This is a genomic window from Cognatilysobacter terrigena (genome assembly GCF_004361065.1).
Taxonomy (GTDB): Bacteria; Pseudomonadota; Gammaproteobacteria; order Xanthomonadales; family Xanthomonadaceae; genus Cognatilysobacter; species Cognatilysobacter terrigena.
Map to the genome: position 1 here is coordinate 222429 of NZ_SELT01000002.1, position 44633 is coordinate 267061.

General features: G+C 68.1%; 44 protein-coding genes (1 of these 44 only partly in view). 22 read left to right on the forward strand and 22 right to left on the reverse strand.

What is annotated here, in order from left to right:
* From EVS83_RS02840 to nudC, 3 genes are all read left to right on the forward strand, one after another.
* Positions 1-25 carry the final stretch of a DUF6776 family protein gene (locus EVS83_RS02840; RefSeq protein ID WP_133499388.1) on the forward strand. Its footprint begins 665 nt before the window's first position, so the window shows 25 of its 690 coding nt (coding positions 666-690); the start codon falls outside the window, past its left edge; its stop codon occupies positions 23-25.
* 64 nt (positions 26-89) lie between these two features.
* Complete coding sequence (gene erpA / locus EVS83_RS02845; protein WP_133499495.1) at positions 90-458, forward strand: iron-sulfur cluster insertion protein ErpA; 369 nt, start codon at positions 90-92, stop codon at positions 456-458.
* Positions 455-1366, forward strand: coding sequence for an NAD(+) diphosphatase (gene nudC, locus EVS83_RS02850; RefSeq protein WP_133499390.1), 912 nt, complete (start codon positions 455-457; stop codon positions 1364-1366). Before erpA ends, nudC begins: the two co-directional genes overlap by 4 nt.
* On the opposite strand, the gene EVS83_RS02855 is transcribed toward nudC, so the two are convergent.
* The 3 genes from EVS83_RS02855 to EVS83_RS02865 all read right to left on the reverse strand — a co-directional run bounded on the left by EVS83_RS02855 (position 1367) and on the right by EVS83_RS02865 (position 4086).
* Positions 1367-1777: a DUF2752 domain-containing protein gene (locus tag EVS83_RS02855; protein ID WP_342774916.1), complete on the reverse strand. Its 411-nt coding sequence runs from the start codon at positions 1775-1777 to the stop codon at positions 1367-1369.
* On the reverse strand, positions 1777-2142 hold the full coding sequence (locus tag EVS83_RS02860) for a CD225/dispanin family protein (protein WP_133499392.1): 366 nt from the start codon (positions 2140-2142) through the stop codon (positions 1777-1779). The genes EVS83_RS02855 and EVS83_RS02860 overlap by 1 nt, the downstream gene beginning before the upstream one ends.
* A 63-nt stretch (positions 2143-2205) precedes the next feature.
* Positions 2206-4086 carry an MFS transporter gene (locus tag EVS83_RS02865; RefSeq protein ID WP_133499394.1) on the reverse strand — a complete coding sequence of 627 codons (1881 nt, stop codon included), beginning with the start codon at positions 4084-4086 and terminating at the stop codon, positions 2206-2208.
* A 113-nt stretch (positions 4087-4199) separates the two neighbouring features.
* Here EVS83_RS02865 and EVS83_RS02870 point away from each other — a divergent pair, with 113 nt between their 5' ends.
* From EVS83_RS02870 to EVS83_RS02880, 3 genes are read left to right on the forward strand one after another with little or no spacing between them, the layout of a single operon-like run.
* Positions 4200-6638, forward strand: a complete 2439-nt coding sequence (locus tag EVS83_RS02870; protein ID WP_246022750.1) for a catalase — start codon at positions 4200-4202, stop codon at positions 6636-6638.
* Positions 6639-6683: 45 nt separating this feature from the next.
* A complete protein-coding gene (locus EVS83_RS02875) occupies positions 6684-7196 on the forward strand; it encodes a hypothetical protein (protein WP_166636777.1) in 513 nt (170 codons plus the stop codon).
* Positions 7197-7246: 50 nt separating this feature from the next.
* Positions 7247-7528, forward strand: coding sequence for a hypothetical protein (locus EVS83_RS02880; RefSeq protein WP_133499398.1), 282 nt, complete (start codon positions 7247-7249; stop codon positions 7526-7528).
* A 9-nt stretch (positions 7529-7537) separates the two neighbouring features.
* Here the strand turns inward: EVS83_RS02880 and EVS83_RS02885 are convergent, their stop codons facing one another.
* Complete coding sequence (locus EVS83_RS02885; protein WP_133499400.1) at positions 7538-8017, reverse strand: YaiI/YqxD family protein; 480 nt, start codon at positions 8015-8017, stop codon at positions 7538-7540.
* A complete protein-coding gene (gene dbpA, locus EVS83_RS02890; RefSeq protein WP_133499402.1) occupies positions 8014-9399 on the reverse strand; it encodes an ATP-dependent RNA helicase DbpA in 1386 nt (461 codons plus the stop codon). Before dbpA ends, EVS83_RS02885 begins: the two co-directional genes overlap by 4 nt.
* A gap of 573 nt (positions 9400-9972) precedes the next feature.
* Between dbpA and EVS83_RS02895 the strand changes: the two genes are divergently transcribed.
* The 3 genes from EVS83_RS02895 (at position 9973) to EVS83_RS02905 (ending at position 13650) form a co-directional block, all read left to right on the forward strand.
* Complete coding sequence (locus EVS83_RS02895) at positions 9973-11058, forward strand: DNA-methyltransferase (RefSeq protein WP_208108670.1); 1086 nt, start codon at positions 9973-9975, stop codon at positions 11056-11058.
* The gene (locus tag EVS83_RS02900) at positions 11058-12182 is read left to right on the forward strand and encodes a CfrBI family restriction endonuclease (protein ID WP_133499406.1); all 1125 of its coding nucleotides are present in this window, start codon (positions 11058-11060) and stop codon (positions 12180-12182) included. The genes EVS83_RS02895 and EVS83_RS02900 overlap by 1 nt, the downstream gene beginning before the upstream one ends.
* A gap of 193 nt (positions 12183-12375) precedes the next feature.
* The gene (locus EVS83_RS02905) at positions 12376-13650 is read left to right on the forward strand and encodes a DUF445 domain-containing protein (protein ID WP_133499408.1); all 1275 of its coding nucleotides are present in this window, start codon (positions 12376-12378) and stop codon (positions 13648-13650) included.
* A 12-nt stretch (positions 13651-13662) separates the two neighbouring features.
* Here EVS83_RS02905 and EVS83_RS02910 read toward each other — a convergent pair whose 3' ends face one another.
* On the reverse strand, positions 13663-14211 hold the full coding sequence (locus EVS83_RS02910) for a c-type cytochrome (protein ID WP_133499410.1): 549 nt from the start codon (positions 14209-14211) through the stop codon (positions 13663-13665).
* 126 nt (positions 14212-14337) lie between these two features.
* On the opposite strand from EVS83_RS02910, the gene EVS83_RS02915 reads away from it, so the two are divergent.
* Positions 14338-15708: a M28 family metallopeptidase gene (locus tag EVS83_RS02915; protein WP_133499412.1), complete on the forward strand. Its 1371-nt coding sequence runs from the start codon at positions 14338-14340 to the stop codon at positions 15706-15708.
* On the opposite strand, the gene EVS83_RS02920 is transcribed toward EVS83_RS02915, so the two are convergent.
* On the reverse strand, positions 15702-15992 hold the full coding sequence (locus tag EVS83_RS02920) for a hypothetical protein (protein ID WP_133499414.1): 291 nt from the start codon (positions 15990-15992) through the stop codon (positions 15702-15704). The genes EVS83_RS02915 and EVS83_RS02920 overlap by 7 nt on opposite strands.
* 241 nt (positions 15993-16233) lie before the next feature.
* On the opposite strand from EVS83_RS02920, the gene EVS83_RS02925 reads away from it, so the two are divergent.
* The 3 genes from EVS83_RS02925 to EVS83_RS02935 all read left to right on the forward strand — a co-directional run bounded on the left by EVS83_RS02925 (position 16234) and on the right by EVS83_RS02935 (position 19287).
* Positions 16234-16476, forward strand: a complete 243-nt coding sequence (locus EVS83_RS02925; protein WP_133499416.1) for a hypothetical protein — start codon at positions 16234-16236, stop codon at positions 16474-16476.
* Positions 16473-16799, forward strand: coding sequence for a hypothetical protein (locus EVS83_RS02930; RefSeq protein ID WP_133499418.1), 327 nt, complete (start codon positions 16473-16475; stop codon positions 16797-16799). The genes EVS83_RS02925 and EVS83_RS02930 overlap by 4 nt, the downstream gene beginning before the upstream one ends.
* A 472-nt stretch (positions 16800-17271) precedes the next feature.
* Positions 17272-19287, forward strand: coding sequence for a PAS domain-containing sensor histidine kinase (locus EVS83_RS02935; protein WP_133499420.1), 2016 nt, complete (start codon positions 17272-17274; stop codon positions 19285-19287).
* Between the two features lies 1 nt (position 19288).
* Here EVS83_RS02935 and purD read toward each other — a convergent pair whose 3' ends face one another.
* The 14 genes from purD to EVS83_RS03005 form a co-directional block, all read right to left on the reverse strand.
* A complete protein-coding gene (gene purD, locus EVS83_RS02940) occupies positions 19289-20584 on the reverse strand; it encodes a phosphoribosylamine--glycine ligase (protein WP_133499422.1) in 1296 nt (431 codons plus the stop codon).
* A 65-nt stretch (positions 20585-20649) separates the two neighbouring features.
* Positions 20650-21441, reverse strand: a complete 792-nt coding sequence (locus EVS83_RS02945) for a hypothetical protein (RefSeq protein ID WP_133499424.1) — start codon at positions 21439-21441, stop codon at positions 20650-20652.
* Between the two features lie 34 nt (positions 21442-21475).
* Complete coding sequence (purH, locus tag EVS83_RS02950) at positions 21476-23074, reverse strand: bifunctional phosphoribosylaminoimidazolecarboxamide formyltransferase/IMP cyclohydrolase (RefSeq protein ID WP_133499426.1); 1599 nt, start codon at positions 23072-23074, stop codon at positions 21476-21478.
* Between the two features lie 173 nt (positions 23075-23247).
* On the reverse strand, positions 23248-23541 hold the full coding sequence (gene fis / locus EVS83_RS02955) for a DNA-binding transcriptional regulator Fis (RefSeq protein WP_133499428.1): 294 nt from the start codon (positions 23539-23541) through the stop codon (positions 23248-23250).
* 135 nt (positions 23542-23676) lie between these two features.
* Positions 23677-24645, reverse strand: coding sequence for a DUF3426 domain-containing protein (locus tag EVS83_RS02960; protein WP_133499430.1), 969 nt, complete (start codon positions 24643-24645; stop codon positions 23677-23679).
* A gap of 63 nt (positions 24646-24708) precedes the next feature.
* Entirely contained in the window at positions 24709-25626 is a 918-nt protein-coding gene (gene prmA, locus EVS83_RS02965) for a 50S ribosomal protein L11 methyltransferase (protein ID WP_133499432.1), read from the reverse strand.
* Positions 25627-25629: 3 nt separating this feature from the next.
* The gene (locus EVS83_RS02970) at positions 25630-26331 is read right to left on the reverse strand and encodes a hypothetical protein (protein WP_133499434.1); all 702 of its coding nucleotides are present in this window, start codon (positions 26329-26331) and stop codon (positions 25630-25632) included.
* 72 nt (positions 26332-26403) lie between these two features.
* Positions 26404-27771 carry an acetyl-CoA carboxylase biotin carboxylase subunit gene (gene accC / locus EVS83_RS02975; RefSeq protein ID WP_133499436.1) on the reverse strand — a complete coding sequence of 456 codons (1368 nt, stop codon included), beginning with the start codon at positions 27769-27771 and terminating at the stop codon, positions 26404-26406.
* A 102-nt stretch (positions 27772-27873) separates the two neighbouring features.
* Positions 27874-28353: an acetyl-CoA carboxylase biotin carboxyl carrier protein gene (accB, locus tag EVS83_RS02980; protein WP_133499438.1), complete on the reverse strand. Its 480-nt coding sequence runs from the start codon at positions 28351-28353 to the stop codon at positions 27874-27876.
* A 60-nt stretch (positions 28354-28413) separates the two neighbouring features.
* Positions 28414-28881 (reverse strand): type II 3-dehydroquinate dehydratase, encoded by a 468-nt coding sequence (aroQ, locus tag EVS83_RS02985; protein ID WP_133499440.1) that lies wholly within the window; start codon positions 28879-28881, stop codon positions 28414-28416.
* Between the two features lie 94 nt (positions 28882-28975).
* Entirely contained in the window at positions 28976-29554 is a 579-nt protein-coding gene (locus tag EVS83_RS02990) for a TlpA family protein disulfide reductase (RefSeq protein WP_133499443.1), read from the reverse strand.
* Complete coding sequence (locus EVS83_RS02995) at positions 29551-31815, reverse strand: protein-disulfide reductase DsbD family protein (RefSeq protein ID WP_133499445.1); 2265 nt, start codon at positions 31813-31815, stop codon at positions 29551-29553. Before EVS83_RS02995 ends, EVS83_RS02990 begins: the two co-directional genes overlap by 4 nt.
* Complete coding sequence (gene cutA / locus EVS83_RS03000) at positions 31808-32131, reverse strand: divalent-cation tolerance protein CutA (protein ID WP_133499447.1); 324 nt, start codon at positions 32129-32131, stop codon at positions 31808-31810. Before cutA ends, EVS83_RS02995 begins: the two co-directional genes overlap by 8 nt.
* A gap of 34 nt (positions 32132-32165) precedes the next feature.
* Positions 32166-32567, reverse strand: a complete 402-nt coding sequence (locus EVS83_RS03005; RefSeq protein ID WP_133499449.1) for a helix-turn-helix domain-containing protein — start codon at positions 32565-32567, stop codon at positions 32166-32168.
* A gap of 603 nt (positions 32568-33170) precedes the next feature.
* Here EVS83_RS03005 and groES point away from each other — a divergent pair.
* From groES to EVS83_RS03030, 5 genes are all read left to right on the forward strand, one after another.
* On the forward strand, positions 33171-33458 hold the full coding sequence (gene groES / locus EVS83_RS03010) for a co-chaperone GroES (protein WP_115647140.1): 288 nt from the start codon (positions 33171-33173) through the stop codon (positions 33456-33458).
* Between the two features lie 59 nt (positions 33459-33517).
* A complete protein-coding gene (gene groL / locus EVS83_RS03015) occupies positions 33518-35161 on the forward strand; it encodes a chaperonin GroEL (protein WP_133499451.1) in 1644 nt (547 codons plus the stop codon).
* Between the two features lie 275 nt (positions 35162-35436).
* Complete coding sequence (locus EVS83_RS03020; protein ID WP_133499453.1) at positions 35437-37983, forward strand: S8 family serine peptidase; 2547 nt, start codon at positions 35437-35439, stop codon at positions 37981-37983.
* 195 nt (positions 37984-38178) lie between these two features.
* Positions 38179-40968: a bifunctional [glutamate--ammonia ligase]-adenylyl-L-tyrosine phosphorylase/[glutamate--ammonia-ligase] adenylyltransferase gene (glnE, locus tag EVS83_RS03025; protein WP_425456052.1), complete on the forward strand. Its 2790-nt coding sequence runs from the start codon at positions 38179-38181 to the stop codon at positions 40966-40968.
* Positions 40969-41006: 38 nt separating this feature from the next.
* Positions 41007-41426, forward strand: coding sequence for a GNAT family N-acetyltransferase (locus tag EVS83_RS03030; protein WP_208108671.1), 420 nt, complete (start codon positions 41007-41009; stop codon positions 41424-41426).
* On the opposite strand, the gene EVS83_RS03035 is transcribed toward EVS83_RS03030, so the two are convergent.
* Positions 41423-42403: a mitochondrial fission ELM1 family protein gene (locus EVS83_RS03035; RefSeq protein WP_133499457.1), complete on the reverse strand. Its 981-nt coding sequence runs from the start codon at positions 42401-42403 to the stop codon at positions 41423-41425. The two genes, EVS83_RS03030 and EVS83_RS03035, sit on opposite strands and share 4 nt — an antisense overlap.
* An 86-nt stretch (positions 42404-42489) precedes the next feature.
* Between EVS83_RS03035 and EVS83_RS03040 the strand changes: the two genes are divergently transcribed.
* The 4 genes from EVS83_RS03040 to EVS83_RS16290 form a co-directional block, all read left to right on the forward strand.
* The gene (locus tag EVS83_RS03040) at positions 42490-43080 is read left to right on the forward strand and encodes a malonic semialdehyde reductase (protein WP_133499459.1); all 591 of its coding nucleotides are present in this window, start codon (positions 42490-42492) and stop codon (positions 43078-43080) included.
* 32 nt (positions 43081-43112) lie between these two features.
* Positions 43113-43718, forward strand: coding sequence for a YceI family protein (locus EVS83_RS03045; protein ID WP_133499461.1), 606 nt, complete (start codon positions 43113-43115; stop codon positions 43716-43718).
* A 4-nt stretch (positions 43719-43722) separates the two neighbouring features.
* Positions 43723-44430, forward strand: a complete 708-nt coding sequence (locus EVS83_RS03050) for a pirin family protein (RefSeq protein WP_133499463.1) — start codon at positions 43723-43725, stop codon at positions 44428-44430.
* Between the two features lie 58 nt (positions 44431-44488).
* A partial coding sequence (locus EVS83_RS16290; RefSeq protein WP_133499465.1) for a zinc-finger domain-containing protein occupies positions 44489-44633 on the forward strand: 145 nt, incomplete at its 3' end.

A 44633-nucleotide genomic window follows, 5' to 3' on the forward strand; every position in this document is an offset into this window, starting at 1 on the left:
GAACACCACCGCGGCGACGCGTTGAACGCAGCGTCGCGGCCTTGTTGGCCGGGCGTTGCGCCACCCGCTGGTATCCTGAGCGCATGGAAATGATCGACCTGCCGACGGCGCCGGGCTACCAGTCGCTCGAGCGGCCGCTGGTGTTCACCTCTGCCGCCGCGGCGAAGGTGCGCCAGCTCATCGAGGAAGAAGGCAACGACGCCCTCAGCCTTCGCGTCTACATCCGGGGCGGCGGCTGCTCGGGCTTCCAGTACGGCTTCGAGTTCGACGAAGAACGCGCCGAGGACGACCTCGCGGTCGAGACCGATGGCGTCACGCTCGTCGTCGATCCGCTGAGCCTGCAGTACCTGATGGGCGCGGAAGTCGACTACACTGAATCGCTGCATGGCGCGCAGTTCGTGATCCGCAATCCGAACGCGAAGACCACCTGCGGCTGCGGATCCTCGTTCTCCGCATGACGTCCCCATCCGACGCGCCGTATTCGCTCGTCGGAGACGCCACGTGCCTTGCGCCGCTGGATCGCGCGGAACACCTGCGCGGGGATGCGGGGGCGCTGTCGATGCTGTGGATCAACGGCTGCGTGCTTCGCCTCGACGGCGAAGGACGCGCGGCGGTCGATGCATCGGGCGATCCGGTCATCGAGCGTGGCGACGCGCGACCCGAATCGCCGAGCGATGCCTATTTCCTTGGACTCGACGCAGCCGGTCGCGGCTGGTTCGCGCTGACGCATGCCGATCTCGGCGATGCGCGCGTCGACCTGCGCACGGCGGCCGCGTCGTGGCCTGCGGTGGCAGCGAGCGCGTTCGCGACGGCGCATGCGCTGCACCACTGGCATCTGCGCAACCGCTATTGCGGCAGTTGCGGCGGCGAAGTCGAGTTCGTGCGCGCGGGCTGGCTCGGCCGTTGCCTGCGCTGCACGCGCGAGCACTATCCGCGCGTGGATCCGGCGGTGATCGTCGCGGTCGGCAACGGTTCGCGGCTTCTGCTCGGACGCCAGGCGGCGTGGCCGCCGCGCCGGCATTCGGTGATCGCGGGATTCGTCGAGCCCGGCGAAACGCTCGAGCACGCCGTCGCGCGTGAAGTGATGGAAGAGACCGGGGTGCGCGTGCTCGGCTGCCGTTATCTCGGCTCGCAGCCGTGGCCGTTCCCGACGTCGCTGATGATCGGTTTCATCGCGGCGGCGGAACCGGGGGACGTGCGCAGCAGCGACGAACTCGAAGATGCCCGCTGGTTCGAACGCGAGGAGATCCTCGCTGCGCTTGCCGCCGAAGAACGCGGCGAAACCGACGATGCGCCGCTGCTCATGCCGTCGAGGGTTTCGATCGCGCACTGGCTCGTGCGCGAGTGGTTGGCCGCGACGGCCTGATCAGCCTGGGGCGAGCGCCTTGAACGGCGCGTAGGGCAGGTTGCGCAGCACGCCGAAGACGAGCGCGGCGACGATCCACGCGCGGCCGTTGAATGCGATTCGGCGAATCACGCCGTCGAGCAGGCGCCGACGCATGAGCTGTTCGAGCGCATAGGTCGCGAGCACCGGCAGACCGATCAGCGCGAGCACGTTCATCGATGCGGCGCTGGCGATGTCGCCGTGGACGAGCGCGTGGAGCATGCGCGTCATGCCGCAGCCCGGGCAGTAGAGCCCGGTGAATGCGCGGAACAGGCAGCCCGGGAACGGACTGCCTGCCGCGTTCGGATCGAAACGATAGAGCAGGGCGACACCCGCGACCGCCGCCGCGCCGAGCGCGACGACGATCGTATTGCGGCGGGCGTCGGACGCGATCAACGGCCCTGCATCCGTTCGATCTGCTGCAGGCGCTCGGTGTAGCTCGCCATGCCGCCGGTGGCCATCATGCCGATGTTGATGAGCAGGCCGAGGGCGCACAGGCCGGTCGCGATCCAGCACCACAGCCTGGCGGAGTCGGACGAACGCTTCGCCTCGGCGAAATCGCCGCGATCGAGCGCGCTGTTGACCTTGCTCGCGAACACGATGCCGACGATGCCCGGCACGGTGCCGACGATGCAGCAGAAGCAGAGCGAGGCGATGGTGACGATGATCGCCCACACCATGTAGTTGGGCGTCGGAACACCACCGGCCTGCGGGGGCATCGGCGACGGGGGCGGCATAACGGGCGGCGGCGTGCTCATGGTGCGTCCTTGGTCAGGGGTCGAGGAAAAAACGTACGGTCGGGGATGCTAGCAGCGGGCCGCTCAGGCCGCAGCGCCGCGCAGCGCGCGAACCTGAGCTTCGAGCGCTTCGGCTGTCAGGCCCGTCCCATCGACCGGCAAGTCGGCGACCACGTCGACATGCGCGCGGAACCGGCGCGGCACGCGCGCGCGGCCGAGGCGTCCGTCGCGACGGCTCCACATGCTGGCCCACATGCCGCGCAGTGCCATCGGCACCACCGGCACCTGGCGGCGTTCGAGGATCTTCTCGACGCCCGACTTGAACGCCGCGATCTCGCCGTCCTTCGTCAGCCCGCCTTCCGGGAAGATGCCGACGAGTTCACCTTCGGCCAGCGCCGCATCGATCTCGTCGAACGCCTTCTGCATGAGCGCAGGATCTTCGCGCGCGCCGGCGATCGGAATCGCTTTCGCCGTCTTGAAGATCCAGCGCATGACCGGGACGTTGAAGATCCTGTAGTACATGACGAAGCGCACCGGCCGCGGAATCGTGCCGGCGAGGATCAGCGCGTCCATGTAACTCACGTGGTTGCAGACGATCAGCGCGGGGCCTTCGTCGGGAATCGCCTCGATGCCCTTCGCGCGTAGTTTGTAGAGCGAGCGGACGAGCACCCAGCTCATGAAGCGCATCGCGAACTCCGGCACGATGCTGAAGATCCACAGCATCACCAGCGCATTCGCAATTGCGAGAGCGAGGAACAGCTGCGGCACCGTCCAGTGCAGGTAGCGCTGCAATGCGATCGCGCCGAGCGCCGCGATCACGATGAACACCGAATTCTGGATGTTCATCGCCGCGATCACGCGCGACAGCTCCGCCTTCGGTGTGCGGCTCTGGATCAGCGCGAACAGCGGCACAACGAAGATGCCGGCCGACAGGCCGACGCCCGCCAGCGCGATCGCGATGCGCCAGCCACCCGGTGCGGCGAGGAACTCGCGCAGCGACAGCCCCGTCGCCGGCGGCGCACCGGTGCGCGCGAAGTACAGGTCGAGCAGGAACGCCGTGATGCCGAACGCACCGACCGGCACTAAGCCGATTTCGACCGTGCGCGCCGACAGCTTCTCGCACAGCACCGACCCCACGCCCGTGCCCACCGAGAACAACGCGAGCGCGAACAAGTACAGCTTGCCGTTGCCGAGGTGGACGTCTGCATAAGCCGGCAGCTGCGATGTCAGCACCGTGCCGACGAACCAGAACCACGACACGCCGAGAATGGAGTTGCGCACCGCGAGCTGCTTGCGCGCCATCCGCAGGATGCGCAGCGATTCGGGGAAGGGATTGAAGCTGATGCGCAGGTCGGGCGCGTTCGCATCCGAATGCGGGATCGCGCGACAGACCACGTAGCCGAGCACCGCGAGCGCCAGCACGGCGCCCGCAGCGATCAATGGCGCCTGCGCATGACCTAGCGCGAAGATGCCGCCGCCGACGAGCATGCCGACGAGGATGGCGACCGACGTGCCCATCTCCACCAGTCCATTGCCGCCGGTGAGTTCGCGCGGCTCGAGCACGGCGGGCAGGATCGAATACTTCACCGGCCCGAACAGCGTCGCGTGTAGGCCGGTGAGGAACAGGGCGACCATCAGCACCGGCAGGCTCTTCATCGCGAAGCCCACCGCTGCCACCGCCATCACCGCGATGCCGAACAGGTTGATCGCGCGGATCAGCCGCGACTTCTCGTACTTCTCCGCGATCTGTCCCGCGAGCGCGGAGAACAGGAAAAACGGCACGATGAAGATCGCGGGCGCGAGGTTCGCGTACAGCGTGGTCTGCGCCGTGCCCACCGCGAGGAAGCCGAGCAGGCCGATGATCGCCTGGCGGTAGACGTTGTCGTTGAACGCGCCGATGGCTTGCGTGGCGAAGAAGGGCGCGAAGCGTCGCTGGCCCAGCAGTTCGAATTGGTTGTGCGCCATTGCGGCCTGTCTCCCCGGGACGTCGCGAATCTAGCAGAGCGGCCGCTTGATTCGCGGATGAAATGCCCGTCACGTGCGCGCTCCTAGCCTGCGACTCCGCGGCGCGGTGCCGCATGGAGACGACGATGGCGGTGAAGAAGTCCAGCAGCGGCAAGAAGACGGCGAACGGCGCGAAGACGCGCACCACCGGCGGCAAGGCCGCGGCCCGCAAGACCGACAGCGGCAGCGCGAAGGGCCCGCCGCCCGGCACCGGCGATGCGCCGTCGGAAAAGATGGCGCAGACCCAGCAGGTCGCCGCATCGATGCCGGTCAATCGCGCCAAGCCGTCGGAATTTGCGAAGCGCGGCGCGATTGCGGTGGCGGACGAAGGCGAGCACGTGGACATCGAGCCCATCGTCGGCGCGAGCACGCTCACCGAGGTCAATGTCAACGACAAGGCGGGTGCGCCGGCCAGCATCGGCGAGAACCCGACGGTCGACCCCCTCGATCGCGTGCGCGTGGATTCCACCGGGCAGCGGCTCACGACCAACCAGGGCGTGACGATCTCGGACAACCAGAATTCGCTGAAGGCGGGCCTGCGCGGGCCCGCGCTTCTGAAGGACTTCATCCTCCGCGAAAAGATCACGCACTTCGACCACGAGCGCATTCCCGAGCGCATCGTCCATGCGCGCGGCTCCGGCGCGCACGGCTTCTTCGAGTGCTACGAGCCGCTGACCGACCTCACGATCGCCGCACCGTTCCAGGCGGCGGGCAAGCGCACGCCGGTGTTCGTGCGCTTCTCCACCGTGGCGGGCGAGCGCGGCAGCAAGGACACCGCGCGCGACGTGCGCGGCTTCGCGGTGAAGTTCTATACCGACCAGGGCAACTGGGATCTCGTCGGCAACAACATCCCGGTGTTCTTCATCCAGGACGCGATGAAGTTCCCCGACCTCGTGCACGCGGTGAAGCCCGAGCCGCATCACCAGATGCCGCAGGCCGCGAGTGCGCACGACACCTTCTGGGACTTCGTGTCGCTGATGCCCGAGTCGACGCACATGCTGCTGTGGCAGATGAGCGATCGTGCGATCCCGCGCAGCTATCGCACCATGCAGGGCTTCGGCGTCCACACGTTCCGGCTGGTCAATGCCAAGGGACGCGCGGTGTTCGTCAAGTTCCACTGGACGCCCGTGCTCGGCACGCATTCGCTGGTGTGGGACGAGGCGGTCAAGATTTCGGGCGCGGATCCCGACTACCACCGTCGCGATCTGTGGGAAGCCATCGAAGCCGGCCAGTACCCCGAGTACGAACTCGGTCTGCAGGTGTTCACTGAAGAGCAGGCGGAAGACTTCAGCTTCGACGTGCTCGACGCGACCAAGATCGTGCCCGAAGAACTCGTGCCCGTGCGCCCCGTCGGCCGTCTGGTGCTCGATCGCAATCCCGACAACTTCTTCGCCGAGACCGAACAGGTCGCGTTCTGCACCGCGCACGTCGTGCCCGGCATCGACTTCACCAACGATCCGCTGCTCGCCGGTCGCATCCATTCCTACGTCGATACGCAACTCACGCGACTCGGCGGGCCGAACTTCCACGAGATCCCGATCAACGCGCCGATCGCACCGGTGCACAACAACCAGCGCGATGGCTTCCATCGCCAGGCGATCAATCGCGGTCGTGTGTCGTACGAACCCAACAGCCTCGCGGGCGGTTGCCCGGTCCAGGCGGGCGCCGCGGGTTTCATCGCGTTCCCCGAGCCGGTCGAAGCCAACGAAGTGCGCGGCAAGCCCGAGAAGTTCGCCGAGCACTACAACCAGGCGCGGCTGTTCTTCGACAGCCAGACACCGATCGAACAGGCGCACATCATCGCGGCGTTCCGCTTCGAGCTGTCGAAGGTGACGGTGCCGGCGATTCGCGAGCGCGTCGTGTCGATGCTCGCCAACGTGTCCGATGCGCTCGCGAGTGGCGTCGCGCAGGGCCTCGGGATGGACGTGCCCGCGCCGATGCCGCCGCTGCTGGCGAAAGCGCCGAAGCCCGAAGTCGTGTCGTCCGATGCGCTGTCGCTGCTCGCGCGGCCGGGCGACGGCAGCATCCGCACGCGACAGATCGCGCTCGTCGTCGCCGACGGCGTGGACGGCGAGGCCGTGTCGGCCCTGCAGGCCGGCCTGCTCGCGGAAGGCGCCGTGCCGCGTCTCGTCGGCCCGCGCATCGGGCCGGTGCGCACGGCGGACGGCAGCACGCTCGACGCCGATGCGTCGCTCGAGAACGAACCCGCGTTCCTGTTCGACGCCATCGTGTTGCCGGACGGTGCCGCAGCGGTCGACACGCTGCTCGCGAACGGCCGCACGCTCGAAGGCCTCAAGGACCAGTACCGCCACTGCAAGACCATCCTCGCGCTCGGTGACGCACGCCGACTGATCGACGCCGCGGGTCTGCCGACCGAACTGCCCGACGGCACGCCGGATCCGGGCCTGTTGCTGATGGACAGCGGTGACGCCGACGCCGCGCTCGAGGCCTTCGTCGAAGCGGTTGCGATGCATCGTCATTGGGACCGCGAGACCGATCCGCCGCGCGTCTGACGGAACGCGGTCCGCGCGGGCGGGCCGATGTCCCTCGATGTGCCCGTGACCACGTCCCCCGCGGCGTGGCACGGGCCGATGGGCGGCGCCCGCTGCTGCCTCGCAGGCACGGATGATCCGTGGCGCGCCATCGCGCGCGACGGGGGATCTCCGATGAAGGGCATGCTGTTCCTGCGCACGGGCGTCGTGCTGCTGCTCGTGGGCATCGTCATGGGCATGGTGATGGGCGGACGCCACGACTTCACCTATGCACCGGTGCACGCGCACCTGAATCTCGTCGGCGGCGTGCTGATGATGGTCGCCGGCCTGTTCTACAACGCACGTCCCGACCTCGCCGGCCGGCTCGTCACCGCGCACTACGTGTCGCATGCGCTCGGTGGCGTGCTGCTGCCGATCGGCATCTACGGGTCGATCGCGGGCACGGCGTGGGCCGGCCCGGTGGTCGGAAGCGGCTCGGTACTCGCGCTACTCGCCCTGCTGCTGTTCGCGATCAACCTCTTCCGGCGCGCGCCGGCCAGCGTGACGGCCGCTGCACTCGACAGTGCGAGCGCTCCCTGAACAGGCGCAGCTCACGCGGCCTGCACCGGGCGACGGGTGACCCTACGCCCATGCGCTTTCTCGACGCCGAGCTCCACCCCATCGCCGCCTCCGACGCGGTGTCGCCGCTCGTGACCGCCGCGGCGATCAGCGGCATGACCGCATTGATGGGCCTCGCGCTCGGCAGCGGCATCGCGATCGCGCTGCAGCTGTTCCCGGGCGTTTTCCTCGGTGCGCTGCTCGCGCAGGCCGGCGTGTCGCCGCTGCGCACGCCATGGGCGATGGCCGCCTGCACGCCGCTGATCGGGCTGCTGATCGCCGGCAGCGCGCAGCTCGCCGAACTGATCGCCTGACGCGTCGAGTCAGGGTGTCGGCGCGGCCGGTGGCGGACGTCGCGCCAGCCAGCGATCAACGCCCGCTGCGAACGTCTGCCGATCGCGCGCATGGAACGGCGCGGGCCCGCCCGTCTGCACACCCGAACCGCGCAGCTCGTCCATGAAGTTGCGGATCGACAGCCGCTCGGAAATCGTGTCCTTCGTGTACGGCTCGCCGCGCGGGTTGATCGCGGTCGCACCCGCTTCGATCACCTTCGCCGCGAGCGGGATGTCCTGCGTCACCACCAGGTCGCCGGCACGCACGTGCGCCGCGATCTCGTCATCGGCCACGTCCGGCCCCTGCGGCACCTGGATCGCGCGCAGCCACGGCGACGTCGGCAACTTGATCCACTGGTTCGCGACGAAGATCGTCTCGACCTTCGCCCGGTTCGCAGCCCGCACGAGGATGTCGCGGATCACGCCCGGGCAGGCGTCCGCGTCGACCCAGATGCGCGTCGCCTCGCTCACAGGCGACGCACGCGAAAGCGCTTGGCCTTGATGCGGCCTTCCTGCAGGCGCGACAGCGCGCGCGCGACGTCCTCGCGACGCACCGCGACATAACTGCGCGTCGGAAACACATCGATCTTCCCGATCGCGGTGGCGGGCAGGCCCGCCTCACCGGTGAGCGCGCCGACGATGTCGCCGGGGCGCAGCTTGTCGGTGCGACCGCCGTCGATGCGCAGCGTGCGCATGGCCGCATGCCGGCCGACGCCATTGCGCAGCGGCGCGAGCGTCGGCTTGCGCAGCACGGCCTCGATGCCGAGCGCGGTTTCGATCGCCGCCAGGCGCGAACGTTCGCGGCCCGTGCACAGCGTCAGGGCGACGCCGCCACGCCCCGCGCGCCCGGTGCGGCCGATGCGATGCGTGTACGTATCGGCGTCGCTCGGCACGTCGTAATTGACGACCAGGCCGAGATCCTCGATGTCCAGCCCGCGCGCGGCGACGTCGCTGGCCACCAGCACGTCGCAACTGCCGTTGGCGAAGCGCACCAGCACTTCCTCGCGGTCGCGCTGTTCCAGATCGCCGTGGAGCGCGAGCGCATCGAAGCCCAGGTGCGCGAGCGACGACGCGACTTCATCCGCATCGCGCCGCATGTTGCAGAACACCACCGCGCGGCCGTCGTGGTGCGCGAGCAGCGCACCGGCGAGCGCAGCCGTCTTCTGCGCGGGTTCCACCTCGACGAACCGCTGCTCGATCGCCGGCTGGTCGACGTGCGCCTCGACGCTCACCTCCACCGGCTCGCGCATCGTCGCCTGCGCCACCGCGCGGATCGCGTCGGGGAACGTCGCCGAGAACAGCAGCGTCTGCCGCGTGCGCGGCGTCGCCGCGACGATCTCGCGGATCTGTTCCTCGAAGCCCATGTCGAGCATGCGGTCGGCTTCGTCGAGCACCAGCACGCGCACGTCGCGCAGCTTCAGCGCCTTCTTGCGCAGCAGCTCCTGCACGCGGCCGGGCGTGCCGACGATCACGTGCGGCGCGTGCTGATCCAGCGACGCCAGCTGCGGCGCCAGTGCCACGCCGCCGGTGAGCGTGAGCAGCTTGAGGTTGGGCACGCCCGTCGCGAGCTTGCGCACCTGCCGCGCCACCTGCTCGGCCAGCTCGCGCGTGGGGCAGAGCACCAGCGCCTGCACCTCGATGCGCGACGCGTCGATGCGGTGCAGCAACCCGAGCCCGAACGCGACCGTCTTGCCGCTGCCCGTCGGCGCTTGCGCGATCACATCGCGCCCCTCGATCAGCGCCGGCAGGCTCTGCGCCTGCACGGGCGTCATCTGCACGTGGCCGAGGGCGTCGAGGCCGGCGAAGAGGGCGGGGTCGAGGGGGAGATCGGTGAATTCGAGGGGGGAGGTCATGCGACATGTTAGCGGGCGGGCCCTAGTATCCACGCTGCGCGCGCTGCTCAGTTGTACTAGCCGAGCAGGGCCTCGAGCAGCTATCGGACATCGACTGCGTTTGGTTAGAGCCCGGTGCTCGAACCGACGCCACAAAGCGGCTTAGCGGCCGCGGTCATAGGGCGAAGAATTCGGATCTTCCGTTCGGCCTGCCGGTGCTGCAAGCCGCCTCGATACACTCCGCTTGCCCGAGAACCGCCCGTGAACTCGCATCCAAGTCTGAGATCGCATCGACACGACTATTTGTGGCGCCTCGCATGGCACCTGGCTACGAAGTGCGAGCTCGAGTCGTGCAGCCCGCCAAGTCGGTATCCGCGCGCATGCTCGACGACGCGTGACACTAGTCGAATAAGGCGGCTAAACAATTAGCCACGCGGTAAGCTGATCAGCAAATATCCTTCTCTCCGTCAAACGGTATTCATTGGGTGTGTTGTGCCTAGATCGAAGTCAACAGTAGCAACGCGTCGTGCATATGTCATTACGAGCACGAGCGAGGCCAAATGCGTTGCTACCAACTGGCTGGGTGAGTTCCAGTTGAGCCAAATCACAAGGTATGGCTTGCCGGAAGTTGACGACCGGTACCACGTGTGGCGGGTCCCTCTTAAGAAGCAACGGGGATCCGAAGTGTTAGGTGAGATTGTCATCGATGCATACACGGGCGAGGTCATCGTCGACAAGACCACACGGCCTGAAATTATTGAGGCCCGCCTGCTGAAGAAGGCCGAGGCTGCCGCTTCGAGCGGAAGGAGTAAAGCGACGTACGAGGTTTCGCAGCTGCGAAACACCATCGGGCTAGGTGACTGCGTTGAGTTGATGGCGGGAATGCCAGCTGAGTCGGTCGACCTGGTCTTCACTTCGCCGCCCTACTTCAACGCTCGTCCTCAGTACAGCGAATATGACGAGTACCAAAGCTACTTGCTCTTCATGAAGTCAGTCATTCGAGCGGCAGAGCGCGTCCTTAGAGAAGGTCGCTTTTTTGTCATGAATACCTCGCCCGTTCTGCTTCGGCGGGCGAGCCGTAACGAATCTTCGAAGCGGATTGCAGTTCCCTTCGATCTGCATGGTCTATTCATAGAGTGCGGCTTCGAATTCGTCGACGACATCATCTGGGTGAAACCCGAGGGCGCGGGATGGGCCACTGGACGCGGCCGGCGTTTTGCGGCCGATCGTAATCCGCTGCAGTACAAGGCTGTGCCGGTCACCGAGTATGTGCTGGTGTACCGGAAAAAGAGTCAGCGACTGATTGACTGGCATATTCGCAATCACCCGGACCGTGATCTGGTCGCCGCATCGAAGATTGGGGACGGATATGAGAAGACGAACGTCTGGCGCATACAACCGAATACGCGCTCGCCACATCCTGCTCCCTTTCCTATGGAGCTGGCGGAGAAGGTAATTCGCTACTATTCATTCAAGGGAGACGTTGTGCTCGACCCGTTTGCTGGCAGCGGGACATCGGGTGCGGCCGCAGTGAAGTTGGATCGACGCTTCGTTCTCTTTGATAACAACGAAAAGTACGCAACGTGGATACGCGATAGCGCGCAACAGTGGCTTGGCAAGCGGTTTAAAGAAGTGCTTCTGCTCAACATTACATCGCCCGCTTCAGAAGGACTGATCTGATGACCGAGTTGTTGGAGGCATTTCCCTCGTCCGCCGTTGCTCTCTTATCTGGGTCGGGGCGTGAGTTCATTAAGCGCATCGGTCAGGAGGCGGCGCGCGAGGCGGTGGCTGGCATCCTAAAGGGAGAGAACGTTCGAACTCAGACAGAGTTCCTTACGCGAGCCCGAATTACTCAACTCAATGCTGCACTCGTGGCTCAATTTGTCAGTCTGCACGACGGCGCGGATGATTTTTCCGAACGATTCTTCGATGCGGCAAGGGACGCCATCGCGAAGAAGAATCGTACCCATCCGGCTTACATCACTGCCCAATGGTTTCTCGGGCTAACTAACAAGTCGGTTCAGAACGTCTTGCGTGGTAGCTCCGATAACTTGGAGCAGTATGTAGCCCGACTTGATGAGGTGCTGGCGGAGTCGGCCTTAAAGGTCGAACAGTCGCTAGGCGAATACGCATTTACGATCTGGCGTGAGGGCGCCGAAGTCACGTTCGATTGGACTGATTTTGTTCGCTTGAGTACTGCGATCGGCGCTCAGACGTTGAGCGTACGGGGGTCAGACAAGTCGATGTACGGGAAGCTCTTCGAACGCCTAGTTTTAGGCAGTGCATTGACGCTACTTGGGTTCACGCTAGTGCCGCGGGGAGAAAAGAAGAGCGTGACGCGGGCGGGAGCGTTCTGGCTGTCCGATAGTGCAGACACGCGCGAGTGCGATGCGACCGCCGTAGTGGCTCCAGGTAAAATTGTCCGTTTCGACATCGGTTTCATCGGACCTGGAAATTCGGAGATATCAAAAGACAAGCTGTCGCGGTTCACGGCCGAGATTAATCAACAGGGCAAGAAGACGTACTCGAAGACAATCATCGTCGTGGATCGCTTGCCCCGGACGAACAAGACTCTGGACGCTGCTGCCGCGCTGAACGCGGATATCGTGCAGATGAGTATGAAGTTCTGGCCAATTGAGCTAGCGCAAAAGCTTCAAATGCAGGGATGGTCAAGTACGCTTGCGGGCATATCGGAGGCACGCGTTTCCGACTGGATTGATCGGAAGATGGACTCGATGAACCTGCTTCCCTTTATCGGAGACCTGTCCGTTAACGCGGCTGAGGAAGCGGACTCGGACGAGTAGGTTGCTATGCATTCCATCACGTTGCGATCTCGATGTTCGTGGACGTGCCCGCGTCGAAGCTCCGTATGAGACGAAATGGAGATGTCATGACAGGGCGCGCAGAGTTGCGCCAAAAAGAACGTCGATTAGTCATGGATCTTGTCGCTGAGCAGGCCTCGCTGATAAGCCTCCGGCCACCGCGGTAACCTGGATCTTGTCCGACACGCTTATTGACCCGCGCATCGCCGCCCTAAACAGCCGCAAGCGCATCGCCGCGGCGCTGCTGGTGTTCGCCGCACTCGTCCTCCTCGCCGCCCGCATCACCGAGCAGCACCTGCATCACTGGTCGCTCGCGCTTCTCGCCGCCATGGCCGAAGCCGCGCTCGTCGGCGGGCTCGCCGACTGGTTCGCCGTCGTCGCCCTGTTCCGCCATCCGCTGGGCCAGCGCTGGATTCCGCACACGGCGATCATCCCCACGCGCAAGGACGCCATCGGCGAGAGCCTGGCGGACTTCATCGCGAATCATTTCCTCGGGCGCGAGCAGGTGGCGGAGAAGCTGCGCGAGGTCGACATCGGTGCGGCGCTCGCGCGTCGGCTGACGGAGGCGGACACGTCGCGCGCGGTGGGGCGTGCGGTGGCACGCGGGCTTGCCCGCGTGCTCGACGTGCTGTCGGACGAGCGCCTGCTGCGCTTCGCGCACGACATGTCGCGCGAACGGTTGCGCAGCCTCGATCTGTCCGGTCTGGCCGCGCTCGGCATCGAGCGGTTCACCGCGGACGGCCGCCATCAGGCGCTGGTTACCGACGTGCTGCGTTTCCTGTCGGACAAGCTGCAGTCGCCGTCGGTGCAGGACGAGGTGAAGCGCCGCGTGGCGCGCGAGGTCGGCCGCGTGCTGCGCTGGCTGGGCGCCGACGAGTACGCGTCGAACCGCCTGATCTCGGCGGGCATCGAGCTGATCGGCGAGATGGCGGAAGATCCGGACCACGAACTGCGCCAGTACATCGAAACGCAGGTGCAGGGATTCGCCGCGCGCTTGCGCACCGACGAACGTTTGCGCGCCGAGGTCGATGCGTTTCGCGATCGCCTGCTCGACAGCGACGACTTCCTCGCTTACGTGCGCTCGCTGCTCGCCGACCTCGTGCGTTGGGTCGATGAGGATGCGGCGCGCGATGATTCGGTCATCGCAACGCGCGTCGCGCAGGGCCTGCACGCGGTCGGCGAACGTCTGCTCGAGGATGCCGACCTGCGCGACTGGGTGTCGTCCAGCGTGCGCGAGACGGTCGAGCCGCTGATCGACGAGCATCGCGATGCGATCCGTCGCTTCATCGTCGACCGCATCCGTCGCTGGAACGCCGAGGAGATGACGCGCGAGCTGGAGCTGGCGGTCGGCAGCGACCTGCAGTTCATCCGCTACAACGGCACGGCCGTAGGTGCGTTGGTGGGCGGACTGATCTTTGCGGCGTCGCGTCTGCTCGGGCTCGCGGGCTGACGCGAGTGACGGTCAGTGAGCCGGGACGTCGGGCGCGAGTGCTTTGTCGTCGCCGGCGAGCACGTGGTACTGCGCGGGCGTCATGTTGGGCACCTTGCGCAGGAACGCCACCAGCGACCACAGCTGCGGGTCGCTGTGGGTGCGGCCCCACGCGGGCATCGCGCTCATCTTGATCCCGTGCTTGATGATCCAGAACGCCTCGGCATCGTTGTCGATGCCTTCGTGGCCGAGATCCGGCGGCTGCGGGTACAGACCGGCGCGCAATGCGCTGTGTGTCTGATCGGGCGCGAGGTGGCAGCCCGTGCATTCCTCGGCGTACTCGCGGGCGCCGCTCGCCACCATCGACGCGTCGTCGAGGTTGGCGGGTACGCGCACGCTCTGTGCCGCGCGCTCGGTCGCGCTGTCGCGCAGGCGGTCGATCATGTGCAGGGTCAGCGGTGCGTGCGGAACGTCCGCACCGATCGGATAGAGGCCGGCGCCGACGTAGGCGTAGGCCGCCGCGCCTGCGACGGCGGCGACGGTGACGACGCCGATCAGGAATCCACGGACGGTGGGCGACATGCGGGCGGCTCCAGCGGCGGTGGGCGGACTCTCGCGCCGCCCCTGTGTGGAGCGCGTGGTGGTCGTCGCAGCACGCGGGCGCCTGCACGGCTACGCTGGGGCAATCGTCCGCAAGCCACCCGTCCCATGCGCCGCCACGCCCTCACGCTCGCCCTGACGCTCGCTGCTCCCGCCTTCGCCGCCGACGCGCCACAACCGCCCGCCGGCAACCCCAAGCTCTACGACATCGCCACCGCCCCCTCCGCGGCGCGCATCGAAGCCGACGTCCGCAAGCTCGTCTCCTTCGGCACGCGGCACACGCTGTCGGACCAGACGTCGGACACGCGCGGCATCGGCGCGGCGACGCGGTGGATCCATGCGGAGTTCGAGAAGATCTCGAAGGACTGCGGCGGCTGCCTCGACGTGCGCTACGTCGAAGGCACGGTGCAGGGCGAGCCGCGCATTCCGGGGCCGCTCAAGGTGATCAGCGTGATCGCGATCCAGCGCGGCACGAGCGATCCGAACCGCTACGTGATGATGAGCGGCGACATCGATTCGCGCGTGACCGACGTGATGAACGCGACGGCCGATGCGCCGGGCGCGAATGACAATGCGTCGGGCATGGCGGGCACGATCGAAGCGGCGCGTGTGCTGACGAAGTACAAATTTCCGGCGTCGATCGTGTACGGCGCGCTGTCGGGTGAGGACCAGGGCCTGTTCGGCGGCAAGTTCGTCGCGGCCGAGGCGAAGAAGAACGGCTGGCGCCTCGAGGCCGAACTCAACAACGACATGATCGGCAATTCATCGGGCATCAATGGCGTGGTCGACAACACCACGGCGCGCGTGTTCTCCGAAGGCGTGCGCATCGTCGAGACCGCGGACGAGGCGAAGCAGCGTCGCTTCGAGGGCGGCGAGCTGGATTCGCCGTCGCGCAACCTCGGCCGCTACATCGACCGCATGGCTGACTACGTGCCCAACCTCGATGTGATGATGGTCTATCGCCTCGACCGCTTCGGCCGCGGCGGTCACCACCGCCCGTTCAACGAGGCGGGCTATCCGGGCGTGCGCGTCATGGAGACCAACGAGAACTACGACCGCCAGCACCAGGATCTGCGCACCGAGAACGGCCGCCAGTACGGCGACGTGATCGAGGGCGTCGACTTCGGCTACGCGGCCAAGCTGACCGCGCTCAACGCGGTGAGCCTGGCCGGCATGGCCTGGGCGCCGCCGCCGGCGGCGGACGTCAAGATCGAAGGCGCGGTCACGGCAGACACCACGCTCAAGTGGTCGCGCCCCAGCGCCAAGCAGGCGCCGAACCTCGCGGGCTACAAGGTCTACTGGCGCCTCACCACCGATCCGCAGTGGACGCATTCGCGCTGGGTCGGCGACGTCACCCAGTTCACGCTCAAGAACGTGGTCATCGACAACTACTTCTTCGGCGTGGCCGCGGTGGCGAAGGACGGCACGGAGAGTCCGGTGGTGTTCCCGGGTGCGGCCGGGAGTTTCGGCGGCTACTGAAGCCGCGGGCGATCCGCCTCGGAGGCCGCGTTCGCGACGATCAATGCGGCCACCGCTTCGTTGCGGATGGCGATGTCGATCAGGGCATCGTCGTCGTCGCCCGCGATGCCGAAGCCGGTGAGTGCGATGGAATAACTGAGCTCGGGCGAAAGCGCAGCGAACGAAAGTACAACGGAACCGATCGCGTAGAGCGGGCCTTCGCGCGCGAGCGCGATCGGGTGCGGAAGGACCGTCGGGACGAGGACGCAGCGCCCATCGGCGCGGCCGTAGAGATCGAAACGCATAAGCCCTCCCACATCCGCAGATGACGATGCGGTGAGCAAAAAAGCCCCGGACGAGCCGGGGCCCTTCTACTGCCTTCTCCCTCTGACACCCCGTCGGGTGCTGTGGCCGGGAGGGAACCACGGCACCACCCTCCGCGCATTCGGATGCCGGGGGTGTGACGGCAGGGGCCCGTCGCATGCACGTAACGGGATGGGGAGGACGGTGGGTGTGACGCGAATCGCGCCGAAGCGGGATCGCGCCATGACCACTACCCATCTGTTTCCCGATGCGGGCGAGACGGCGCTCAACGCGCTGGACACCGCGGCCTGGAGTCGTGCGAACAACGAGGGCTGGCCGTCTCTGCCGGACGACCCCCAGCTGCCCGCACCCGCTCGCGTGGCGCCGCAGGTCGCACTGGCTGCGCCGGGCCGTGTCGTCGACATGCAGGCGTGGCGCCAGCGCGGCGGGGGCCGGAGCGCAGGGCGCGCTGCCGGGACGTCGTGATCGAACTCAACGGTTATGACATCAACACACGGCACGTCGCAGCCGTCGGCCCCGTGGCATGCACGCGAGCAAAGCGCTACGCGTTCGAGGTCATCTTCGTGGGCAGTGCGGGCGCATTGCGCCTGACATTCGATAAACAGGAGGACGCGATCGCCGGTCGCGCGCGCCTCATCGCGGACACGGAAGAACACGACGCGCCGCCCACGATCTCTGGCCGACGACCGTTCGCGGACGGCCCGGACGCCGGCGCTTCGCCTCGCGAGTCGATCATTCGGCGCGCACGCGAAACATTCGCCGGCGCGGGGCAGCCGGCGTTGCGATGAATCGAACGTCGGTCGTCGTACGCGATCGCCAGCCGTAGCGTGGCGGAGGTCGGACGCGGGAGCCACGCGAGGCGGGTTCGGGGGCACGCGCCGACGCCGGGACGGTCATGCCGTGCGTGGCGGAACGAGCGGCGGCTGACCCGCCCGTCTTGTGTGCCTTCGGCGCCCGAAAGTGAGGACATCCGGCGCGATTGCAGGCGCGGTGAAACGGCTCGCCCACGGGCACATCCGCGGGGGCTGCGACATCACCCCGCGAACCCTCAAGAGCGCGGTCACCGACAACGACTTTTCTGCGGGGCCGCGGCGGCGAAGGACGGGACGGAGCGCCCGGTCGTCCCGCACGCCGAGCGGCAGCTTTGGCGGGCGCCGATGCCCGGCCGCGCATCGGCCGTCGAGCGCGCTCCGGAGACGTTAATCCCGTTGATGGGCCGACACGTTCATACTGTCGGCTCCTGCCGCCACCGGACCGTCCGTGGCCATCCGCTTCGACGCGCTGTTCCAGAACTCGACCAACGCCTACATGGTGTTGGATCGCGAGTTCCGTTACATCGAAGCGAACCGGGCCTACGAGCTGCTCACCGGCCTGTCGCGTGAGCAGCTGATCGGGCGCGGCCTCTTCGAGTTGGTCCCCGGCTCGGCCAACGACGACGGCTCGTCGCAGGCCAGCGTGCTGCGCCGCTCGCTGGCGCGCGCGTTCGAGACGGGCGAGCGCGACGTGCTCGCGCTGATTCCGTACGCGATCACGGTCGACACGCCGAACGGCCCCGTCACCGACATGCGCTACTGGAGTGCGACGCACACGCCAATCCGCGACGAGTCCGGCGCGGTGGTGGCGGTGATGCAGCACACCACCGACGTCACCGAAGTGCAGCACCTACGCGAGGAGCTGCGGCGCGCGCGCGAGGCCACGGGGCTGACCCAGGAGCAGGCAGAAGAGGGTGTGCTGTCGCGCGCGGCGGTGGTGCAGCGCACCAACGAGCGGCTCAGTACGCAGCTGGACTTTGTGGATGACCTGCTCGAGCAGGCGCCGGGATTCATGGCGGTACTGGTCGGCCCGGAATACCGCTTCGAGCGCGCGAACGCCGCCTACGAAGCGCTTGTCGGCAAGTCCGGGCTGGTCGGCCGGACGCTGCTCGAAGTGGTCCCCGAGGTGGAAGAGCAGGGCTTCATCGCGCTGCTCGATCAGGTGCGCGCCAGCGGCGAGCCGTTCGTGGGGCGGGGCGTGCCGGTGGTGATCATCGACGGCGAGCGCGGGCCCGTCACGCGCTTCGTCGACTTCATCTACCAGCCCATTCGCGGCGCCAGCGCCCAGATCGACGCGATCTTCGTGCAGGGCGCCGACGTTACCGATCGCGAGACGGCGCTCGCCGCTGCGCGCGACAGCGAAGCACGCTTCCGCACGATCGCCGACCTCGTGCCGCAGATGATCTGGTCGACGCTGCCGGACGGCTATCACGACTACTACAACCAGCGCTGGTACGACTTCACCGGCGTGCCGGTCGGTTCGACCGACGGCGAAGCCTGGGCCGGCATGGTCCATCCCGAGGACCAGCCGCGCGCGTGGGCGCGCTGGCGCCACAGCCTCGCGACGGGCGACCCGTACGAGGTCGAATACCGCCTGCGCGATCGCAACGGCGTCTACCAGTGGGTGTTGGGCCGCGCACTGCCCGTGCGCGACGACGCCGGCGCCATCGTGCGCTGGATGGGCACCTGCACCGAAATCGACGATCTCAAGCGCACGCAGCAGGCGCTCGAGCGCAGCGAGAACGCGTTGCGCGTCGCCGATCGCCAGAAGGACCAGTTCCTCGCGACGCTCGCGCACGAGCTGCGCAATCCGCTCGCGCCCATCGTCACCGCAGTGCAGCTGCTGCGCATGGCGCCGGAGCGCGAAGCCACGGTGCGGCAGGCGGCGGAGATCATCGACCGCCAGTCCACGCACATGCGCAACCTGGTCGAAGACCTGATCGACGTTTCGCGCGTGACGCGCGGCCTGTCGGCGCTGCAGAAGCGCACGGTGCGGTTGTCCGACGTGGTGGCGGGTGCGATCGAACAGACGCAGCCGCTGATGGCGCGTCGCAACCATCACCTCACGGTCGACGACCGCAGCGACGGCGTCACGCTCGACGCCGATCCCGTGCGCCTGACGCAGATCCTCACCAACCTGCTCAACAACGCGGCGAAGTACACGCCGTCGGGTGGCAAGGTGAACGTCGATGTTCGCGTCGAAGGCGATCAGGCCGTGGTGCGCCTGCAGGACACCGGCGTCGGCATGGATGACGCGCTGCTCGCGCGGGTGTTCGGGCTGTTCGAGCAGGCGGAAGCGACGCCGGAGCGCGAACATGGCGGCCTCGGCATCGGTCTCGCACTCGCGCGCAGCCTGGCGCAGTTGCACGGCGGCACGCTCACGGCGTCCAGCGCGGGTCCTGGCCTCGGCTCGACGTTCGAGTTGCGTCTTCCGCTCGTATCCGCCGCGGTGACGGCGGACTGATTCAGCGCGCCGCGCGCTCGCGTTCGATCGCGCGCCAGCCGATGTCGTGGCGGTGGAATTCGCCGTCCCACGAGATCCCCGCCACGAGCGCGTACGCACGCTGCTGCGCTTCGGCGACGGTATTGCCGAGCGCGCATGCGCACAGCACGCGCCCACCTGCCGTTTCGACGTGTTCGCCGACCAGCTTGGTGCCCGCGTGGAAGACCTTCGCGCCCGGCTCTTCGTCCGGTACGTCCCACTGGTTGATGACGTCGCCGGTGCGCGGCGTGTCGGGATAGTTCGCCGCCGCCATCACCACGCCGAGCGACGCACGCGGATCCCACTCCGCCTGCACGGCATCGAGTCGGCCCGCGATGCCCGCTTCGATGAGATCGACGAGATCGGATTGCAGGCGCAGCATCACCGGCTGCGTTTCCGGATCGCCGAAGCGCACGTTGAATTCGATGACCTTGGGCGCACCGTGCACGTCGATCATGAGGCCGGCGTAGAGGAAGCCGGTGAACTCGACGCCATCGGCCGCCATGCCGCGCACGGTGGGTTCGACGATCTCGCGCATCACGCGTGCATGCACGTCGGGCGTTACCACCGGTGCAGGCGAATAGGCGCCCATGCCGCCGGTGTTCGGGCCGGTGTCGCCGTCGCCGACGCGCTTGTGGTCCTGGCTGGTCGCCATCGGCAGCGCGGTGCGGCCGTCGACCATCGAGATGAAGCTGGCTTCCTCGCCGTCGAGGAACTCCTCGATGACGACGCGCGAGCCCGCATCGCCGAACGCGTTGCCGGCGAGCATGTCGCGCACCGCGGCTTCGGCTTCGTCGAGCGTCATCGCGACGATCACGCCCTTGCCGGCCGCGAGGCCGTCGGCCTTGATCACGATCGGCGCGCCCTTCTCGCGCACGTAGGCGAGCGCGGCGTCGACGTCGGTGTGCACCGCGTAATGCGCGGTGGGAATGCCGTGGCGCGCGAGGAAATCCTTCGCGAACGCCTTGCTGCCTTCCAGCTGCGCGGCCGCGGCGGTCGGGCCGAAGATGCGATGGTTCGCGGCGCGGAAGCGGTCGACCACGCCTGCGACGAGCGGCCCTTCCGGGCCGACCACGGTGACCGAAATGCCTTCGCGCTCGACGACGCCGAGCAGGCCGTCGAGATCCGTCGCCTTGACGTCGATGTTGCGGCACTTGGCTTCGCGCGCCGTGCCGGCGTTGCCGGGCGCGACCAGCACCTCGGAGACGCGGGCGGACTGCGCGAGCTTCCAAGCGAGCGCGTGCTCGCGGCCGCCGGAGCCGATGACGAGGATCTTCATGCGCGAATCGATTTCGGGGGACGCAGCAGTTTACGGGACGCGCCGCGGCCCGCGCTGCTCGCTCGTCAGTCGCTGACGTCGCAACCGCGGTTGCGCAGGTCGCGCGCCGACACGCGATAGCCGTAGGCGTCGCGCGGAATCGGGATCGTGCGTTCGACGTCATCGCCGTGGCGCGTGCCGCTCACCTGCAGCTGCAGCGGGTAGAAGCCGTTCTCGACGTGCGATGCATCGGCCTGCAGCGTGCACTCGAGCTCGAGCAGGCGCTTTCGACAGCCGCGCGAGGTCGCCGGCATGCACGCGCCGCGGTTGGTGACGACCGACGTCAGCATCAGCAGGTCGCGCAGTTCGCCGCTGATTTCCGCGTACAACGTCAGCGTGGCGCGACGCGGCATCGCCGTGGCGTCGTGCCGGGTGATCACGAAGCCGGTGTCGGCCGGCCCGAGCGCAAGGAAGCCGACGTCGCCCATGCGCGCATCCACGCCGCGCGCGGAAATGCCGCGATACCGCGTGCGCAGCTGCGCCGGGTCGCGACGCGTGGCGCCCGCGCGGAGCACGAACAGGTCGATGCTGGGTGCAGCCGCCGACGTCGCGGACGGCGAGGTGCAGACCGCGACGCGGCGCTCGCGCGTCTGCGCGCCCGAGTCGAGGCAGATGCGGCGCGTCGACGAGGCGTCGTCGCCCGCGCCTTTCCAGTCGCCCTTGATGCGCGGCGTCTCGTGCTCGTAGTCGACCGCGAGCACGCGCACCACGTCGCGGTCGGAGACCACCGGGTCGGCGGGCGGCGGGGGAGGCGTGCGCGGCGCCGCGACCGCGGCGCCTGCGGTCGCGAACAGGAGGAGAAAGGAAACCCGATGCATGCGCGGAGTGTCCGGGGGCCGCGCGAAGCCGGCGTCAGTGGCGGAAGTGGCGGACGCCCGTGAACACCATCGCCAGCCCGTGCTCGTCGGCCGCGGCGATCACTTCCGCGTCGCGCATTGAGCCGCCGGGCTGGATCACCGCCTTGATGCCGGCCTCCGCCGCCGCGTCGATGCCGTCGCGGAACGGGAAGAACGCGTCGGACGCCATGACCGAGCCCGGCACGACGAGGCCGGCGTCGTTCGCCTTGATGCCCGCGATGCGCGCGGAGTACACGCGGCTCATCTGCCCGGCGCCGGCGCCGACGGTGCGGTGATCCTTCGCGTAGACGATCGCGTTGGACTTTACGAACTTGGCGACGCGCCATGCGAACAGCAGGTCGGCCATTTGCGCGTCGGTCGGCGCGATGTTGGTGACGACCTTGAGCTCGTCGCGCGTGACCTCGCGGATGTCGGCCGTCTGCATCAGCAGACCCGAGCCGACGCGCTTGACGTCCATGTTGTTGCGGCCATCGCCGTGCGGAATGCGCAGCACGCGCACGTTCGCCTTCTTCTTCGCGTAGGCGAGCGCGTCGTCATCGTAATCCGGTGCGATCAGCACTTCGACGAACTGGCGGTCGAGGATGGTCTTCGCCGTCGCGCCATCGAGCTTGCGGTTGAAGGCGATGATGCCGCCGAACGCGGACGTGGGATCGGTGGCGTAGGCCGCCTCGTACGTGTCGGCGCAGTTGGCGCCTTCGGCGACACCGCAGGGATTCGCGTGCTTCACGATCACGCAGGCCGTGTTCTCGAACTGGCGCACGCATTCCCACGCGGCGTCCGCGTCGGCCAGGTTGTTGTACGAGAGTTCCTTGCCCTGTAGCTGCGTGAACGTCGCGAGCGTGCCCGGCACCGGCCACAGGTCGCGGTAGAACGCGCCCTGCTGGTGTGGATTCTCGCCGTAGCGCAGGTCCATCACCTTGATGAAGTTCGAATTGACCTGCTGCGGGAACGGCGACAGCGCGGCGCGGCCGTCGTCGCCGATGCTGCTGATCGACGACAGATAATCGCTGATGCGTGCGTCGTACTGCGACACGCGATTGAATGCAGCGACCGCGAGCGCGAAACGCGTCGCGGCCGACAGCGTACCGTCGTTCGCGTCGAGTTCGGCGACGATCGCGCCGTACTGCGTCGGGTCGGTCGCCACGGTGACGCGCGCGAAATTCTTCGCCGCCGAACGCAGCATCGCCGGGCCGCCGATGTCGATGTTCTCGATGATGTCGTCCATCGTCGACGACGGATCGATCGAAACCTTCTCGAACGGATAGAGGTTCAGCACGAGCAGGTCGATCGCGCCGATGCCGTGCTGCGCCATCACCGCGTCGTCAGTGCCGGCGCGACCGAGCAGGCCGCCGTGCACGATCGGATGCAGCGTTTTGACGCGGCCGTCCATCATTTCCGGAAAGCCGGTGAGCTCGCTCACGTCGCGCACCGCGAGGCCCGCATCGCGCAGCGCTTTCGCGGTACCGCCGGTGGAGACGAGTTCGACACCGTGGCGCGCGAGCGCCTGTGCGAGCGGCAGCAGACCGGCCTTGTCGGAGACGGACAGCAGGGCGCGGCGGAGCTTCACCGACGGGCCGTTCGGGGCAGCGGTCATGGCGGTTTCGTGCGACGTGGGGAAGCGCGAATTATACCGGCCGGCCTCGGCGCGCCCGGTGCTTCGCGGCCGCCGCATCCGCCGCGTTGCACACGCCGGCGCTCATGCCGCAATGGAATGGCAGTGGTCGACGTTCCGATCGACGTCGAACGCAGGATCCAACGGACTCGACCTCAGCCCTGCGCTAACCCGTATTCGCGCAACTTCTTCCGCAGCGTCGCGCGGTGGATGCCGAGCAACTGCGCGGCGCGGCTCTGGTTGCCGTCGCAATGACGCAGCACTTCCTGGAACAGCGGGATCTCGAGTTCGCGCAGCGCGACCTCGTAGAGATCGCAGGTGTCGCAACCGTCGAGGTCGCGCAGGAAGCGGCGGATCGAAACAGCGACGTGCTCGCGCAACGGCGTGCGTGCGCCGGGGCGGATGTCGGTAACGACGGACGGGGCGAGGTCGGATGCAGCAGCGCTCATTGGCGTTATGACGACCCGCAGTCCGCGCGGGCGGAGGCGGAGTCTAGCCCGAGCACGTCGCGCACAACGGGGCGACACCACCGCGCCGACGAGCGAACGGATGAACGGCCGGATGTCCGGCCGGGACAGATGCCGTTACTGCAGCTGGAAGTCGTACGACTCGACGCGCGCCGCCGGCTCGCGGACGTCGAACGCGATGTCGAGGCTGTCGCCCGGCGCCACGAGCGACGTGACGCGCTGGCCGTAGTCGTGCGGCGCGACCGCACGCGCACCGACGAGGCGGCCGTCGAGATCGGACAGGCTCAGCACGATGACCGGCGCCGGCTGCGGCCAGCGCGCATCGTTGCGGACCGTGGCGGTGACGTGCAGCACGCCGGCCTTGCGCGGATTCGGGCGCACGTTGCGCGCGACCATGCGATACGCCTGCGGCTCGCGCCACGCCGGCACCTCGCAACCGAGCACGCCGCAGGTCTGCATCACCAGCGGACGCCAGCGTGCGTCCGCGGCCAACGCCGTGCGCTGCGCGAGCAACAGCTGCAGGCCGAACACGACGGCCAGCGTCGCGACGATCGCGGCAATGGGCCAGCGTCGGCCGCGCGGCTGCGTCGCGCGCCGGCGGGCGAAGCTGGGGCCGTCGGATACGGCGCGTGCGATGCGCGACCGAGCTTCGTCGATGGCGTCGGTATCGGTCGGCGTGTCGAGGTCGGCGTCGGTGCTGGTGGCATCGCCGACGGGTGCATCGATGTCACGTGTGTCGATTGGCGCGGCTGCCGTCGATCGCGCCGGCTCCGATGGGGCCGCAGTCGACTCGGCAACCGGCTCGACGCGTTGCGCGCCGACGCGTTCGATCGCGCGCTGAGGAGGCGCGACGTCGGCTTCGTCGCGCGTTCCGGCATCTTCGGACACCGGTGCGACAACCCCGCTCACCGGTGCAGTGCCGCGACCACCCGCATCCGCACCGCGACGCTGCGGCACTTCCTCGAGGGTCTCGATCACATCGCCTTCGGACAGCAGCGCGCTGCCGCAGCGCGGGCAACGCTGGCTCATCTCGCGGCCGGCGATCAGGGCGACCAGGAATCCGCAGTTGGGGCAGGGCATGAACATGGCGCTATTCCACCATGCCTCGCGGGCGGAATGCGACGTGGTTCACAGCTGGGCCGCTGCAGCTCAGCGGCGACGCCCGCTGACGCGCATCCAGTCGTCGAGCTGCTCGACGCGGATGTCGTCCAGCACGTCGGCATAGGCCGCGGCGACTTCGTCTTCCTGCCCGGCGAGGATGCCGGACATCGCGAGCTGCGCCCTGGGCGCGCACCGCGCGGCGATGACGTCGCGCAGCTCGATCAATGCGGACGCAAGGATGTTGGCGACGACGACCGGATACGTCGCAACAGGCTCGTCCTGCGGCAGGTAGACCGCCAGGCGATCCGCGACGCCGTTGCGCTCGGCGTTGTCGAGCGTCGCCGTCACCGCCTGCGGATCGTTGTCGACGCCCACCGCGTCCTTCGCACCCAGCTTCAGCGCGGCGAGAGCGAGGATCCCGGAGCCGCAACCGAAGTCGAGCACGCGCGCATCGCGCAGCACGCCGTCCGACGCAAGCGTGTCCAGCCACTCGAGGCAGAGCGCCGTCGTCGGATGTGTACCGCTGCCGAACGCGAGGCCGGGATCGAGGCGCACGACGGCCGCATCCGGCGCATCCGCACCCTCGGGCAGTTCGTGATTCCACGGCACGATCCACGTGCGCGCGCCGAATTTGAGCGGCGCGTACTGGTCCATCCACGCGCGTTCCCAGTCCTGGTCCTCGACGTCGCGGAATTCCGCGCGCGACCAGTCGAGGCCTTCGTCCTGCGCCGACAGCGCGTGCAGCAACGCATCGCGCGGCGTGCCGGCCTCGAACAGCGCGGTCAGCACCATCTCGTGCCAGAGCGGAGTCTCGCCGACGCCGGGTTCGAAGATGGCCTGTTCGTCGGGCGCATCGGCGTGCGCGTCGACCAGCGTCACCGCCAAGGCGCCGACATCCTCGAGCGCGCGCTCGTAGCGCGGCTGCTGCGCTTCCGTGCAGGGGAGGGCGAGCTCGAGGTAGGGCATCGCTTATTGGCCGACCAGCTGGATGGCGTCGATCGCCTTGTAGCCGGGCTGCACCGCGTTCGCGACCGTCACCTTCACTGCCGCGACCTTGTACGGCGTGGTGTCGAACGAGCGCACGAACCAGCTGCGCGGGCCGCGCGTTTCGTCCTGCACGTCGCTGAGGCCGGTCCACACGGTGTGGCTGGCGCCGGTGGTGTCGATCAGGTCGATCTGGTGCGCGGTCTTGACGCCCTTCTCGAACGCGACGCGCACGGTGGTGGCGTTCACCGGCTTGGCGAACTTCGCTTCGATCCAGTCGAAGCCCATGTCCTGCCGATTGTTGAGCCAGGTGTTGCCGTCCGGCGCGCCGGCGGCATGCACGGGCGTGTTCGGTTCGTTGGAGTCCGGCGGCAGCTTGTCCGCATCACCGAACGACGAACTCGCCTTCGCCGACGCCGCCCATTGGCCGTGCGCATCGTTGATGTAGCGATCTTCCATCTCGGCATAGGCGAGCTTGGCCTGCGCGTCGGCATCGGCCGGGCCGGTGCCGGCGTCGGCGCTCGGCGGCGGGCCGGGCGGTGCGGCGGCGACGGTCGGTGCAGGCGTCGCCGGCGCGGACGCGGCGGGCTGCGCGGCGTTGTCGACGGTCGGCGCATCGTCGTGCTTCTTGCACGCGCTGACGGCGACGAGGCTCAGGAGCGAGACGGCAACAAATCCCTTGTGCATGGCGGACTCCGGTGGAAAGCGGGGGACAACGCTCGACGTGGCGATCGGATGACCGCCGCGTCGGCATCGAAATCAACCGATCGCGATCGCCTTTTCCTTCTGTTCCTTCAGGCGCTTCTCGAGGTAATGGATGTTCTGTCCGCCCTGCTGGAAGCCGGCGTCGGACAAGATGCGCTGCTGCAGCGGGATGTTCGTCTTGATGCCGTCGACGACCATCTCGTTGAGCGCCACGCGCATGCGTGCGATCGCGATGTCGCGCGTCGGGCCGTGCACGATGAGCTTGCCGATCATCGAGTCGTAGTTCGGCGGCACGCGATAGCCCTCGTAGATGTGGCTGTCGACACGCACGCCGGGGCCGCCCGGCGCGTGGAAATGCTGGATCAGGCCGGGGCAGGGCATGAAGGTGTCGGGATCTTCCGCATTGATGCGGCATTCGATCGCGTGGCCTTCGAGGACGATGTCTTCCTGCTTCAGGCGCAGCTTCTCGCCCGCGGCGATGCGCAGCTGTTCGGTCACGAGGTCGATGCCGGTGACGAGCTCGGTCACCGGGTGCTCGACCTGGATGCGCGTGTTCATTTCGATGAAATAGAACCGCCCGTTTTCGAACAGGAATTCGAACGTGCCCGCGCCGCGATAGCCGATGCGGATGCAGGCTTCGACGCAGACCTTGCCGATCTCCGCGCGCAGTTCCGGCGTGATGCCCGGCGCCGGCGCTTCCTCGACCACCTTCTGGTGGCGGCGCTGCATCGAACAGTCGCGCTCGCCGAGGTGGATCGCATTGCCCTGGCCGTCGGCGAGGACCTGGATCTCCACGTGGCGCGGGTTCTCCAGGAATTTCTCCATGTAGACCATGTCGTTGCCGAACGCGGCCTTGGCTTCCGACTTCGTGGTCTGGATCGCGGTGACGAGCGCGGCTTCGGTGTGCACGACGCGCATGCCGCGGCCACCGCCGCCACCCGCCGCCTTGACGATGATCGGGTAGCCGATCTCGCGCGCGATCTTGGTGTTCTCCGCCGGGTCATCGCCGAGCGGGCCGCCGCTGCCGGGCACGCACGGAACGCCCGCGGCCTTCATCGCGCGGATCGCTTCGACCTTGTCGCCCATCAGGCGGATCGTGTCGGCCTTCGGCCCGATGAAGATGAAACCGCTCTGCTCGACGCGTTCGGCGAAGTCCGCGTTCTCGCTGAGGAAGCCGTAGCCCGGATGGATGGCCTGCGCGTCGGTGACCTCGGCGGCGGCGATGATCTGCGCCATGTTGAGGTAGCTCTGCGTGCTCGGCGCGGGACCGATGCAGACGGACTCGTCCGCCATCGCGACGTGCTTGAGGTTGCGGTCGACGGTGGAATGCACCGCGACCGTGCGGATGCCGAGCGCGTGGCACGCGCGCAGGATGCGCAGCGCGATTTCGCCCCGGTTTGCGATTACGACTTTGTCGAGCATGGGTGATTCCAATGCGTCTCTAGGAGTGCGAACGTCCGGCCCGTCGGCCGCGCGGCCGACGTGCGTTCGCCGGCTCGCGGCAGTGCCGCTCGAAAGCCCGGCTCACCCAATAACGAACAGCGGCTGGTCGAACTCGATCGGCTGGCCGCTCTCGACGAGCACCTTGAGCACGGTGCCGGAGACGTCCGCTTCGATCGGGTTGAACATCTTCATGGCTTCGATGATCGCGAGCGTGTCGCCGGCCTTCACCGACTGGCCGACGCTCACGAACGCCGGCTTGTCCGGCGCGGGCGACGCATAGAACGTCCCCACCATCGGCGCACGCACGACGTGGCCGGCCGGCAGGTCGCCGCCCGCCTTGGGCGCGCCACCGGACGCGGCGTCGGTCGGGCCCGCCATCGGCATCGCCGGCGCGGCGGCCTGCGGCTGCGGCATCGCATAGGCCGGCGGCGGCGCGTAAGCCACTTCGCGGGTCGTGGTGCGCGCCAGGCGAACGGTTTCCTCGCCTTCCTTGATCTCGATCTCGGAGAGATTGCTCGCCTCGAGCAGGTCGATCAGCTTCTTGATTTTCCGCAGGTCCATGTCGGGCCTCGTGTGTGGATACGGGATCGATCGCCGCCTGTTCGCCGGCGATCGCGAAGGTCAGGAACGGTTGGCTTGCGAAGCCGCGCGCTTGTCGAGCCAGGTCAGCGCGGCGTCCATCGCGAAGCGGTAGCTGTCGGCGCCGAAGCCGCAGATGACGCCCATGGCGAGGTCGCTGAAGTAGCTCTGCTTGCGGAACGGCTCGCGGGCGTGCGGATTCGACAGGTGCACTTCGATGAAGGGCAGGTCGGCTGCGGCGACGGCGTCACGCAGGGACACGCTGGTATGTGTCAGCCCGGCCGGGTTGATGATCAGGAATGCGGTGCCGTCGGAGCGGGCGGCGTGCAGCCGATCGATCAGCTCGTGCTCGGCGTTCGACTGCATGGCCTCGAGCGTGTGGCCGTGCGATTCGGCGTCGAGCTTGAGCGCTCGGTCGATCGCGGCCAGCGAGGTGCGTCCATAGACCGCAGGCTCGCGCTCGCCCAGCAGATTGAGGTTGGGGCCGTGCAGGACCAGCAGCTTCGCCATGGCAGACCCTTCCGACGTCGGAGCCGCGCAGTCTGCGCTTCGCCGCCAAGGCTGTCCAGACGTTCGCTACCGTATCGCCGACGTTTAGCGAAATTCAATCGCGCGTTCGAAGCGCGTCGACCGCCCAGGTGTCGAGGTCCTTGGCCTGAAGCGGGCCGGCCCATTGGCGGAGGATGCGGCCGTCGGGGCTCACCAGCACGCTGTACGGCAAGACGCCGCGCGTATCGCCGAGGCGGGCGCCGGCGTCGGTCGGCCCGGGGGTGTCGATGAGGATCGGATAGGCGACCGGATGCGCCTTGAGGAAAGCCCGCACCGCCTCGGCATCGTCGAGCGCGATGCCGACGACTTGAACGCCGTTCGCGCCCTGCTGCCGCGCGAACCGGTCCAGCGCCGGCATCTCCTCGAGGCAGGGCCCGCACCAGCTGGCCCAGAGGTTCACCAGCACGGGACGTCGCGCGGCCAGCGACGCCAGCGTTCGACGGTTGCCGTCCGGGGTGGGCAGTTCGATCGCCGGTGCAACGCGCCCGACGTTCGCACCACCCGGTGCCGGCGTCGTCAGCAGTGCCTGCCCGAGACGCGTGCGTGCGAGCCAGCTGCGTTCGGTCGACAGGCTCGCGACGACGCCCAGCGCGCCCGCAAGAACCGCGACGATGACGACCGTTCGCGTCCTCATCGCGACGCGTCGGCCAGTGCGTCCGTGACCATCGACGGTGTCAGCAGGGTCGGCAGCACCTTGGGTTCGCCGTCGCGCGGATAGACGACGTAGAGCGGCACGCCGACCGCGCCGTGGCGCTGCAGGAAGGCGGTCAGCGCGGGGTCGACGTCGGTGTAGTCGCCGACGAGGTACACGGCGTTCGCGTTGCGCAGGGCATCGGCGAAGGCCGGGCGACTGAACACCGCCCGTTCGTTGGCCTTGCAGCTGACGCACCAGTCGGCGGTGACGTTGACGAAGACGACGCGGCCTTCCGCGCGAAGCGCCGCGAGGCGGGCTTCGGTGAAAGGCTCCTGGTCCGCTTCGGCGACGACTGTCGCGTTCGGGCGCGGCAGTCGATGCACGGTGGCGAGTGCAGCACCCGCACCGGCGAGCGCGACGGCCAGCGCCACCACGCCCCAGGCGCGACCGCGATGGCGCGTGCGGCTCCACGCCCACGCGGCGAACGCGATCGCGACCGCGGCGGCGAGCGTCCATGCGATCGCGTCGGGCCCGCGCTGGCGGCCGAGCACCCAAAGCAGCCAGGCACTGGTGAGGTAGAGCGGGAAGGCGAGCGCCTGCTTCAGCGTCTCCATCCATGCGCCCGGACGCGGTAGCAGCGCGGCGAGGCCCGGCATCGCGCCGATCAGGATGAAGGGGAGTGCGAGGCCAATGCCGAGTGCGATGAACACGGCCAGCGCGAGCGCCGTCGGCGCGAGGAAGGCCCACGCCAACGCCGCACCCATGAACGGCGCGGTGCACGGCGTCGCCACGACGACGGCCAGCACGCCAGTAAAGAAGTCACCCGCGAAACCGCCGCGCTGCGTGAGCGAATGACCGGCGCCGGTCCAGCGGCCGCCCGCATACCAGAGGCCCGACAGGCTCAAGCCCAGCGCGAACATCACCAGTGCAAGTACGGCGACGACGATCGGCTCCTGCAACTGGAAGCCCCAGCCGAGTGCGCGACCCGCATGGCGCAGCGCCAGCGCGAGACCGCCCAGCGCGAGGAAGCTCAGCACGACGCCCGACGTGTAGCCGAACGCATGGCGGCGCGCGACGGTCGGCGAACCGCTTTCCGCGAGCGACAACGCCTTCAGCGACAGCACCGGCAGCACGCACGGCATCAGGTTGAGCACGAGTCCGCCCAGCAGTGCGAGCAGCAATGCCGACAGCGCACCGCTCGCCGCGACCGTGCGCGGCGTGGGCGGTGCCTGGCGGGCCGGCATTGCGACGGCCGGTGCCGATGTCGCGCCGTCGGTCGCCGCGTTCGGTGTTGCAGTCGACGACGAATCGGCTGCGGCGATCGTCGACGTCGGTGTAGTGGAACTCGCAACCGCCGGCGCGGCACCGATCGTTCCCGCCGGAAGATCGACGTCGACCGTGCGCTCCATCGGCGGATAGCAGATGCCATCGGTTTGGCAGCCCTGGAAGCGCGCGGTGAGCTTGATCGTGCGCGCCGCGGTCGTGGTGCGCGTTACCGGCAACGTGAGGTCGGCTTCGTCGAAGTAGACCGCGACGTCGCCGAAGTGTTCGTCGTGATACGAACGCGCGGGCGGCCAGTTCGGCGTGCCGAGCGCGAAGCCGGCCCTGCGCGATGCGGCGTCGATGCGGAACGTCGTGCGATCGCGATAGAGGTAATAGCCCGACGCCGGCGTAAAGCGCACGAGCACGCGATTGCCGCTGTCGGGAATCGCTTCGAAACGGAACGCGTCGTCGGCGGGCAACGGCGCGGCATCGACACCTGCCGTCGCGCCGCGCGCGAGTGCGAACGGCGAACGACCCGGCGCGTTCGACGATGAAGAAGTCGCGTTCGCAGGCAGCGCGACCGTGAGTCGTCGCGTCTGCGGCGGATAACACACGCCCGCATCCGCGCAGCCTTGGTACTTGATCGTGACGACGGTGCTTGCGGCCTGCGGCGTGCCCGGAAGCTTGGCGACCAGCGAACCGCGATAGGTTTCGACGTCACCGAAGAATTCGTCGTGGTGTGCGTCGCCCTTCGGAAGCTGCACGGCATCCGCGACGAAGCCCGCATCCGACTGCACGCCGATGCGGTGTCGATAAAGGTAGTAACCCTTCGCGATCGTCCAGCGCACTTCGATCGCGCCATCGGTGTACTGCGCGCTCGGCACGAACACGCTGTCGACCGGCGGCAGCTGGTCGGGCGTGATCGCATGCGCGCGCAGCGCCCACGTGGCGGCGAGGATCAGGAGCGTGCCGGCGATCCGGCGCAGCGTGTCAGGCATCGGGACGGCTCTGGGCGGTGACCCAGTCGAGGTAGGTGGGCGCGCCGTCGCTTGCGTCGATCGCAAGCAGCTCCGGCACGTCGTAGGGGTGCATCGCCTGTACGCGCGCGATGACCGCGGGGATGCGGTTCTTCGCGGTCTTGATCAGAAGCAGGATCTCGTCGGCCTGCTCGACGCGTCCTTCCCAGCGATAGGTCGAACGCACGCCGGGCAGCTGCTGCACGCAGGCGGCGAGGCGTTCGTCGACGAGCGCAGCCGCGATGCGGTCGGCGGTCGCGGCGTCCGGACAGGTGCAATGAAGGACGGCGACGGACATCCGCCGATTGTAGCGAGCGGCCGGGCAGCGGCCGTCAGACGTCGCGACGGCTGTTTCGCGAGCGGCCGGTGCGTAGCGCGGCCATCTGCTCCATCAGTTCGACGAGCGGTGCCTGGCTGCGCGGCGGCAGGCTGCGGAACGCGGTGAGCATGCGCAGCTCGAGCGGCTCGTCGACCATCGTCGCGTCCACCGCCGCCACGCCTTCCATCGCGTCCTCGGCGGACAGGGCCATGCGCCCGCGGCCCGTGGCCAGCCATTCGAACTGCACGCCGGTCACCGTGGCGACGCGTCGCAGGTTGGACATGCTCGGGCTCTTGCCCTGCACGGCTTCCCAGTGGCTGACGGCGCTGCGCTGCACGCCGACCGCTTCGGCCAGCGCCGACTGGGAGAGGCCGGCGTGGCGTCGGGCGAGGCGGATTCGCTGCTGCGAATTCATCGAAAGTGACGCTCCACGTCAGGCGAATGGACGGTCAAGGGCGAACTCTACCGGAAGTCACCCCGCTACCGATAAAACCGTGAGGAGGTGCGCTTCGGGTCACACTCCTGAGTGAAGACGGGCTGAAATGCGGGAATGAATACGATTTCATAAATGGCCTGTTTCCATCCGCTACCGGAATCGGACGTTGCTATCGGTAGCGGCGGGGTGGCGCGGGTGACGCGAACCGCCCACAATCGCCCCACGTCGACACGGAACGTCGACATGACATGGGGTCACGGGTTCTTGGGGAGGCGCGCCGGATCGCGCGAGCTTGGATGGCCGTCCCTGACAACCAAAGAGCGCGTTTCTTCGGGACGCGCTCTTTTTTTGTCTCCGCGTTTCGCGTCGAACGCCCGCTCGCACCGCCGTCCGGCGATCACGCGCGCTCCACTTTTTTTGCCGCCGGGCCCTTGAAAGCCCGCCGGGCCATCCCATATCCCGCCCCGTCCGCGATGCGGGCGCAGTGCGTTCCGGGTTTGGCACTCGGGACAAGCGACTGCTAAAATTTCCCGTCTTTCGCTGTAATTTCAACCACTTAGCAATCCAGCCGGAGGTTCGTGCATGAACATCAAGCCGCTCTACGACCGCGTGGTCATCAAGCGCATGGAAGAAGAAAAGGTTTCGGCCGGTGGCATCGTGATCCCGGATTCGGCGACCGAAAAGCCGATCAAGGGCGAAGTCATCGCGGTCGGCGAAGGCAAGGCCTTCGACAACGGCACCGTGCGCGCCCCGAAGGTCAAGGTCGGCGACAAGGTTCTGTTCGGCAAGTACAGCGGCACGGAAGTGAAGCTGGACGGCAACGACCTTCTCGTTGTGAAGGAAGACGACATCTTCGCGATCCTCGGCTGATCGCGGCCTTCCTTCGAATCACGCATCCCTTCTGATCAATTCTTTTTGAGGTAACTGCAATGGCAGCCAAGGAAATCCGCTTCGGCGAAGACGCGCGCACCAAGATGCTGCGCGGTGTGAACGTGCTCGCGAACGCCGTCAAGGCCACGCTCGGCCCGAAGGGCCGCAACGTCGTGCTCGAGAAGAGCTTCGGCGCCCCGACGATCACCAAGGACGGCGTGTCCGTCGCCAAGGAGATCGAGCTCGCCGACAAGTTCGAGAACATGGGCGCGCAGATGGTGAAGGAAGTCGCGTCCAAGACCTCGGACAACGCCGGTGACGGCACCACCACCGCGACCGTGCTCGCGCAGGCGCTGATCCGCGAAGGCATGAAGGCGGTCGCCGCCGGCATGAACCCGATGGACCTCAAGCGCGGTATCGACAAGGCCGTGTCGGCCGCCGTCGCCGAGCTGAAGAACATCTCCAAGCCGTCGTCGACGAGCAAGGAAATCGCGCAGGTCGGTTCGATCTCGGCGAACTCGGACACCAACATCGGTGACCTCATCGCGCAGGCGATGGACAAGGTCGGCAAGGAAGGCGTGATCACCGTCGAAGACGGTTCGGGCCTGGAGAACGAGCTCGACGTCGTCGAGGGCATGCAGTTCGACCGCGGCTACCTCTCGCCGTACTTCATCAACAACCAGCAGTCGATGCAGGCCGAGCTGGACGACCCGTTCATCCTGCTGCACGACAAGAAGATCTCGAACGTCCGCGACCTGCTGCCCGTCCTCGAGGGCGTGGCCAAGGCCGGCAAGCCGCTGCTGATCATCGCCGAGGAAGTCGAAGGCGAAGCGCTGGCGACGCTCGTCGTCAACACGCTGCGCGGCATCGTCAAGGTGTGCGCGGTCAAGGCGCCGGGCTTCGGTGATCGTCGCAAGGCGATGCTCGAGGACATGGCGATCCTCACCGGCGGCACCGTGATCTCCGAGGAAGTCGGCCTGCAGCTCGAGAAGGCGACGATCAAGGATCTCGGCCGCGCGAAGAAGGTGCAGGTCTCGAAGGAGAACACCACCATCATCGACGGCGCCGGCGACACCGCCGCCATCGAAGGCCGCATCAAGCAGATCAAGGCGCAGATCGAGGAGACCTCCTCGGACTACGACCGCGAGAAGCTGCAGGAGCGCGTGGCGAAGCTCGCCGGCGGCGTGGCGGTGATCAAGGTCGGTGCGTCGACCGAGATCGAGATGAAGGAGAAGAAGGCGCGCGTCGAAGACGCCCTGCACGCCACGCGTGCGGCGGTCGAGGAAGGCATCGTGCCGGGCGGTGGCGTTGCGCTGCTGCGCGCCAAGGCCGCAATCAAGGGCCTGACGGGTGCCAACGAGGACCAGAACCACGGCATCCAGATCGCCCTGCGCGCGATGGAAGCGCCGCTGCGCGAGATCGTGACCAACGCCGGCGAAGAGCCGTCGGTCATCGTCAACAAGGTCGTCGAGGGCAATGGTTCGTTCGGCTACAACGCCGCGACCGGCGAGTACGTCGACATGATCGAGGCCGGCATCCTGGATCCGACCAAGGTCACCCGCACCGCGCTGCAGAACGCCGCGTCGATCGCCGGCCTGATGATCACGACCGAAGCGATGGTCGGCGAGCTGCCGAAGAAGGACGAGCCCGCCATGGGCGGCGCCGGCGGCGGCATGGGCGGCATGGGCGGCATGGACTTCTAAGTCGCGCTTCCCGCTGCACCGCAACACGAAAAGCCCCGCGAAAGCGGGGCTTTTTCTTTGCGCGTGAGCCGCCTCGACCGTTCGTCGCACACGCCACCGAATGTGACCCACGTCGCGTTTCGTGAAGATAGGCTAAATCCCGACCCCGGCTGCGTCCTGCCTGTGGCGGGGGTTGCGTTCCGGCCGCCGTCCAGTGGCTCCCCTCCCCCGAACTGACGAGGTTTGCCGTGAAGAAGTCCTCCGCCTTGGCGTTATCCGTTCTCGCGTGCGCATGCATGGCCGCGATCGCATCCGATGTCGCGCTCACACCGCTGGAACCCGAGACGCCGTATCCGGTCGCCGACAACGACGGCACCCCGGTCGACGAAACACCCGGGCGCTGGTTCGTCGAACTCAGTTCGGCGCCGCTGTCCGATCGCGGTTCCGCCGCGATGCTCGCGAATGAAAAGCAGACGTTCCGCAACGCCGCGCGCGGCGCGGGCGTGAAGTACATCGAGAACTACGCGTACGACAGCCTGTTCAACGGCTTCTCCGTGACGGTGTCGCGCGCGCAGCTCAGCACCATCGCGCGCCTGCCGGGCGTCAAGGCGATCTATCCGGTCGACACGATCCCGATGCCGCAGAGCGTGCCCGATCCGACGTCGTCGCCGGAGCTCTACACGGCACTGCAGATGACGGGCGCGGACGTCGCGCAGAACAGCCTGGGCCTCGACGGCACGGGCATCCGCGTCGCGGTGATGGACACCGGCATCGACATCGACCATCCCGCGTTCGGCGGTGGTGGCGTCAACGGCGGCACCGCGTTCCCGAGCGCGCGCATCGTGGCCGGCTGGGACTTCGTGGGCGACGCCTTCGACCAGGGCACCAACCCGGTGCCGGTGCCGGACGCGCGTCCGGACGATTGCGCGGGTCATGGCACGCACGTCGCCGGCATCATCGGGGCGAATGGTCAGGTGAAGGGTGTCGCGCCGAAGGTGTCGTTCGGTGCCTATCGCGTGTTCGGCTGCGCCGGCTCGACGTCGTCCGACATCATGCTCGCGGCGATGGAGCGTGCGCAGGCCGATCGCATGCAGGTGCTCAACATGAGCATCGGCGCCGCGCTGCAATGGCCGCAGTATCCGACCGCGCAGGCGGCGACCCGGCTCGTCAACCAGGGCATGATCGTCGTGGCGTCGGCGGGCAATGACGCGGCACTCGGCCTGTACGGGTCGTCGGCGCCGAGCGTCGGCGAGAAGGTCATCAGCGTCGCGTCGTTCGACAACATCGGCATCGCGCAGCCGGCGTTCGCGATTTCGCCGGATGCCATGAAGATCGGCTACAACGCCGCGACCGGCGCGCCGGCGCCGCCGAGTTCGGGCACCACGCCGATCGCGCGCACCGGCACGACATCGTCGACGGCCGATGCCTGCGCGGCGCTGCCCGCCGGCAGCCTCACCGGCAAGATCGCGTTGATCCGCCGCGGCACGTGCTCGTTCTACATCAAGGCGAAGAACGCCGAAGCCGCGGGCGCCGCGGGCGTACTGCTCTACAACAACGTGGCGGGCGGGTTGAACCCGACGGTCGCCGGCACGCCGTCGGTCAACATTCCGACCGTGGGCATCAGTCAGGCCGATGGCGCGACGATCGACGGACGCGTCGTCGGCAGCGGCACCAGCCTCACGTGGGGTCCGTTCCACGTGTCGCAGCCGAACCCGACCGGCGGGCTGATCTCGTCGTTCTCGTCGTGGGGCCTCTCGCCCGATCTGACGCTCAAGCCCGACATCGGCGCGCCGGGCGGCTCGATCTACTCGACCTATCCGCTCGAACTCGGCGGCTACGCGTCGCTGAGCGGCACGTCGATGTCGTCGCCGCACGTCGCGGGCGCCGCCGCATTGCTTTTGCAGGCGCTGCCGCACACGCCGTCGCAGGCCGTGCGCTCGATCCTGCAGAACACGGCGCAGCCGGCGCTGTGGTCGGGCAACCCCGGCCTTGGCTTCCTCGAGCCGACGCACCGCCAGGGCGCGGGCATGCTGCACATCGATCGCGCCATCGTGAATGCCACGCGCCTCGATCCGGGCAAGATCTCGCTCGGCGAAGGCCAAGCGGGACCGCAGACGCGCACGCTGACGTTCACCAACGGCGGCTCGACGCCGGTCACGTACACGCTGAGCTCGGTCAATTCGCTCGCGACCGGCCCCAACACGTTCTCGCTCTCGTTCTACAACGCGGGCGGCGGGGTCGCGTTCTCCGCACCGAGCGTCGTGGTGCCCGCGCACGGGTCGGCGACGGTCAACGCGACGATCACGCCGTTCCCGACCGGTGGTGGCCTCGACGGCGGCATCTACGGCGGTTACCTCGTCGCGACGCCGAACGACGGCAGCAACACGCTGCGCATTCCGTTCTCCGGCTACGTCGGCGACTACCAGGCCCGCCAGGTGCTCGTGCCGACGGCGAACGGCTTCCCGTGGCTCGCGAAGTTCAACGGCAGCTCGTACTTCAACCAGCCCTCCGGCGCGAGCTACACGATGATCGGGAACGACATCCCGTTCTTCCTGATCCACTTCGACCATCAGGCCGCCGGTGTCCGCATGGACGTGCGCAATGCCGACACGAACCGCTCGGCCGGCAAGTTCCTGCAGACCGACTACTTCGGCCGCAACTCGTCGGCGACCGGCTTCTTCGCGTTCTCGTGGGACGGCAACACCACGCAGGGCCGCACGACGGGCCCGGTGCCGAACGGTCGCTACACGGTGCTGCTGCAGGTGCTGAAGGCGAACGGCGATCCGAACAACCCGGCGCACTGGGAAACCTGGGCGTCGCCGGTCGTGACGATCGCCCGGTAAACGATGAGAGAGGGGCGGGCGGCCACGGACGGCTGCCTGAACCGGTCAGTCTTTGCTGCAATGCAGCGTGCAATCCCCATCACGTCTCTTTAACGATAGACCTGCATCCCGACGTGGGGGAGGGAGCAAAAGCCCGCTGGCGGCAACGCCAGTGGGCTTTTTTTCGTCCCGAGCCCGCAGCGGCCGCATGACAGAATGCGGCGCATGAGCGAGACGACAGCCGCCGTGCAGGCGATCGACGCCGCGGTGGAGCGCGCGCTGCGACGCCTCGACATCGCCGAGAACGCACGCGATCGCGTCGCCGCCGTCGCCCGCGCCAGCGACTTCGCCATCGACGTGCTCGCCCGCGATCGCACGCTGCTCGCGCACCTGCTCGACAACGACGGTGCGACGCCGGTGCCGGAACCGCAGCTCGACCCGGCGACGCCGGTCGACTGGCCCGCGCAGCTGCGTCGCTACCGCACCGCCGCGTCGACGCGGCTGATCTGGCGCGACGTGCTCGGCCTCGACGATGTCGACGCCACGCTCGCCGGAAGCACGCAACTCGCCGAACGCTGCCTGTCGCTCGCGCTGGACGCGCTCGAAGCGCAGTTCGCGCAGCGCCACGGCGTCGTGCGCAATGCCGAGGGCCGCGTGCAGCGGCTGGTCGTGTTCGGCCTCGGCAAACTCGGCGGCGGCGAGCTCAACTTCAGCTCCGACATCGACCTCGTCTACGCCTACGAAAACGCAGGCGAATCGGACGGCGCACGTCCGCTCGACGCCGAAGGTTATTTCACCCGCCTCGGCCAGCAGCTTGCGAAGCTGCTCGACGAAGTGACCGCCGACGGTTTCTCGCATCGTGTCGACCTGCGCCTGCGGCCGTTCGGCACCGCGGGCCGGCTCGCGTGGTCGTTCGGCGCGCTCGAGCAGTACTTCCAGCGCGAAGGGCGCGACTGGGAGCGTTATGCGTGGCAGAAGGCGCGGCCGGTCGCGGGGGACATCGCCGCAGGCGAGCGCTTCCTCGACACGCTGCGGCCGTTCGTCTATCGCCGCTATCTCGACTTCGGCGCACTCAATGGCCTGCGCACGATGAAGGCGTCGATCGCGGCGGAAGTCGCGCGACGCGAACTCGTTGACGACATCAAGCGCGGGCCGGGCGGCATCCGCGAAATCGAATTCCTCGTGCAGGCGCTGCAGCTGATCCGCGGCGGTCGCGAGCCCGGGTTGCGCGAGCGTCGGCTCCTGCCGGCGCTGCGCGCGCTGGTCGACGCGGGCTATATCGACGCCGATACGGGCGACACGCTGGCGGCGTCGTACCGCACGCTTCGCCGTGTCGAGAATCGACTGCAGATGCTGCGCGACGCGCAGACGCATGCGCTGCCGGACGACGAGATTTCGCGGCACCGCATCGCCACGGGTCTAGGCCATGACGACTGGAGCGCCTTCCGCGCCTCTCTCGATGCCGTGCGCGCTCGCGTCACCACCGAATTCAATGCACTTCTTGCACCGCGCGAACGCACCGCAGCGCCCGACGCGTTGGCTGCGTACTGGAGCGCGTTGCCGCTCGCGGGTGATGCCGCGACGCTTGCCGACGCCGGCTTCGCCGAAGCGGGCGAAGCGGACGCACTGCTCCGCGATTTCGCGCGCTCGCCGGCCGTGCAGGCGCTGTCCGACGCGACGCGCGCGCGGCTCGATCGCGTCATGCCGGCGTTGTTGCATGGCGCCGCGCAGTCACGCGAGCCGCTGCTCGCGATGCGACGCCTCGTCGCGCTCGTCGCGAACGTCCTGCGTCGAAGCGCCTACCTGGCGCTGCTCGACGAACAGCCGGCCGCGCTCGAGCGGCTGGTCGACGTGGTTGCGCACAGCGCGCTGCTGGCCGAACGGCTCGCGGCGTATCCGCTGCTGCTCGATGAACTGCTCGACGCGCGTGTGGCCGGCGTGCTGCCGGGCCGCGACGAACTCCGCGCCGCCTGCGACGACGCGGTCGCCGGCATCGACGACACCGAGCATGCGCTGCGCGCGCTCAACGAGGTCCGCCAGGCGCTGAGCTTCCGCATCGCGATGGCGGTGCGCGATCGTCGACAACCTGCCGACGACAGCGCCCGCCAACTCGCGTGGCTGGCGGATGCGGTGGTCGATGTGGTCGTGCGCATTGCCGAAGGCGAAGTCGTGGCAGCGAACGGCCGCGTGCCCGATTCGCGCTTCGCCGTGCTCGGCTACGGCAGCCTCGGCGGCGAGGAATTGGGCTTCGGATCCGACCTTGATCTGGTCTTCCTCTATGACGCGCCGCCCGATGCGGAGTCCGACGGCGCGCGACCGCTCGACGCACAGCGCTGGTTCGCGCGGCTCGCGCAGAAGGTCGTCGCGCTGCTCGGCGCAGCGACCGGCGCGGGCCGCCTGTTCGACGTCGACGTGCGTCTGCGCCCCGACGGTGCGAAGGGCCTGCTGGTGTCGAGCCTCGCGGGGTTTTCGGCGTACCAGCGCGAGCGCGCGTGGACCTGGGAACACCAGGCGCTGGTGCGCGCGCGATGCATCGGCGGTGATGCATCGTTGTGCGCCGATTACGAACGCGTGCGCGCCGAAGTGCTCGGTCGTCCGCGCGACCTCGCCACCGTGATCGCCGACGTCAACCAGATGCGGCGACGCATGCGCGCGGAACTCGATCGATCTGATGCGGCGAGCTTCGATCTCAAGCAGGGCGAGGGCGGACTCGTCGACCTCGAGTTCGTACTGCAGGCGCTCGTGCTCGCCCACGGTGCGCGGGTTCCTGCGGTGCTGCATCCACGCAACACGCGCGAACTCATCGACACGTCCCGCGACACCAACGTGCTCGACGCCAGCGTGGCCGGACCGCTCGCCGAAGCGCACGCGCTGATGCTCGCGCGGGGGCTCGACTGCACGCTGGACCGCCGCGCACGCCGCGTGCCCTACGACACCGCGATCGACGCCGCTCGTGCGATCGTGCGCGAAGCCGTTCGCGCGTCGTCGCTCGACTTCGCGGGATGACCATGACTGACGCGGCGTCCACGGTTCGCCCGGTTCGCATGAGCGATGCTCCGCGGATCGTGGCGCTATCCGCGCAGCTCGGTTATCCGGCGACGCCACCCGAGATCGAGCAACGCCTCGACGCGTTCGCCCGCGTCGACACTGCGATCTTCATCGCCGAACTCGATCACGCTGTCACCGGTTGGATCGCCGTGGAACGTCGCATCACGCTCGAGTCCGGCGTCGCGTTCGAGATCACCGGGTTGGTGGTCGATGCGCGCCGGCGGCGGACCGGGGCCGGTCGCGCGCTGGTCGACGCTGCGGAGCATTGGGCGCGGGAGCGTGGCGCCGAGGCGCTGGTCGTTCGTTCGAACGTCGCACGCGACGAATCGCATCCGTTCTACGCGGGACTCGGCTTCGCACGGACGAAGACGCAACACGTGTACCGGCGCGCTATCGCGCCAGCCTCGAACGATTAGGGCGATCGCGCCGGCAATCCGAGCCGTTCGCGCAGCAGCGCCGCCACGCGCTGCGTCTCGCGCATGGGCTCGGCGTCGAACGGTTCCGGCTCGCGCGTCAGCGGCCGGATGCGGCCGGCCTTGCGCAACGCCTCGACGAACCGACGCGGCCGCCCGCGCACGCTGCGATCGCCGGCCACGTACACCGGTGCACGCGTCGCGCAGGCTTCCGACAGCATGTTCACCGAGTCGGCCGTGCAGATGATCCGGTCGGCCCAGCCGAGCAGTGCCGCATAGGGATTGCGGCCGTCCACCGAGCCGGTCCACACGACACCCGGCAATCCGCGCAAACGCTTCTTCGCGCGCTCCACCATTTTCGCTGGCGTGCGACGCGATGTCGTCGCGAGCACGCTACCGCCTTCGCGCTCGATGAGTCGGCGAACGTCACGCAGCCAGCCATCGAGGCGGCGCGTCGACATGCGCATGTTCGACGTCGGGCCGCCGATCAGCAGCGCGGTACGCGGGCCGGGCAGGGCGCCGAACGACGCGAACGCCGCACGCGATGCACCGAGCCACGTGTCCTGCACGGGGTTGAGCGAGCCCTGCAGCTCGATGACGTTCGGTCCGCGCAGGCGATCGTGCGCGGGCACGATGACCGCATCCCAATGCGTGGTGGGCAGTCGCGGATCGAGGATCTGCACGGCGTGCGCACCGTGCGCGCGCAGCAGACGCGTCGCCAGCGCCGCCTGCCGGCCGCAACCGATCGCGAGCGTGTGGCCGAGTACCGGATCACGCAGAAGCTGTTCGAAGTCCGGGCCGAACGCACGCGCGGCGTTGCCGAACATGCGCGGTGCGAACCAGCGCCACGGTGCCCGCGGCTTGACGACGAGATCGTGCGTCGGGAGCTTCAGGGCGTCGGCGAGTGCGCGGGCCTGGCGCACGTTGCCGGCATGGCCATCGGTGACGACGAGGATTCGGGTAGGTGTCGAACGTTGCACGAGCCGGATCGATCCGTTCTGGCCGACGACGGCCGTTTAGCGGGCGTGACTCTACACTGCGCCCACCCCACGTTATGGAGACGCCGATGTCGCAGCCGCTGTCGAAGGAGGCGCTCGACCAGCTGTTCGTGACCGCCCGCACGCATAACCGCCTCACGGGCGAGGTGAGCGACGAGACTCTGCATCGGCTCTACGAGCTGGTGAAGATGGGCCCGACCACCGCGAACACCACGCCGGCGCGCTTCGTGTTCGTGAAGTCGCAGGCGGCCAAGCAGCGGCTCGCACCGGCGCTCGACGAAGGCAACCGCGCGAAGACGCTCGAAGCGCCGGTCACCGTCATCGTCGCCCACGATCTCGCGTTCTACGAAAAGCTGCCGTACCTGTTCCCGCATACGGATGCGAAGGGCTGGTTCGACACGAAGCCCGAGGCCGACCTGCAGACCATTGCGCTGCGCAACAGCTCGTTGCAGGGCGCGTACCTGATCCTCGCCGCACGCGCGCTCGGCCTCGATACGGGCCCGATGTCGGGCTTCGACAATGCGAAGGTCGACGCCGAATTCTTCGGCGGCACGAAGATCCGTTCCAACTTCCTCGTCAATCTCGGGGAAGGCGACTTCGATCATGTCTTTCCCCGCTCGCCGCGCCTCTCGTTCGACGAGGCCGCGCGCATCCTCTGACGCACGCCTCACCCCTCTTCGGAGCTCCGTCCATGTTCAAGCGCATCGCCCTCGGTTTCGCGCTCGCCGGCCTCGCCGGCGTCGCCTTCGCCGCCCCGCTTTCGTACAAGATTGACGCCAACCACCCGCAGGTCACGGCGACGTGGTCGCACTTCGGCTTCTCGCATCCGTTCGCGAACTTCGGCCAGGTCGACGGCACCATCGTGTACGACCCGCAGAACGTCGGCGCGTCGTCGGTGAAGGTGACGCTGCCGCTCGCGGGCCTCGACAGCACGGTGCCGGCGCTCGACGAGCACCTGCGCAGCAAGGATTTCTTCGAAGCCGAGAAGTACCCGACCATCACCTTCAACAGCACGAAGGTGGAAGCCGCGGGCGACAAGAAGCTGCGCGTCACCGGTGACCTCACCGTGCACGGCGTGACCAAGCCGGCGGTGCTCGACGTCACGCTCAACGGCGCGGGTCCGCATCCGATGACCAAGCGCGAGACAGTCGGCTTCGACGCGACCACCACGATCAAGCGCGCCGACTTCGGCGTCGGCGCCTACGTGCCGAACGTCAGCGACGACATCCAGATCCGCATCACGACCGAGGCGTCCGTGCCCAAGGCCGACGGCGCACCGGCATCGAAGAAGAAGTAGGACGATGATCATCGAGCGCCCGGGGCAGGAACGGGGCCACGCGAAGCATGGCGGCTGGCTCGACAGCCGCCACACGTTCTCGTTCGGCAACTATTACGACCCGCAGTGGATGGGCTTCGGGCCGCTCCGCGTGATCAACGAAGACCGCGTAGCCGGTGGCGGCGGGTTCCCGCCCCACGGCCACGCGAACATGGAAATCCTGTCGCTGGTCCTCGACGGGCAGCTCGCCCATCAGGACAGCAGCGGCGGAGGCGGCACCATCGGTCGCGGCGAAGTGCAGTGGATGAGCGCCGGACACGGCGTGCAGCACAGCGAGTTCAATGCGTCGAAGACCGAAGGCGTCCACTTCCTGCAGATCTGGATCCAGCCCGATCGCGTGAACGCGCCGCCGGCCTACGCGCAACGCGCGCCGCAGCCGGGCGACGACAGCGGCGACTGGGTGCTGCTCGCATCGCCCGACGGCGCGGACGGCAGCATCGGCATCCGCCAGGACGCGCGTCTCTACCGCGCCACGCTCGCCGGCGACGCAACCCTGCACCGCGTGCTCGACAGCGACCGTCGCTACTGGCTGCAGGTCGCCCGCGGCACGGTGCTGGCGTCCGACCATGTGCTCCGCGCCGGCGACGCGCTCGGCTTCGTCGAGGAGGGCGGGCCGCTGGTGGTCGAAGCGAACGGCGACGCCGAAGTCCTGCTGTTCGACCTGCCGCACTGACGGGCGCCCACGGGCCGGCTGGTAGAATCCGCCGCCTCACCGCACCGTCCTGCCGTCCATGACCGACCGCACCGCCTCTCCGCAGAATGCCGAGCCGGCCAACGCCCGCCAGCGCTACGTCGTCGGCCGCAAGGACCTGCCGCTGAGCTGCCCGCTGCCGGAAATGGCGCTTTGGAACTCGCATCCGCGCGTCTACCTGCCGA

What these genes read in the sequence shown, in the direction of transcription:
- erpA (WP_133499495.1), top strand. Translation starts at nt 90, where the DNA reads ATGATCGACCTGCCGACGGCGCCGGGCTACCAGTCGCTCGAGCGGCCG.
- nudC (WP_133499390.1), top strand. Translation starts at nt 455, where the DNA reads ATGACGTCCCCATCCGACGCGCCGTATTCGCTCGTCGGAGACGCCACG.
- EVS83_RS02860 (WP_133499392.1), bottom strand. Translation starts at nt 2,142, where the DNA reads ATGAGCACGCCGCCGCCCGTTATGCCGCCCCCGTCGCCGATGCCCCCG.
- EVS83_RS02865 (WP_133499394.1), bottom strand. Translation starts at nt 4,086, where the DNA reads ATGGCGCACAACCAATTCGAACTGCTGGGCCAGCGACGCTTCGCGCCC.
- EVS83_RS02870 (WP_246022750.1), top strand. Translation starts at nt 4,200, where the DNA reads ATGGAGACGACGATGGCGGTGAAGAAGTCCAGCAGCGGCAAGAAGACG.
- EVS83_RS02880 (WP_133499398.1), top strand. Translation starts at nt 7,247, where the DNA reads ATGCGCTTTCTCGACGCCGAGCTCCACCCCATCGCCGCCTCCGACGCG.
- dbpA (WP_133499402.1), bottom strand. Translation starts at nt 9,399, where the DNA reads ATGACCTCCCCCCTCGAATTCACCGATCTCCCCCTCGACCCCGCCCTC.
- EVS83_RS02900 (WP_133499406.1), top strand. Translation starts at nt 11,058, where the DNA reads ATGACCGAGTTGTTGGAGGCATTTCCCTCGTCCGCCGTTGCTCTCTTA.
- EVS83_RS02910 (WP_133499410.1), bottom strand. Translation starts at nt 14,211, where the DNA reads ATGTCGCCCACCGTCCGTGGATTCCTGATCGGCGTCGTCACCGTCGCC.
- EVS83_RS02915 (WP_133499412.1), top strand. Translation starts at nt 14,338, where the DNA reads ATGCGCCGCCACGCCCTCACGCTCGCCCTGACGCTCGCTGCTCCCGCC.
- EVS83_RS02920 (WP_133499414.1), bottom strand. Translation starts at nt 15,992, where the DNA reads ATGCGTTTCGATCTCTACGGCCGCGCCGATGGGCGCTGCGTCCTCGTC.
- EVS83_RS02925 (WP_133499416.1), top strand. Translation starts at nt 16,234, where the DNA reads ATGACCACTACCCATCTGTTTCCCGATGCGGGCGAGACGGCGCTCAAC.
- purD (WP_133499422.1), bottom strand. Translation starts at nt 20,584, where the DNA reads ATGAAGATCCTCGTCATCGGCTCCGGCGGCCGCGAGCACGCGCTCGCT.
- EVS83_RS02945 (WP_133499424.1), bottom strand. Translation starts at nt 21,441, where the DNA reads ATGCATCGGGTTTCCTTTCTCCTCCTGTTCGCGACCGCAGGCGCCGCG.
- purH (WP_133499426.1), bottom strand. Translation starts at nt 23,074, where the DNA reads ATGACCGCTGCCCCGAACGGCCCGTCGGTGAAGCTCCGCCGCGCCCTG.
- fis (WP_133499428.1), bottom strand. Translation starts at nt 23,541, where the DNA reads ATGAGCGCTGCTGCATCCGACCTCGCCCCGTCCGTCGTTACCGACATC.
- EVS83_RS02960 (WP_133499430.1), bottom strand. Translation starts at nt 24,645, where the DNA reads ATGTTCATGCCCTGCCCCAACTGCGGATTCCTGGTCGCCCTGATCGCC.
- prmA (WP_133499432.1), bottom strand. Translation starts at nt 25,626, where the DNA reads ATGCCCTACCTCGAGCTCGCCCTCCCCTGCACGGAAGCGCAGCAGCCG.
- EVS83_RS02970 (WP_133499434.1), bottom strand. Translation starts at nt 26,331, where the DNA reads ATGCACAAGGGATTTGTTGCCGTCTCGCTCCTGAGCCTCGTCGCCGTC.
- accC (WP_133499436.1), bottom strand. Translation starts at nt 27,771, where the DNA reads ATGCTCGACAAAGTCGTAATCGCAAACCGGGGCGAAATCGCGCTGCGC.
- accB (WP_133499438.1), bottom strand. Translation starts at nt 28,353, where the DNA reads ATGGACCTGCGGAAAATCAAGAAGCTGATCGACCTGCTCGAGGCGAGC.
- aroQ (WP_133499440.1), bottom strand. Translation starts at nt 28,881, where the DNA reads ATGGCGAAGCTGCTGGTCCTGCACGGCCCCAACCTCAATCTGCTGGGC.
- EVS83_RS02990 (WP_133499443.1), bottom strand. Translation starts at nt 29,554, where the DNA reads ATGAGGACGCGAACGGTCGTCATCGTCGCGGTTCTTGCGGGCGCGCTG.
- EVS83_RS02995 (WP_133499445.1), bottom strand. Translation starts at nt 31,815, where the DNA reads ATGCCTGACACGCTGCGCCGGATCGCCGGCACGCTCCTGATCCTCGCC.
- cutA (WP_133499447.1), bottom strand. Translation starts at nt 32,131, where the DNA reads ATGTCCGTCGCCGTCCTTCATTGCACCTGTCCGGACGCCGCGACCGCC.
- EVS83_RS03005 (WP_133499449.1), bottom strand. Translation starts at nt 32,567, where the DNA reads ATGAATTCGCAGCAGCGAATCCGCCTCGCCCGACGCCACGCCGGCCTC.
- groES (WP_115647140.1), top strand. Translation starts at nt 33,171, where the DNA reads ATGAACATCAAGCCGCTCTACGACCGCGTGGTCATCAAGCGCATGGAA.
- groL (WP_133499451.1), top strand. Translation starts at nt 33,518, where the DNA reads ATGGCAGCCAAGGAAATCCGCTTCGGCGAAGACGCGCGCACCAAGATG.
- EVS83_RS03020 (WP_133499453.1), top strand. Translation starts at nt 35,437, where the DNA reads ATGGCCGCGATCGCATCCGATGTCGCGCTCACACCGCTGGAACCCGAG.
- glnE (WP_425456052.1), top strand. Translation starts at nt 38,179, where the DNA reads ATGCGGCGCATGAGCGAGACGACAGCCGCCGTGCAGGCGATCGACGCC.
- EVS83_RS03030 (WP_208108671.1), top strand. Translation starts at nt 41,007, where the DNA reads ATGAGCGATGCTCCGCGGATCGTGGCGCTATCCGCGCAGCTCGGTTAT.
- EVS83_RS03040 (WP_133499459.1), top strand. Translation starts at nt 42,490, where the DNA reads ATGTCGCAGCCGCTGTCGAAGGAGGCGCTCGACCAGCTGTTCGTGACC.
- EVS83_RS03045 (WP_133499461.1), top strand. Translation starts at nt 43,113, where the DNA reads ATGTTCAAGCGCATCGCCCTCGGTTTCGCGCTCGCCGGCCTCGCCGGC.
- EVS83_RS03050 (WP_133499463.1), top strand. Translation starts at nt 43,723, where the DNA reads ATGATCATCGAGCGCCCGGGGCAGGAACGGGGCCACGCGAAGCATGGC.